This window comes from Streptomyces sp. Edi4, from assembly GCF_040253615.1.
Classification (GTDB): Bacteria; Actinomycetota; Actinomycetes; order Streptomycetales; family Streptomycetaceae; genus Streptomyces.
This window is the reverse complement of record NZ_JBEJGY010000004.1, coordinates 1,486,806-1,543,328: the sequence shown is the minus strand read 5'-3', so window position 1 is coordinate 1,543,328 and position 56,523 is coordinate 1,486,806. Positions and strand designations below refer to the sequence as shown.

General features: G+C 71.6%; 54 protein-coding genes and 1 pseudogene (1 of these 55 cut by a window edge). 44 read left to right on the top strand and 11 right to left on the bottom strand.

What is annotated here, in order from left to right:
- The first annotated feature begins 327 nt into the window (after positions 1 to 327).
- Both ABR738_RS09050 and ABR738_RS09045 read left to right on the top strand, forming a co-directional pair.
- Entirely contained in the window at positions 328 to 1,215 is an 888-nt protein-coding gene (locus ABR738_RS09050) for a tRNA (adenine-N1)-methyltransferase (RefSeq protein WP_053723500.1), read from the top strand.
- A 208-nt stretch (positions 1,216 to 1,423) separates the two neighbouring features.
- Positions 1,424 to 2,002, top strand: coding sequence for a hypothetical protein (locus ABR738_RS09045; RefSeq protein ID WP_350229446.1), 579 nt, complete (start codon positions 1,424 to 1,426; stop codon positions 2,000 to 2,002).
- Positions 2,003 to 2,019: 17 nt separating this feature from the next.
- Here the strand turns inward: ABR738_RS09045 and ABR738_RS09040 are convergent, their stop codons facing one another.
- A complete protein-coding gene (locus tag ABR738_RS09040) occupies positions 2,020 to 2,298 on the bottom strand; it encodes a ferredoxin (RefSeq protein ID WP_350229445.1) in 279 nt (92 codons plus the stop codon).
- A 240-nt stretch (positions 2,299 to 2,538) separates the two neighbouring features.
- On the opposite strand from ABR738_RS09040, the gene arc reads away from it, so the two are divergent.
- From arc to prcA, 6 genes are all read left to right on the top strand, one after another.
- Positions 2,539 to 4,305, top strand: a complete 1,767-nt coding sequence (gene arc, locus ABR738_RS09035) for a proteasome ATPase (RefSeq protein ID WP_350229444.1) — start codon at positions 2,539 to 2,541, stop codon at positions 4,303 to 4,305.
- A gap of 234 nt (positions 4,306 to 4,539) precedes the next feature.
- Entirely contained in the window at positions 4,540 to 6,051 is a 1,512-nt protein-coding gene (gene dop, locus ABR738_RS09030; RefSeq protein WP_350229443.1) for a depupylase/deamidase Dop, read from the top strand.
- Positions 6,052 to 6,184: 133 nt separating this feature from the next.
- Positions 6,185 to 6,403, top strand: a complete 219-nt coding sequence (locus ABR738_RS09025) for a ubiquitin-like protein Pup (RefSeq protein ID WP_124267463.1) — start codon at positions 6,185 to 6,187, stop codon at positions 6,401 to 6,403.
- 49 nt (positions 6,404 to 6,452) lie between these two features.
- The gene (locus ABR738_RS09020; protein ID WP_350229442.1) at positions 6,453 to 7,046 is read left to right on the top strand and encodes an endonuclease VII domain-containing protein; all 594 of its coding nucleotides are present in this window, start codon (positions 6,453 to 6,455) and stop codon (positions 7,044 to 7,046) included.
- Positions 6,998 to 7,843 (top strand): proteasome subunit beta, encoded by an 846-nt coding sequence (gene prcB, locus ABR738_RS09015; RefSeq protein ID WP_350229441.1) that lies wholly within the window; start codon positions 6,998 to 7,000, stop codon positions 7,841 to 7,843. The genes ABR738_RS09020 and prcB overlap by 49 nt, the downstream gene beginning before the upstream one ends.
- Positions 7,844 to 7,896: 53 nt before the next feature.
- A complete protein-coding gene (prcA, locus tag ABR738_RS09010) occupies positions 7,897 to 8,655 on the top strand; it encodes a proteasome subunit alpha (RefSeq protein ID WP_350229440.1) in 759 nt (252 codons plus the stop codon).
- Positions 8,656 to 8,746: 91 nt separating this feature from the next.
- Here the strand turns inward: prcA and ABR738_RS09005 are convergent, their stop codons facing one another.
- Complete coding sequence (locus tag ABR738_RS09005) at positions 8,747 to 9,769, bottom strand: LacI family DNA-binding transcriptional regulator (protein ID WP_350234493.1); 1,023 nt, start codon at positions 9,767 to 9,769, stop codon at positions 8,747 to 8,749.
- 175 nt (positions 9,770 to 9,944) lie between these two features.
- Between ABR738_RS09005 and ABR738_RS09000 the strand changes: the two genes are divergently transcribed.
- The 13 genes and pseudogenes from ABR738_RS09000 (at position 9,945) to ABR738_RS08940 (ending at position 22,879) form a co-directional block, all read left to right on the top strand.
- Complete coding sequence (locus ABR738_RS09000; protein ID WP_350229439.1) at positions 9,945 to 11,204, top strand: MFS transporter; 1,260 nt, start codon at positions 9,945 to 9,947, stop codon at positions 11,202 to 11,204.
- Positions 11,205 to 11,213: 9 nt separating this feature from the next.
- Positions 11,214 to 12,575: a Pup--protein ligase gene (pafA, locus tag ABR738_RS08995; RefSeq protein ID WP_350229438.1), complete on the top strand. Its 1,362-nt coding sequence runs from the start codon at positions 11,214 to 11,216 to the stop codon at positions 12,573 to 12,575.
- 137 nt (positions 12,576 to 12,712) lie between these two features.
- Positions 12,713 to 13,726, top strand: a complete 1,014-nt coding sequence (locus ABR738_RS08990) for an FKBP-type peptidyl-prolyl cis-trans isomerase (RefSeq protein WP_350229437.1) — start codon at positions 12,713 to 12,715, stop codon at positions 13,724 to 13,726.
- Between the two features lie 40 nt (positions 13,727 to 13,766).
- Positions 13,767 to 14,138, top strand: coding sequence for an FKBP-type peptidyl-prolyl cis-trans isomerase (locus ABR738_RS08985; RefSeq protein ID WP_350229436.1), 372 nt, complete (start codon positions 13,767 to 13,769; stop codon positions 14,136 to 14,138).
- Between the two features lie 147 nt (positions 14,139 to 14,285).
- Positions 14,286 to 15,236, top strand: a complete 951-nt coding sequence (locus ABR738_RS08980) for a helix-turn-helix transcriptional regulator (RefSeq protein WP_350229435.1) — start codon at positions 14,286 to 14,288, stop codon at positions 15,234 to 15,236.
- A gap of 14 nt (positions 15,237 to 15,250) precedes the next feature.
- Entirely contained in the window at positions 15,251 to 16,225 is a 975-nt protein-coding gene (locus ABR738_RS08975; RefSeq protein WP_350229434.1) for a helix-turn-helix transcriptional regulator, read from the top strand.
- Between the two features lie 23 nt (positions 16,226 to 16,248).
- Positions 16,249 to 16,503 (top strand): CpXC domain-containing protein, encoded by a 255-nt coding sequence (locus ABR738_RS08970; protein WP_350234492.1) that lies wholly within the window; start codon positions 16,249 to 16,251, stop codon positions 16,501 to 16,503.
- A 17-nt stretch (positions 16,504 to 16,520) separates the two neighbouring features.
- Complete coding sequence (locus tag ABR738_RS08965) at positions 16,521 to 16,718, top strand: hypothetical protein (protein WP_350229433.1); 198 nt, start codon at positions 16,521 to 16,523, stop codon at positions 16,716 to 16,718.
- Positions 16,719 to 16,929: 211 nt separating this feature from the next.
- Entirely contained in the window at positions 16,930 to 17,214 is a 285-nt protein-coding gene (gene tatA / locus ABR738_RS08960; protein ID WP_328313847.1) for a Sec-independent protein translocase subunit TatA, read from the top strand.
- Between the two features lie 73 nt (positions 17,215 to 17,287).
- Positions 17,288 to 18,244 carry a twin-arginine translocase subunit TatC gene (tatC, locus tag ABR738_RS08955; protein WP_350229432.1) on the top strand — a complete coding sequence of 319 codons (957 nt, stop codon included), beginning with the start codon at positions 17,288 to 17,290 and terminating at the stop codon, positions 18,242 to 18,244.
- Between the two features lie 37 nt (positions 18,245 to 18,281).
- A pseudogene (locus ABR738_RS08950) lies at positions 18,282 to 19,215 on the top strand (diacylglycerol kinase).
- 45 nt (positions 19,216 to 19,260) lie between these two features.
- Positions 19,261 to 22,089, top strand: a complete 2,829-nt coding sequence (locus ABR738_RS08945) for a DEAD/DEAH box helicase (protein ID WP_350229431.1) — start codon at positions 19,261 to 19,263, stop codon at positions 22,087 to 22,089.
- Between the two features lie 160 nt (positions 22,090 to 22,249).
- Positions 22,250 to 22,879: a TetR/AcrR family transcriptional regulator gene (locus ABR738_RS08940; RefSeq protein ID WP_350229430.1), complete on the top strand. Its 630-nt coding sequence runs from the start codon at positions 22,250 to 22,252 to the stop codon at positions 22,877 to 22,879.
- 22 nt (positions 22,880 to 22,901) lie between these two features.
- On the opposite strand, the gene ABR738_RS08935 is transcribed toward ABR738_RS08940, so the two are convergent.
- Positions 22,902 to 23,057, bottom strand: a complete 156-nt coding sequence (locus ABR738_RS08935) for a hypothetical protein (RefSeq protein ID WP_502964055.1) — start codon at positions 23,055 to 23,057, stop codon at positions 22,902 to 22,904.
- Between the two features lie 209 nt (positions 23,058 to 23,266).
- Between ABR738_RS08935 and ABR738_RS08930 the strand changes: the two genes are divergently transcribed.
- From ABR738_RS08930 to ABR738_RS08920, 3 genes are all read left to right on the top strand, one after another.
- Positions 23,267 to 23,917 carry a PadR family transcriptional regulator gene (locus tag ABR738_RS08930; protein ID WP_350234491.1) on the top strand — a complete coding sequence of 217 codons (651 nt, stop codon included), beginning with the start codon at positions 23,267 to 23,269 and terminating at the stop codon, positions 23,915 to 23,917.
- 329 nt (positions 23,918 to 24,246) lie between these two features.
- Positions 24,247 to 25,269 carry an ABC transporter ATP-binding protein gene (locus ABR738_RS08925; protein ID WP_350229429.1) on the top strand — a complete coding sequence of 341 codons (1,023 nt, stop codon included), beginning with the start codon at positions 24,247 to 24,249 and terminating at the stop codon, positions 25,267 to 25,269.
- Entirely contained in the window at positions 25,266 to 26,087 is an 822-nt protein-coding gene (locus ABR738_RS08920; RefSeq protein WP_350229428.1) for an ABC transporter permease, read from the top strand. Before ABR738_RS08925 ends, ABR738_RS08920 begins: the two co-directional genes overlap by 4 nt.
- Before the next feature lie 156 nt (positions 26,088 to 26,243).
- Here the strand turns inward: ABR738_RS08920 and ABR738_RS08915 are convergent, their stop codons facing one another.
- Positions 26,244 to 27,089 (bottom strand): siderophore-interacting protein, encoded by an 846-nt coding sequence (locus ABR738_RS08915; protein WP_350229427.1) that lies wholly within the window; start codon positions 27,087 to 27,089, stop codon positions 26,244 to 26,246.
- Positions 27,090 to 27,138: 49 nt separating this feature from the next.
- The gene (locus ABR738_RS08910; RefSeq protein WP_350234490.1) at positions 27,139 to 28,047 is read right to left on the bottom strand and encodes a 5'-3' exonuclease; all 909 of its coding nucleotides are present in this window, start codon (positions 28,045 to 28,047) and stop codon (positions 27,139 to 27,141) included.
- Between the two features lie 259 nt (positions 28,048 to 28,306).
- On the opposite strand from ABR738_RS08910, the gene ABR738_RS08905 reads away from it, so the two are divergent.
- From ABR738_RS08905 to ABR738_RS08890, 4 genes are all read left to right on the top strand, one after another.
- Positions 28,307 to 29,410: a quaternary amine ABC transporter ATP-binding protein gene (locus ABR738_RS08905; RefSeq protein WP_350234489.1), complete on the top strand. Its 1,104-nt coding sequence runs from the start codon at positions 28,307 to 28,309 to the stop codon at positions 29,408 to 29,410.
- Complete coding sequence (locus ABR738_RS08900; protein ID WP_350229426.1) at positions 29,403 to 31,205, top strand: ABC transporter permease/substrate binding protein; 1,803 nt, start codon at positions 29,403 to 29,405, stop codon at positions 31,203 to 31,205. The genes ABR738_RS08905 and ABR738_RS08900 overlap by 8 nt, the downstream gene beginning before the upstream one ends.
- 205 nt (positions 31,206 to 31,410) lie before the next feature.
- The gene (locus ABR738_RS08895; protein WP_350229425.1) at positions 31,411 to 31,965 is read left to right on the top strand and encodes a helix-turn-helix domain-containing protein; all 555 of its coding nucleotides are present in this window, start codon (positions 31,411 to 31,413) and stop codon (positions 31,963 to 31,965) included.
- A 31-nt stretch (positions 31,966 to 31,996) separates the two neighbouring features.
- Positions 31,997 to 32,710, top strand: coding sequence for a helical backbone metal receptor (locus ABR738_RS08890; protein WP_350229424.1), 714 nt, complete (start codon positions 31,997 to 31,999; stop codon positions 32,708 to 32,710).
- 21 nt (positions 32,711 to 32,731) lie between these two features.
- Here the strand turns inward: ABR738_RS08890 and ABR738_RS08885 are convergent, their stop codons facing one another.
- Positions 32,732 to 33,847: a TDT family transporter gene (locus ABR738_RS08885; RefSeq protein ID WP_350229423.1), complete on the bottom strand. Its 1,116-nt coding sequence runs from the start codon at positions 33,845 to 33,847 to the stop codon at positions 32,732 to 32,734.
- Between the two features lie 70 nt (positions 33,848 to 33,917).
- On the opposite strand from ABR738_RS08885, the gene ABR738_RS08880 reads away from it, so the two are divergent.
- Positions 33,918 to 34,847 carry a LysR family transcriptional regulator gene (locus ABR738_RS08880; RefSeq protein ID WP_350229422.1) on the top strand — a complete coding sequence of 310 codons (930 nt, stop codon included), beginning with the start codon at positions 33,918 to 33,920 and terminating at the stop codon, positions 34,845 to 34,847.
- 302 nt (positions 34,848 to 35,149) lie between these two features.
- Here ABR738_RS08880 and ABR738_RS08875 read toward each other — a convergent pair whose 3' ends face one another.
- The 3 genes from ABR738_RS08875 to ABR738_RS08865 all read right to left on the bottom strand — a co-directional run bounded on the left by ABR738_RS08875 (position 35,150) and on the right by ABR738_RS08865 (position 38,231).
- Positions 35,150 to 35,860 (bottom strand): gamma-glutamyl-gamma-aminobutyrate hydrolase family protein, encoded by a 711-nt coding sequence (locus ABR738_RS08875; RefSeq protein ID WP_350234488.1) that lies wholly within the window; start codon positions 35,858 to 35,860, stop codon positions 35,150 to 35,152.
- A gap of 40 nt (positions 35,861 to 35,900) precedes the next feature.
- On the bottom strand, positions 35,901 to 37,352 hold the full coding sequence (gene eat, locus ABR738_RS08870; RefSeq protein WP_350234487.1) for an ethanolamine permease: 1,452 nt from the start codon (positions 37,350 to 37,352) through the stop codon (positions 35,901 to 35,903).
- Positions 37,353 to 37,466: 114 nt separating this feature from the next.
- Positions 37,467 to 38,231, bottom strand: coding sequence for a FadR/GntR family transcriptional regulator (locus ABR738_RS08865; RefSeq protein ID WP_502964212.1), 765 nt, complete (start codon positions 38,229 to 38,231; stop codon positions 37,467 to 37,469).
- Positions 38,232 to 38,320: 89 nt separating this feature from the next.
- On the opposite strand from ABR738_RS08865, the gene ABR738_RS08860 reads away from it, so the two are divergent.
- The 5 genes from ABR738_RS08860 (at position 38,321) to ABR738_RS08840 (ending at position 44,277) form a co-directional block, all read left to right on the top strand.
- Complete coding sequence (locus ABR738_RS08860) at positions 38,321 to 39,685, top strand: glutamine synthetase family protein (RefSeq protein ID WP_350229421.1); 1,365 nt, start codon at positions 38,321 to 38,323, stop codon at positions 39,683 to 39,685.
- Between the two features lie 8 nt (positions 39,686 to 39,693).
- Complete coding sequence (locus ABR738_RS08855; RefSeq protein WP_350229420.1) at positions 39,694 to 41,073, top strand: aldehyde dehydrogenase family protein; 1,380 nt, start codon at positions 39,694 to 39,696, stop codon at positions 41,071 to 41,073.
- Positions 41,074 to 41,079: 6 nt separating this feature from the next.
- Positions 41,080 to 41,895, top strand: coding sequence for a 3-oxoacyl-ACP reductase (locus tag ABR738_RS08850; RefSeq protein WP_350229419.1), 816 nt, complete (start codon positions 41,080 to 41,082; stop codon positions 41,893 to 41,895).
- A gap of 182 nt (positions 41,896 to 42,077) precedes the next feature.
- Positions 42,078 to 43,310, top strand: coding sequence for an HAD family hydrolase (locus ABR738_RS08845; protein ID WP_502964211.1), 1,233 nt, complete (start codon positions 42,078 to 42,080; stop codon positions 43,308 to 43,310).
- A gap of 22 nt (positions 43,311 to 43,332) precedes the next feature.
- Positions 43,333 to 44,277: a DUF2510 domain-containing protein gene (locus ABR738_RS08840; RefSeq protein ID WP_350229417.1), complete on the top strand. Its 945-nt coding sequence runs from the start codon at positions 43,333 to 43,335 to the stop codon at positions 44,275 to 44,277.
- 13 nt (positions 44,278 to 44,290) lie between these two features.
- Here the strand turns inward: ABR738_RS08840 and ABR738_RS08835 are convergent, their stop codons facing one another.
- Positions 44,291 to 45,493: an amino acid deaminase/aldolase gene (locus ABR738_RS08835; protein WP_350229416.1), complete on the bottom strand. Its 1,203-nt coding sequence runs from the start codon at positions 45,491 to 45,493 to the stop codon at positions 44,291 to 44,293.
- A gap of 186 nt (positions 45,494 to 45,679) precedes the next feature.
- Between ABR738_RS08835 and ABR738_RS08830 the strand changes: the two genes are divergently transcribed.
- From ABR738_RS08830 to ABR738_RS08820, 3 genes are read left to right on the top strand one after another with little or no spacing between them, the layout of a single operon-like run.
- Positions 45,680 to 46,777: a hypothetical protein gene (locus ABR738_RS08830; protein WP_350229415.1), complete on the top strand. Its 1,098-nt coding sequence runs from the start codon at positions 45,680 to 45,682 to the stop codon at positions 46,775 to 46,777.
- Positions 46,778 to 46,803: 26 nt separating this feature from the next.
- On the top strand, positions 46,804 to 48,012 hold the full coding sequence (gene mycP / locus ABR738_RS08825; protein ID WP_350229414.1) for a type VII secretion-associated serine protease mycosin: 1,209 nt from the start codon (positions 46,804 to 46,806) through the stop codon (positions 48,010 to 48,012).
- A 53-nt stretch (positions 48,013 to 48,065) separates the two neighbouring features.
- The gene (locus tag ABR738_RS08820; protein ID WP_350229413.1) at positions 48,066 to 48,794 is read left to right on the top strand and encodes an SseB family protein; all 729 of its coding nucleotides are present in this window, start codon (positions 48,066 to 48,068) and stop codon (positions 48,792 to 48,794) included.
- A gap of 43 nt (positions 48,795 to 48,837) precedes the next feature.
- Here ABR738_RS08820 and ABR738_RS08815 read toward each other — a convergent pair whose 3' ends face one another.
- Positions 48,838 to 49,233: a DUF1844 domain-containing protein gene (locus tag ABR738_RS08815; protein WP_350229412.1), complete on the bottom strand. Its 396-nt coding sequence runs from the start codon at positions 49,231 to 49,233 to the stop codon at positions 48,838 to 48,840.
- 374 nt (positions 49,234 to 49,607) lie between these two features.
- Here ABR738_RS08815 and infC point away from each other — a divergent pair, with 374 nt between their 5' ends.
- The 7 genes from infC to pheT all read left to right on the top strand — a co-directional run.
- Positions 49,608 to 50,261 carry a translation initiation factor IF-3 gene (gene infC, locus ABR738_RS08810; RefSeq protein ID WP_350234485.1) on the top strand — a complete coding sequence of 218 codons (654 nt, stop codon included), beginning with the start codon at positions 49,608 to 49,610 and terminating at the stop codon, positions 50,259 to 50,261.
- A 104-nt stretch (positions 50,262 to 50,365) separates the two neighbouring features.
- Entirely contained in the window at positions 50,366 to 50,560 is a 195-nt protein-coding gene (gene rpmI, locus ABR738_RS08805; protein WP_100577122.1) for a 50S ribosomal protein L35, read from the top strand.
- A gap of 105 nt (positions 50,561 to 50,665) precedes the next feature.
- Positions 50,666 to 51,049 carry a 50S ribosomal protein L20 gene (gene rplT / locus ABR738_RS08800; RefSeq protein WP_003970214.1) on the top strand — a complete coding sequence of 128 codons (384 nt, stop codon included), beginning with the start codon at positions 50,666 to 50,668 and terminating at the stop codon, positions 51,047 to 51,049.
- A gap of 1,010 nt (positions 51,050 to 52,059) precedes the next feature.
- Entirely contained in the window at positions 52,060 to 52,914 is an 855-nt protein-coding gene (locus ABR738_RS08795) for a TrmH family RNA methyltransferase (RefSeq protein WP_350229411.1), read from the top strand.
- Between the two features lie 54 nt (positions 52,915 to 52,968).
- Positions 52,969 to 54,138, top strand: coding sequence for a sensor histidine kinase (locus ABR738_RS08790; RefSeq protein ID WP_502964054.1), 1,170 nt, complete (start codon positions 52,969 to 52,971; stop codon positions 54,136 to 54,138).
- A 173-nt stretch (positions 54,139 to 54,311) separates the two neighbouring features.
- Positions 54,312 to 55,433 (top strand): phenylalanine--tRNA ligase subunit alpha, encoded by a 1,122-nt coding sequence (gene pheS / locus ABR738_RS08785; protein ID WP_350229409.1) that lies wholly within the window; start codon positions 54,312 to 54,314, stop codon positions 55,431 to 55,433.
- Positions 55,433 to 56,523, top strand: partial view of a phenylalanine--tRNA ligase subunit beta gene (gene pheT / locus ABR738_RS08780; protein ID WP_350229408.1) — the beginning only. Its footprint extends 1,438 nt past the window's final position; the window shows 1,091 of its 2,529 coding nt (coding positions 1-1,091); the start codon lies at positions 55,433 to 55,435; its stop codon lies off the right edge, out of view. The genes pheS and pheT overlap by 1 nt, the downstream gene beginning before the upstream one ends.

The following is a 56,523-nucleotide window of genomic DNA, read 5'->3' as shown; positions in this document are numbered from 1 at the left end:
GCCCCGGACCCGGACCTCCGCCCCGGACCCGGACCTCCGCCCCGGACCCGGACCTCCGCCCCGGACCCGGACCTCCGCCCCGGACCCGGACCTCCGCCCCGGACCCGGACCTCCGCCCCGGACCCGGACCTCCGCCCCGGACCCGGACCTCCGCCCCGGACCCGGACCTCCGCCCCGGACCCGGACCTCCGCCCCGGACCCGGACCTCCGCCCCGGACCCGGACCTCCGCCCCGGACCCCGGACCTGGCCCGGACCCGGACCCCCGCCCCCGGACCGCCGTCACAGCCGTGGCGTTCGCGACCTGGAACGGCCGGTACTCTGGTCGTATGTCCGAACCGACCGGTGCCGCCCGCCGTCGCGGGCCCTTCAAGGTCGGGGACCAGGTCCAGCTCACCGACCCCAAGGGACGCCACTACACGTTCACGCTCGAAGCCGGGAAGAATTTCCACACCCACAAGGGTTCCTTCCCGCACGACGAGCTGATCGGTGCTCCCGAGGGCAGTGTTGTCCGAACCACGGGAAACGTCGCCTACCTCGCGCTGCGCCCCCTGCTCCCCGACTTCGTCCTCTCCATGCCCCGCGGCGCAGCCGTGGTCTACCCCAAGGACGCGGGGCAGATCCTGGCCTTCGCCGACATCTTCGCCGGCGCCCGCGTCGTCGAAGCCGGGGTCGGCTCGGGCTCGTTGAGCGCCTTCCTGCTGCGCGCCATCGGCGACCACGGAATGCTGCACTCCTACGAGCGCCGCGAGGACTTCGCCGAGATCGCCACGCAGAACGTGGAGCGCTACTTCGGCGGCCCCCACCCCGCCTGGCAGCTCACCGTCGGCGACCTCCAGGACAACCTGTCGGACACCGACGTCGACCGCGTCATCCTGGACATGCTCGCCCCCTGGGAGTGCCTGGACGCCGTCTCCAAGGCGCTCGTCCCCGGCGGCATCCTCTGCTGCTACGTGGCCACCACCACCCAGCTGTCGCGCACCGTCGAATCCATCCGCGAGATCGGCTGCTTCGCCGAGCCGCAGCCCTGGGAGTCGATGATCCGCAACTGGCACGTCGAAGGCCTCGCCGTGCGCCCCGACCACCGGATGATCGGCCACACCGGCTTCCTGGTGACCGCCCGACGCCTCGCGGACGGCGTCGAGCCCCCCATGCGCCGCCGCCGCCCCGCCAAGGGCGCCTATGGCGACGACTACGAGGGTCCCAACAAGGACTGACCGCGGCCCGACCGCTGCCTGACCGCGGCCGCGGGCTTCGCCTCGTACAACGAACCGGCGCCGCCGCCGAGTTCCCGGACCGACACGGGAACTCGGCGGCGGCGCCTTCGCGTTGAGCGTGATGCCCCAGTATTCCGCCCGTCTGTGACGTGTGACACGATGCTGGCCACCCCCACCGCCCGCACCGCCCTCACAGGAGACCTCCCGCGTGCAGAATGCCGCCGTCCCTGAGCTCGCGCACACCCACGCCCGCCCCGCCCACTGGGCCGCCACCGCCGTCGCGACGGCCGCCGTGGTCGCCCTCGCGGGCTTCTTGACCCCGGATCCGGCCAAAGCGTCCCAGAGCCCGAGCGGCCACGGCGCCCCGCTCACCACCACGGCCGCCCCCGACCCCGGCGCGGTCACCTTCCCGCTGGACTGCGCCGGTCTCGGCACGGTGGTGGAGCAGAAAGCATCCGGCGACCTCGACGGCGACGGCGCCCCCGAAACCGTCGCGATCGTGCACTGCGACGCCGGCGGCGGCACCCCGCCGAGCGGCGTCTACGTCCTGACCCGGCCCGCGTCGAAGGGGGCGCCGCCACGCCTGGTGGCGACGCTGGTGGACCCGAAGGACAGAAAGACCGTCACCGGCCTCACCGTGCGTGAGGGCGCCGTCGCCGCGACCCTGCTCGGCTACTCCTCCGACGACGTACCGCGCTACGCACCCGACGTACGCCAGGACACCAAGTGGCGCTGGCAGCACGGCAAGTTCATCCGCACCACAGGCGCCGAGGCCATCGGCGCCTGAGCCGGCGCCGGGCGCGCCTACTCCGCGTCCGGCCCGTACACCTCGACGCGGTCCGCGACCCGGCGCACGTGAATGCAGTCGCCCGGGCACTCCTTGGCGGAGTCCACCACGTCCCGCAGCAGCGGCAGCGGCACGGGCGTGGTGGCCCCCGGCGTCTGCAACAACTCGTCGTCGGAACTCTTCACATACGCAAGCCCGTCGATGTCCAGCTCGAAGACTTCGGGTGCGTACTGGACACAGATGCCGTCGCCGGTGCAGAGATCCTGGTCGATCCAGACTTCGAGCGCCTCGTTCATGTGCCTGCCGTTCCTGCGCGAATGAATCAATCGATGCCAGCCCCGACGGGTGTTGACTCCATCGACGATAACAACCGCCCGCTTTCCGATGTTGTTGGGTGGGTATTCCTCTGACGTGAGGGAGAGCGCAAGGGTGAAGATCAGACACACCTCAGAGTCTTTGTGATCTAGGGGTTTCAATCACCACCAGCCCAGGTAGGGTCAGGAAGCGTCCAGCTCCCCTTGGAGGAGGTGAGGACCGTGGCAGCCCACGACGACGACAACAACCGCGGCATCCGGCCCGGGCGGGGGTCCGAGGACCCAGCCGGCCAGGTTGCCTATCTAGAGCAGGAAATCGCCGTCCTGCGACGTAAGCTCGCCGACTCTCCGCGTCATACGAGGATTCTCGAAGAGCGGATCGTCGAGCTGCAGACCAGCCTGGCGGGCGTGTCCGCACAGAACGAGCGGCTCGCCAACACCCTGCGCGAGGCCCGCGACCAGATCGTGGCCCTCAAGGAGGAGGTCGACCGGCTCGCACAGCCGCCGGCCGGCTTCGGAGTCTTCCTGCAGTCCAACGAGGACGGCACCGTCGACATCTTCACCGGGGGCCGCAAGCTCCGGGTGAACGTCAGCCCCAGCGTCGAGCCCGACGAACTCAGGCGCGGCCAGGAAGTCATGCTCAACGAAGCGCTCAACGTGGTCGAGGCCATGGAGTTCGAGCGCGCCGGGGACATCGTCACCCTCAAGGAGATCCTCGAGGACGGCGAGCGCGCCCTGGTGATCGGGCACACCGACGAGGAACGGGTGGTGAGGCTCGCCGAGCCGCTCCTGGACATCACCATCCGCCCCGGCGATGCGCTCCTGCTGGAACCCAGGTCCGGCTACGTCTACGAAGTGGTCCCCAAGAGCGAGGTCGAAGAACTCGTCCTCGAAGAGGTCCCGGACGTCGACTACGACAAGATCGGCGGTCTGGGCAACCAGATCGAGCTGATCCGCGACGCGGTCGAACTCCCCTACCTCTACCCGGACCTCTTCAAGGAGCACGAACTGCGGCCACCCAAGGGCATCCTGCTCTACGGGCCGCCCGGATGCGGCAAGACGCTGATCGCCAAGGCGGTCGCCAACTCCCTTGCCAAGAAGGTCGCCGAGGTCACCGGCCAGCCCGCGGGGAAGAGCTACTTCCTCAACATCAAGGGCCCCGAACTCCTCAACAAGTACGTCGGCGAGACCGAGCGCCACATCCGTCTCGTCTTCCAGCGCGCCCGCGAGAAGGCGAGCGAGGGCACCCCCGTCATCGTCTTCTTCGACGAGATGGAATCCCTCTTCCGCACCCGCGGATCCGGCGTCAGCTCGGACGTGGAGAACACCATCGTCCCCCAGCTGCTCGCCGAGATCGACGGCGTGGAAGGCCTGGAGAACGTCATCGTCATCGGCGCCTCCAACCGCGAGGACATGATCGACCCCGCGATCCTGCGGCCCGGCCGGCTCGACGTGAAGATCAAGATCGAGCGTCCGGACGCGGAGGCGGCCAAGGACATCTTCGCCAAGTACCTCAGGTCCTCGCTGCCCCTGCACGCCGACGACCTCGCCGAACACGGCGGGGACAAGGACGGCACCACCCACGCGATGATCCAGTCCGTCGTGGAGCAGATGTACGCGGAGTCCGAGGAGAACCGCTTCCTGGAAGTCACGTACGCCAACGGCGACAAGGAAGTCCTCTACTTCAAGGACTTCAACTCCGGCGCCATGATCCAGAACATCGTGGACCGGGCCAAGAAGATGGCCATCAAGGCCTTCCTCGACCAGAACCAGAAGGGCCTTCGCATCTCCCACCTCCTCCAGGCATGCGTGGATGAGTTCAAGGAGAACGAGGACCTGCCCAACACCACCAACCCGGACGACTGGGCCAGGATTTCCGGAAAGAAGGGCGAACGGATCGTATTCATCCGAACGCTCGTCACCGGAAAGCAGGGCGCGGACACCGGACGCTCCATCGACACGGTGGCCAACACCGGTCAGTACCTGTAAAAGGCAGGCCGGCTGCGGATGCCCGGTGCGGGCATCCGCAGCCGACTGCTTTTCAGGCCATCAGCGGACAACAGCAATGACGCAATTGATCTCCCCACCAGCGCAAAGGCGTTCTAGGCTCTTCGGTACCGCCGAGTCGCGCCGTGCGGGGACGGGCACCGCACACGCACCGGAGAACCAGCGGTACTTGAGCGCCGCTCCCGCGGGGGAGCGCCGCCGGGCAAGGAGGGCCGCATGACCGTACGGCGAGTAATGGGCATCGAGACGGAGTACGGGATCTCCGTCCCCGGCCACCCCAACGCCAATGCCATGCTCACCTCGTCCCAGATCGTCAACGCCTACGCGGCGGCGATGCACCGGGCGCGCCGCGCCCGCTGGGACTTCGAGGAGGAGAACCCGCTGCGGGACGCCCGCGGCTTCGACCTCGCCCGCGAGGCCGCCGACTCCACCCAGCTCACCGACGAGGACATCGGCCTCGCCAACGTCATCCTCACCAACGGGGCGCGGCTCTACGTCGACCACGCACACCCCGAATACAGCTCGCCCGAAGTCACCAACCCCCGGGACGCCGTCCTGTGGGACAAAGCCGGCGAGCGCATCATGGCCGAGGCGGCCGAACGCGCGGCCCAGCTGCCCGGCGCCCAGCCCATCCACCTGTACAAGAACAACACCGACAACAAGGGCGCCTCCTACGGCACGCACGAGAACTACCTGATGAAGCGGGAGACCGCCTTCTCCGACATCGTGCGCCACCTGACGCCCTTCTTCGTCTCGCGCCAGGTCATCACCGGCGCCGGACGCGTCGGCATCGGCCAGGACGGCCACGAGCACGGCTTCCAGATCAGCCAGCGCGCCGACTACTTCGAGGTCGAGGTCGGCCTGGAGACCACCCTCAAGCGCCCCATCATCAACACCCGCGACGAGCCCCACGCGGACGCCGAGAAATACCGCCGCCTGCATGTCATCATCGGCGACGCCAACCTCTCGGAGATCTCCACCTACCTCAAGCTGGGCACCACCTCCCTGGTCCTGTCCATGATCGAGGAGGGGTTCATCAACGTCGACCTGGCCGTCGACCAGCCCGTCCGCACCCTCCACCAGGTCTCGCACGACCCCGACCTGCGCCACCTGATCACGCTGCGCAGCGGCCGCACCCTCACGGCCGTCCAGCTTCAGATGGAGTACTTCGAGCTGGCCCGCAAGTACGTCGACGAGCGGTTCGGGGCGGACGCCGACGAGCAGACCAAGGACGTCCTGGTCCGCTGGGAGGACGTCCTGAACCGGCTGGAGAACGACCCGATGAGCCTGTCGGGCGAGCTGGACTGGATCGCCAAGCGTGAACTGATGGAGGGCTACCGCCGCCGCGACAGCCTGGAGTGGGACGCGGCCCGGCTGCACCTGGTGGACCTCCAGTACGCCGACGTACGCCCCGAGAAGGGCCTCTACAACCGCCTCGTGGCCCGGGGCAAGATGAAGCGCCTCCTGGACGACGCGGCGGTCACACGGGCGCGGACGGCCCCGCCCGAGGACACCAGGGCCTACTTCCGCGGCCGCTGCCTGGAGCAGTACGCCGACGACGTCGCGGCGGCCTCCTGGGACTCGGTCATCTTCGACCTGCCGGGCCGCGACTCGCTCCAGCGGGTCCCAACCCTCGAGCCCCTTCGCGGAACGCGTAATCACGTGAAGGCGCTGCTCGACCGGTGCCGCACGGCCGAAGATCTGGTGCGGGTGCTGTCGGGCGGCTGAAAGCCCCCGGGTGTGGGAAACACAGAGGTAGGCCCCACGCGTTCCACCGAGTGCGGGGCCGATGTCGGACCCGGCTTGTAGGGTCTGATCAAGGATTCTGATCAAGGACATCGAACCGAGCGGGGTGAGGTAGATGGCGACCAAGGACACCGGCGGCGGCCAGCAGAAGGCGACGCGCTCCACCGAGGAGACCGAGGAGCAGACGCAGGACGCGCAGGCCTCGGAAGACCTCAAGGAACGCCAGGAGAAGCTGTCGGACGACGTGGACTCCGTGCTGGACGAAATCGACGATGTCTTGGAGGAGAACGCCGAGGATTTCGTGCGAAGCTTCGTTCAGAAGGGTGGGGAGTAGTGGGTGTCTTGGTCGCTTTGCCTTCGAATTGAAGGCCGAGGGGGGAACGGTGACTGAGCGGGCGGAGACGAAGCGTTGCGCGCGGTGTGGTGAAGAGAAGCCGCGCGCGGCCTTCGCTGTCAGACGTTCGAATCTCGATGGCTTGCAACGCGAATGCCGTGAGTGTGCTGCTGACTATCACCGACGGCGGCAACTGGCCCTCGGCAAGAATGTCCGCCCGCGGGTAGAGGTGCCCGAAGGGTACAAGCACTGTCGGCGTTGCGGGGAGATCAAGCCGAACTCCGAGTGGCACCGTAATTCGACCGCCTCCGATGGCCTCTCCACGCGCTGCAAGGCGTGCCGAGCCGTCGAGGGTCGTGCAGGGCACCTCAAGCGCCAATACGGCATCACCGAAGACGACCGCGACCGGATGATCGCTGAGCAGAAGGGCCTCTGCGTCATCTGTCTCTCCGCCCCCGCCGTTCATGTGGATCACTGCCATCTGACGGGTAGGGTCCGAGGCGTACTCTGCTTCAACTGCAATTCGGCCATCGGCAAGTTGGGAGACGATCCCGACACCGTCCGTCGCGCTGCCGCCTACTTGGAAGGAACCTCGTGGAAGCCAATACTCGTGGCACCGGGCGTCTACCAGCTGCCTTCCTGACGCCCGGCTCCTCCTCATTCATGGACTTCCTGTCCGACCACTCGCCGGAGATGCTGCCCGGAAAGCGCGTCATGCCGCCCGTGCAGGGTCACATCGAGGCGCCGCACGGGACGACCATCGTCGCGGCCATCTTCCCCGGCGGTGTGGTGCTGGCCGGCGACCGGCGGGCCACGATGGGCAACATGATCGCCCAGCGCGACATCCAGAAGGTCTTCCCGGCCGACGAGTACTCGGCGGTCGGCATCGCGGGCACCGCGGGCCTCGCGGTGGAGATGGTCAAGCTCTTCCAGCTGGAGCTGGAGCACTTCGAGAAGGTCGAAGGCGCCACCCTCTCGCTCGAGGGCAAGGCCAACCGGCTCTCCACGATGATCCGCGGCAACCTGGGCATGGCCATGCAGGGCCTGGCCGTGGTCCCGCTGTTCGCGGGGTATGACGTGGACCGCGACAAGGGCCGCATCTTCTCCTACGACGTCACCGGCGGCCGCTCCGAGGAGCACGGGTTCGCCGCCACCGGTTCCGGCTCCATCTTCGCCCGGGGCTCCATGAAGAAGCTCTACCGCGAGGACCTGACGGAGCAGGAGACCACCACTCTGGTCATCCAGGCGCTCTATGACGCCGCCGACGACGACTCGGCGACCGGCGGTCCCGACATGGCGCGCCGGATCTTCCCGATCGTCACCGTCATCACCGAGGACGGCTTCCGCAGGCTGACCGACGAGGAGTCCTCCGAGTTGGCGCGCTCCGTCCTGGCGCGGCGGCTGGAGCAGCCCGACGGCCCCCGGGCCTCCCTCCTCTGAGCCCGCTGAGCCCCGAGATGACCCAGCCACTGACAGAAAGGGACGGTTAGCCGGTGTCGACCCCGTTCTATGTCTCACCCCAGCAGGCCATGGCCGACCGTGCGGAGTACGCCCGCAAGGGCATCGCCCGCGGCCGCAGCCTGGTTGTGATCCAGTACGCCGACGGCATCGTGTTCGTCGGTGAGAATCCGTCCCGCGCGCTGCACAAGTTCAGCGAGATCTACGACCGGATCGGCTTCGCGGCGGCCGGTAAGTACAACGAGTACGAGAACCTGCGCATCGGCGGCGTCCGGTACGCGGATCTGCGGGGATACACCTACGACCGTGACGATGTGACGGCCCGTGGGCTGGCCAACGTCTACGCGCAGACGTTGGGCACCATCTTCTCCAGCGTCGGTGAGAAGCCGTATGAGGTGGAGCTGGTCGTCGCGGAGGTCGGGAGCACGCCCGAAGAGGATCAGATCTACCGGCTGCCGCACGACGGCTCGATCGTGGACGAGCATGGTTCGGTCGCGGTGGGCGGTAATTCGGAGCAGATCTCCGCCTTCCTCGACCAGCGTCATCAGGAGGGCATGTCGCTCGCCGAGGCGCTGATGCTGGCGGTGCAGGCGCTGTCCAGTCAGTCCAACGGCTCCGACCGGGAGATTCCGGCCGAGCGTCTTGAGGTGGCGGTCCTGGACCGGACGCGGCCGCAGAAGCGGAAGTTCAAGCGCATCGTGGGCCGGCAGCTCTCCCGGCTGTTGGGGGCCGATGTGGCCAAGACCGAGCCGACCGACACCCCTTCGGATCTGGAGGAGACGGAGGACGAGTAGTGCTCCCTCCCTTCCGGCTCTGAGCGCCCCTGGCCCGTGTGCGCTCGGGTTCCTTTCGTGCTTCGGGTTCCTTTCGTGCCCCGGTTCCGCCTCAGGCGGGTCGGGGCACGGCCGTTGAGCCCCGTACGGCCAGGGCGACGGGCAGGTCGCCGGTCTCGGGCGGGCGGCCTTCGAGGACGGCGAGGAGCGCCGCCATGCCGCGTGCGCCGACCTGTTCGGCGGGCAGGGCGAGTGTGGTCAGTTCCGGTTCCAGGGCGGTGGCGAGGGTGAGGCCGTCGAAGCCGGTGACGGAGATGTCGTCGGGGATGCGCAGGCCGAGCCGGTGGGCGGCTTTGCAGGCGCCGGCGGCGAGGAAGTCGTCGTCGCAGACGAGAGCGGTGGGGTGGGGGCCGGGGGAGTTCAGGGCCTGGTGCGCGGCCCGGTGTCCGCCGGCGACGCTGAGGGGGGCCCGGATGGTGCGCAGCTCGGCGTCCGGGACGCCGACGAGGGCCTGGGCCAGGGCTCGGGCGCGTACGAGGAAGGTCCAGGAGTCCACGTCGGCGGCGATGTGGGTGAACCGGCGGTGTCCGAGGTCGAGCAGGTGCGTGGTCAGGCGGCGTACGCCGTCGGCGATGTCGAGGTTCACGTGGGCGGCCGGTCCCGGCTCGGCGGGGTCGCTGTCGAGCATGACGAGGGGGAGGTCGCTGCCGCGGATGGAGGCGAGGGCGTCGGCGGCCATGGAGGAGGCGATGACGCCGTCGAGTGCGGTGCGTGCGGAGTCGAAGGGGTCGCGGGCGGGGCCGATGCCTTCGGGGGAGGGGTAGAGGACCACGCCGAAGCCGTGTTCGGCGGCGACCTTGGCGGCGCCGGCGTAGACCTGGGCGAAGAATTCGCTGGTCATGGCGGGGACGACGAGGAGCGCTGTGCGGGTGCGGCCGAGCCGGAGGCTGCGGGCGGCGAGGTTGGGGCGGTAGCCGAGTTCCCGGGCGGCTTCGCGGACCAGGTCCGCGGTGCGTTCGGAGACCCGGCCGCGCCATTTGTCACCCAGGACGAGCGAGACGGTGGCCTGGGAGACGCCTGCGGCGCCGGCGACGTCGCGGCTGGTGGGGCGGGTGCCGGGGGGGCGACCGGACAGGGCGGCGCGGGCGGCGCGTACTCCCGCCCGGGGCGCCACCGCTGCGGTTTCCGGTTCGTCCGGCCTTGTCACGCGTCCTCCAGAGCGGCTGGTCGAGGCGGGTGGGGTGGACCCGTCCACGCGCCACATGGTACGTATGACTCCGGACGTTATACGTAACACGTGAGGAGTGGCCATGGCGGCGGGGTACGCGCAGATCCTTCGGACCCGGCACGCCGCGCGGCTGCTCGCGGGCACGCTGACGGGCCGGCTGCCCAACGCGACCGCCGCCATCGCGGTCGTCTTCTTCGTGCGCGCCGAGGGCGGCGGCTACTCCCTCGCGGGCGCCCTGACCGCCGTGTACGGGGTGGCGACGGCCGTGGGCCAGCCGCTGCTCGGGCGCGCCGTGGACCTGTACGGGCAGCCGCGCGTGATGCTCCCCGCCTCCGTGCTCTCCGCCCTCGGCATGGCCATGCTCGCCGTCGTCGGCATCCGTCCCGTGTTCCTGGCGTACGCGGCCGTGCTGGTGGCCGGGATCGCCACCCCGCCCCTGGAAGGCGGTCTGCGGGCCCTGTGGCCCAGCGTCCTCGGGGGCGAGGGCCAGGTGCACACCGCGTACGCCATGGACGCGATAGCCCAGGAGGTGATGTTCACCGTCGGCCCACTGCTGGTCACCGTCTCCATAGCCCTGTGGTCACCCGCCACCGCGCTGCTCCTGATCAACGCGCTCGGGATCCTCGGCGCCCTCAGCGTCGTCCTGTCCGAGCCGTCCAGGACCTGGCGCTCGGCGCCCCGCGAGGCGCACTGGCTGGGCGCGCTGCGCTCGCCGGGCCTGCTCGCGCTGCTCGGCTCGTTCTTCTTCGTCGGCCTCGCGCTCGGCGCCATCATCGTGGCCGCGTCCGCCTACGGCGACGACCAGGGCAGCGACTCGGTTTACGGCTGGCTGATGGCCGCCAACGGCCTCGGCGCGCTCCTCGGCGGCCTCGCCTATGGCGCGCGGCAGTGGAGCGGGGCGCCCGAGAAGCGGCTGCGGGTCCTGGTGGCGCTGCTCGCGGTGGGCTATCTGCCGCTGGCCCTGGTCCCGGACCTGCCCGCGATGGCCGCGCTCACCGTCCTCTCCGGCGTGTTCCTCGCGCCCTGCATCGCCTGCGCGTTCATCGCGGTGGACCGCCACGCGCCGCGCGGCACGGTCACCGAGGCCTTCTCCTGGCTGGTGACGGCCTTCGGCGTCGGCACCGCGATCGGTACGGCGGCGGCGGGTCCCGCGCTCGAACTCGGCGGAACGGGAGCGGGTTTCGCGGTCGCGGGGGGCGGCGGAGTGGCGGCGCTGGTGGTGCTGCTCGCGACGCACAAGGTCCTCGCGGCGCCCGGGCGTCGGCGCGATGTCGCCGGAGTTGACGAAAATGATCAAAACCGTGCCGTCGAACCCGGTTTCAGCTCAGGCCATCAGGCGTAATGTTCCCTCATGGACCGCCGCATTTTCGGGCTGGAGAACGAGTACGGCGTCACGTGCACGTTCAGGGGACAGCGCCGACTGTCTCCTGACGAAGTGGCGCGCTACCTCTTCCGCCGTGTCGTGTCATGGGGCCGCAGCAGCAATGTCTTTCTGCGGAACGGCGCCCGCCTCTACCTCGACGTGGGATCGCATCCGGAATACGCAACGCCCGAATGCGACAACGTGACCGAACTGGTCACCCACGACAAAGCCGGTGAGCGCATTCTCGAAGGCCTGCTCGTCGACGCCGAACGCCGCCTGCACGAGGAGGGAATCGCGGGCGACGTCTATCTCTTCAAGAACAACACCGATTCGGCGGGAAACTCCTACGGCTGCCACGAGAACTATCTGGTGGCCCGGCACGGAGAGTTCTCCCGGCTCGCGGACATCCTCATCCCCTTCCTGGTGACCCGTCAGCTGATCTGCGGCGCCGGCAAGGTGCTCCAGACCCCGCGCGGCGCGGTCTACTGCGTGAGCCAGCGCGCGGAGCACATCTGGGAGGGCGTCAGCTCCGCCACCACCCGCTCGCGGCCGATCATCAACACCCGGGACGAGCCGCACGCGGACGCCGAGCGCTACCGGCGTCTGCACGTCATCGTGGGCGACTCCAACATGTCGGAGACGACCATGCTGCTCAAGGTCGGCGCCACCGACCTCGTGCTGCGCATGATCGAGGCCGGCACCGTCATGCGCGACCTCACCCTGGAGAACCCGATCCGGGCCATCCGCGAGGTCTCCCACGACATCACGGGCCAGCGAAAGGTGCGTCTGGCCAGCGGGCGCGAGGCCTCCGCCCTCGAAGTGCAGCGCGAGTACTACGAGAAGGCCGTGGACTTCGTGGAGCACCGCGGCATCCGCACCGGCACCGTGGCCCAGGTACTGGAGCTGTGGGGCCGCACGCTGGACGCCATCGAGGCCGAGGACCTGGACCGGATCGGCACCGAGATCGACTGGGTCATGAAGTACCAGCTGATCGAGCGGTACCGGGCCAAGAACAACATGACCATGTCGCATCCCCGGGTCGCGCAGATAGACCTCGCCTACCACGACATCCACCGTCGGCGGGGTCTGTACTACCTGCTGGAGCGCAAGGGCCAGGCCGCGCGCATCTGTGACGACCTGAAGATCTTCGAGGGCAAGTCGGTGCCCCCGCAGACCACTCGGGCCCGGCTGCGCGGCGACTTCATCCGCCGCGCGCAGGAACAGCGGCGCGACTTCACGGTCGACTGGGTGCATCTGAAGCTCAACGACCAGGCGCAGCGCACCGTGTTGTGCAAGGACCCCTTCCGGTCGGTGGACGACCGGGTGGAGAAGCTGATCGCCGGTATGTGAGGCGGCCTCGGCGGCCGTGTTCGGGGGCCCCGCGCGCTGTGGCGCACGGGGCCCCCGGGCATGCCGCACCCTTGTGGTGGCCGGTCCGGGCCGTAGAGTGGCCGCTCCGACCATTCCAGCTACCCCCGAGGACCACTGTGCGACGCCGACTTGCTGCCGCGCTCATCGTGCCGGCCTTGATGCTCACCGCGGCTTGTGGAGGGGGTGACGACGGGGGGAAGAAGAAGGACGCGTCCGCTTCCCCCTCCGCGCAGGCGTCGCAGCCGCCCGCCGCCCCCAAGCCGGTGTCCGAGGCCGCGCCGATGCCCACCGTCGCCGGTGACGCGGGCAAGAAGCCCACGATCACCATCCCGAAGGGCGACCCGAGCGGGAAGTTCGTCGTCAAGACGCTGACGGCGGGCACCGGCGCGGAGGTCAAGAAGGACGACCTGGCGGTCACCAAGTACACCGGGAAGATCTGGAAGAGCGGCAAGGAGCTGTCCGGCTCCTACGACCAGGGCGGCGCCCCCCAGGTCATCCCGGCGGGCTCGGCGACCTACATCCCCGCGTTCAGTGAGGCGGTGCTCGGTCAGAAGGTCGGCGCCCGCGTCCTGGTCGTCGCCCCGCCGTCCGCCGCGTTCGGCGCCGCGGGCAAGCAGGAGCTCGGAGTGAGCGGCACCGACACCCTGGTCTTCGTCCTCGACGTCGACAGTGTGATGCCGAAGAAGGTCGACGGCACCCAGGCGGCCATCCCCTCGGACCTGCCGCAGATCAAGGCGGACAAGGAAGAGGCCGCCACGATCGCGGTGCCCAAGAACGATCCGCCGAAGAAGCTCGTCGACCAGGTCCTCATCGAGGGCAAGGGCGACGAGGTCAAGAGTGGCCAGACCGTCTACATGCAGTACAGCGGCGCCACCTGGAAGCCCAACGAGGGCCTGCCGCAGGCGAAGCTGTTCGACACGTCCTGGAAGACCGGCGCCCCGTTCACGACGACGATCGGCCAGGGCCAGGTCATCGAGGGCTGGGACAAGGGCCTGGTCGGCAAGAAGGTCGGCAGCCGCGTCCTGCTGGTCATCCCGCCGGAGCAGGGCTACAAGGACAAGGCCCAGGGAGCGGACATCCCCGCGAACTCGACCCTGGTCTTCGTCGTGGACATCCTCGGAGCAGTGTAAGACTGTCCCGGTTGCCCATAGAGATCAGTAGGAGCATTACGTGAGCATCGACAAGCCCGAGATCGACTTCCCCGAGGGCGAGCCGCCGGCGGACCTCGAGATCAAGGAGGTCTGGGAGGGTGACGGCGCCGTCGCCAAGGCCGGCGACTTCGTCAAGGTCCACTACGTGGGCGTGGCCTTCTCCACCGGCGAGGAGTTCGACGCCTCCTGGAACCGCGGCAACCCGCTGGAGTTCAAGCTGGGTGCCGGTCAGGTCATCGAGGGCTGGGACAAGGGCATCCAGGGCATGAAGGTCGGCGGCCGCCGCCGGCTGACCATCCCCGCCCACCTCGCCTACGGCGACCGCGGCGCCGGCGGCGCCATCGCCCCGGGCGAGACGCTGATCTTCGTCTGCGACCTGGTCGCCGTCTGAGGAACACCCCGAGCGGTCCCGAGCGAGGGGACCTGATCGGAGCGAGGGTCCATGCCTGCGGGCATGGGCCCTCGGCTTTTGCCCGGACAGCCCGGAGCGGTACGGTCAACGGTCGTAGCGCACAACACGAGAGGGCGTAGGGCATCGATGGCGATTGCCAAGGCCGAGCGGCTGATGAACCTGGCGCTGTGTCTGCTCGGGACACGGCGCGCACTCAGCAAGCGGGAGCTGCGCGAGTCCATCGAGGCCTATCTGGAAGCCGGTTCCGACGACTCCTTCAACCGGATGTTCGAGCGGGACAAGGACGATCTGCGGGAGCTCGGCCTGGTCATCGAGACCGTCGAGAACCTGGACGGCGAGACCGGCTACCTCGCCCGCCGCGACAGCAACCGGCTGCCCCCGGTCCAGCTCGACGCCGAGGAGGCCGCCGCCCTCGGGCTCGCCGCCCGGGTCTGGCAGCAGGCCAGGCTTGCGGGTGCGGCCAGTGGAGCGCTCCAGAAACTGCGCGCCGCCGGCATGCCGGAGGCCGACAACCCCTATGAGCACAGCGCCATCGAGCCGCGCATCCCGGTCCACGAGAGTGCCTTCGAGCCGTTGATGCTGGCCTGCCGCGACCGGCGCCCGGTGGTCTTCGACTACCGCAAGGTCACCGCCGTACGCCCCGAGACGCGCCATGTGGAGCCCTGGGGTCTTGAGTGCTGGCGCGGTCACTGGTATCTGGCCGGCTGGGACCGCGAGCGGGGCGCCGAGCGGGTCTTCCGGCTCAGCCGCATCTCGGGCAAGGTCCGCTCGCGTGCCGGGGCGTTCACCGCGCCCGTGCCCGACGTCGTGACCGTACGCGAGACGGTCGAGAGCTGGGCGGGGGAGACCGCGACGCGCTCGGCGCGGATCCGGCTGCGCTCCGGCGCCGGCTATCCGCTGCGGGCGCGGGCCACCTCGGTGCGGGAACTCGGCGGCGGGTGGGCGGAGTTGGAGATTCCGTACGGGCACGGGCTCGACGCCCACCTCGTGGAGTTCGGCCCCGACGTGGTCGTGCTGGAACCGGCCGATCTGCGGGCCGACGTGATCGAGCGGCTGCGCGCCGTGGCCAAGGGCTGAGGGGGACCGCGATCATGGCTGCCAATGCCATCGACCAGACACGGCGGATGCTGTCGCTGGTGACGTATCTGCGCGAGCGCCCCGGCGCCCACGTCGCCGATGTCGCCCGCGCCTTCGGCATCACCGAGGACGAACTGATCTCCGACCTGGACGTGCTGCCCATGTGCGGTACGAGCTTCCGGGGCGGCGACCTGCTGGACATCGACACCGACGGCGACCGCATCTGGTGGCACAACCCCGACGACGTCGCGGCCCCGCTCAGGCTCGCCGCCGACGAGGCGACCGCGCTGCTGGTGGCCGCGCGGGCCGTCTCCACCCTGCCGGGCCTGCGCGAGGGCGACCGGCAGGCGCTGCTTCGCGCCACTGCCAAGCTGGAGACCGCGGCCGGTGAGACCGCGGGCGCCAGCTCCCGGCTCTCGGTCACCTTCGAATCCGAGGGCGGCGTCTTCGCCGAGGTGGACCGGGCGATCTCCGAGCGGCGCCGCCTGTGGGTGAAGTACTACTCGCCGGCCCGCGACGAGCTCACCGAGCGCGAGGTCGACCCGATCCGGCTCTTCGCCGTGGGCCACACCTACATGGAGGCGTGGTGCCGCCTCTCCGAGGCGCGGCGCACCTTCCGTCTGGACCGGGTCGCCGAGATCCGGCTGCTCGACGAGGCCTCCGCGCCGCCCGAGCTGGAGCTGCGCGACCTGTCCGAAGGGCTCGTCCAGCCGTCGGCCGAGGACCCCGAGGTCGTCGTCGAGGTCGGCCCGGGCGGGCGCTGGGTCGCGGAGTACTACCCGCACGACAGCGCGCAGGAGCTGCCCGACGGAGGCCTGCGGATCACGCTGCGCACGCCGGACCCGGCCTCGCTGCGGCGGCTCGCGCTGCGGCTCGGCCAGGACGGCCGGATCGTCTCGCCGCAGGATTTGGCCCAGAGTGCCCGGCGCGCGGCCACCGAGGCGCTGGCCGGCTACGAGGAACAGCCCACGCCCGACCACCGGAGCTGAGGAGAGCGCGGAACGTGTCGAACATGTCGGTACTGCCCGGTGTCTCCCGGCCGGTGATCCCGGTGCTCTTCAAGGCGGCCTGCCCTCAGTGCCGGGGCCGCTTCGAGCTGGGCGCCCCCGCGTTGCGGCTGGCGATCGGCGCGAGCCGCCGCACCACCTTCTACTCCTTCACCTGCCCCGAGTGCGGCTCGGCCGTCCGCAAGCCGGCCGGTGAGCGCATCATCGAGCTCCTGACCGGCGGCGGCGTCCGTACGCTGCGCCTGCACACCACCGCCTAGACCTCAGGGACCCCACCATGTTCTGGCCGATGACCGCCATCGCCCTCGGTTTCCTCGGGATCGCCGTCCTCGGCGCCCTGGCCGTCAGGGTGTTCATCGAGGCCCAGCGGCTCGGCCGCCAGGTGGCCGACACCACACGGAAGATCAACCGCGCCGCCGAGGACCTGGAACGCGCGGCCGTGGACCTCGCGGGCGCCGGGGAAACGCTGGGATGAACAGTGCGCCCCGATGTCGTCCGTTTCGGGGCGGTACGCTGCACATCGCGGCCCGGATAGCGAGGCACGGTCCGCAAACGGGAGTGCGCACGGGGATTGCCCGCCGTTCACCCTTGCGCGTTACGATCGCTGCACGTAAGGCGTCCGGACACCCGTCCGGCGGCCCCCAGCAGCTCCCACCCCCGCAGCCTCGGTGAGAAGGTAAACGCTTATGTTCGGAAGGCTCGGCGCCCCCGAGATCATTCTCATCCTCATCGTCGTCGTCCTGCTGTTCGGCGCGAAGAAGCTCCCGGACATGGCGCGCTCGCTCGGCAAGTCGGCCCGCATCCTCAAGAGCGAGGCCAAGGCCATGAAGTCCGACGGCCAGCAGACCGCTCCGGCCGACCCGCCGGTCCCGGGCGAGCAGCCGCCGGCCCAGCGCACCATCCAGTCGGCGCCCGGCGACGTGAGCAGCGCGCGCCCGGTGGCCGAGCCGACGGACACCACCAAGCGCTGACACCGGGTCCCAGCAGGCGCTGTTCACCTCCGGTGTGACCAGAGCGACCTGCCGCACGAGATGAGGACGTGGGTTGCTCAAGTCTGCCCGCAAACAACAGAGGGACCCCGAGGGCCGGATGCCGCTCTCGGACCACCTTCGTGAGCTGCGCAACCGGCTCGCGAAGTCGGTGCTCGCGATCCTGGTCTGCGCGATCGTGGCGGCGTTCTATTACAAGGACATCGCCGAGCTGATCACCAAGCCGATCAAGGAGGCCGTGGACTGCACGGTGCCGTTCACCAAGCTCACCGAGAAGGACGGCGCCAAGGTCTGCGGCAACATCACGATGTCCGGCCTCATGGGGCCGTTCACGCTGATGATCAAGGTGTCCATGGTGACGGGCGTGGTCGCGGCCAGCCCGGTCTGGCTCTACCAGCTGTGGGCGTTCGTCTCGCCCGGGCTGCACAAGCACGAGAAGCGGTACTCGCTGAGCTTCGTGGCGGCGGGCTTCCCGCTCTTCCTGGCCGGTGGCTGGTTCTCGTACAACGTGCTGCCGGCGGCCGCCGAGGTGCTGCTGGGCTTCACCCCCGAGGGCGTGGCCAACCTGCTGCCCCTCAACGAGCTCATCGACCTCGTCACCCGCATGATCATCGTCTTCGGCCTCTCCTTCGAGCTGCCGTTGTTCCTCGTCATGCTCAACTTCAGCGGCATTCTCACCGGCCGCCGCATGCTGGGCTGGTGGCGCGGAATGATCATGGGTGTCACCGTGTTCGCGGCCTTCGCGACGCCGACCGTCGACCCGGTCTCGATGCTCTCGCTCGCCGCTCCGATCGTCGCCCTGTACTTCGTCGCCGTCGGCATCTCCCTGCTGAACGACAAGCGGCGCAGGGAGCGCGCGGAATCCGGGCCCGCCGACGACGAGGCGTCCGACCTCGACCTCACCCCCGAGGACGTCGGCGCCATCGAGCCCGTCACCTCGCCCCCCGCGCTGCCCGGGCAGTCCGACGGCGGCCGGGGCAGCAGGCTCAGCGGGTACGACGACGTCACCTGATCTTGACGGGCCCGCCGGAGCTTGTAAGGTCCGGCGGGTGACCGGCGAGATCACTCTCTTCGCCAATCCCACCGCGGGACGCGGCCGGGGCGCGCACGCCGCGCAGCCGGCCGCTTCGGCGTTGCGGGCCGCCGGTTTCCAGGTGCGCACCGTCCTCGGCGCGGACGCCCAGGACGCGCTGCGCCGGGCCCGCCGGGCCGTCGCGGACGGGACGGGGGCGCTCGTCGCCGTCGGCGGGGACGGCATGGTCAACCTCGCCCTCCAGGCCGTGGGCCGGCACCACGACCCCGCTCGGCGTGATCGCCGCGGGCACCAGCAACGACTTCGCCCGCGCCCTCGGCCTGCCCCTGCGCGACCCCGCCCGCGCGGGAGACGTGGCCGCCCGGGCCCTTAACAGCGCCCGGCCACGGGACATCGACCTGGGCCGCGTCGGCGGGCGCTGGTTCGCCACCGTCCTCGCCTGCGGCTTCGATTCCAAGGTCAACGACCGGGGCAACCGGATGCGCCTGCCCGGCGGCCGCTTCAAGTACGACCTCGCGATGCTCGTGGAACTGGCCGCGTTCAGGCCCCTCCCGTACAAGGTCACCCTCGACGGCGGCGAGACCCGCGAGATCGAGGCGACGCTCATAGCGGTCGGCAACTCCTCCTCCTACGGAGGAGGCATGCGCATCTGCGCCGACGCCGACCTCACCGACGGGCTCTTCGACGTCACGGTCGTCGGCGCCTGCTCACGGGCGACCCTGCTCAAGGTCTTCCCGCGCGTCTACCGGGGCACCCACCTGAGCCACCCCGATGTCACCACGCACCGCGTCGCATCGATCACGCTCGCGGCGCCCGGCATCACCGGATACGCCGACGGGGAACGGCTCGGCCCGCTCCCGGTCACCGCGGAGTGTGTACGCGCCGCCGTACGGGTATTGGCTCCTCTGCCGGCGCCCCGCCGGCAGGCCGCGGCACCCGGCCTTCCATAAAGATCGCGACCTCTGTCAGAGGCGGCGGGTAGGCTCGAAGACAAGATGACAGAGGACCTCTCACCAGCCGAAGCGTACGCAGCTGCCCGGCTCCGCGCCGCCGAGCAGGCCACCGCGCTCGCACCCTTCCGTGACCTGTACGACTTCGATCTCGACCCCTTCCAGATCGAGGCCTGTCAGGCGCTCGAAGCCGGAAAGGGCGTGCTGGTCGCCGCCCCCACCGGCTCGGGCAAGACCATCGTCGGCGAGTTCGCCGTGCATCTGGCCCTCGGGCAGGGCCGCAAATGCTTCTACACCACGCCCATCAAGGCGCTGTCCAACCAGAAGTACGCCGACCTGGCGCGGCGCTACGGCGCGGACAAGGTCGGCCTGCTGACCGGCGACAACAGCGTCAACGCGGACGCGCCGGTGGTCGTCATGACCACCGAAGTGCTGCGCAACATGCTGTACGCGGGCTCCCAGGCCCTCATCGGCCTCGGCTACGTGGTGATGGACGAGGTGCACTACCTCTCCGACCGCTTCCGGGGCGCGGTCTGGGAAGAGGTGATCATCCACCTTCCCGAGTCCGTCACGCTGGTGTCCCTGTCGGCGACGGTCTCCAACGCCGAGGAGTTCGGCGACTGGCTGGACACCGTGCGCGGCGACACCGAAGTGATCGTCTCCGAGCACCGCCCCGTGCCGCTGTGGCAGCACGTCATGGCCGGACGGCGGATGTACGACCTCTTCGAGGAGGAGTCCGACCACGGCGGCCGGGGCATCGCCCGGCGCGAGGTCAACCCCGACCTGCTGCGCATGGCGCGCCTGGAGAACCAGAAGACGTACAACCCGCGCGAGCGGCGCCGGGGCAAGATGGTGCGCGAGGCCGACCGCGAGCGCGAGCGCCGTCAGCGCTCCCGGATCTGGACGCCGGGCAGGCCCGAGGTCATCGAACGGCTCGACGCCGAAGGCCTCTTGCCGGCCATCACTTTCATCTTCAGCCGCGCCGCCTGCCAGGCCGCCGTCCAGCAGTGCATGTACGCGGGGCTGCGGCTCAACGACGAGGAGGGCCGCCAGAAGGTCCGCGAGATCGTCGAGGAGCGCACCGCCTCCATCCCGGGCGAGGACCTGCACGTCCTTGGCTATTACGAATGGCTCGAAGGCCTGGAGCGCGGCATCGCCGCCCATCACGCCGGCATGCTGCCCACCTTCAAGGAGGTCGTGGAGGAGCTGTTCGTCCGTGGCCTGGTGAAGGCGGTGTTCGCCACCGAGACGCTGGCCCTCGGCATCAACATGCCGGCGCGTTCGGTGGTGTTGGAGAAGCTGGTCAAGTGGAACGGCGAGCAGCACGCCGACATCACCCCCGGCGAGTACACCCAGCTGACCGGCCGCGCCGGGCGCCGCGGCATCGACGTCGAGGGCCACGCGGTGGTCCTGTGGCAGCGCGGCATGGACCCGGACGCCCTGGCGGGCCTCGCGGGCACGCGCACCTATCCGCTGCGCTCCAGCTTCAAGCCGTCGTACAACATGGCCGTGAACCTGGTCCAGCAGTTCGGCAGGCACCGCTCGCGCGAACTGCTGGAGACCTCCTTCGCGCAGTTCCAGGCCGACAAGTCGGTCGTCGGCATCTCGCGCCAGGTCCAGCGCAACGAGGAGGGCCTGGAGGGATACCGGGAAGGCATGCGCTGCCACCTCGGTGACTTCGAGGAGTACGCGCGGATGCGGCGCGACCTGAAGGACCGCGAGACCGAGCTCGCCAAGCACGGCGCGGCCCAGCGCCGCGCGGCGGCCGCCGCCTCCCTGGAAAAGCTCAAGCCGGGCGACATCATCCATGTGCCGACCGGCAAGTTCGCGGGTCTCGCCCTCGTTCTCGACCCCGGCATCCCGGCGGGCCGCACCAACGGGCACCGGGGCTTCGAGCAGCACGACGGGCCGCGCCCGCTGGTGCTGACGGCCGAGCGGCAGGTCAAGCGGCTCGCCTCGATCGACTTCCCGGTGCCGGTGGCGGCCCTGGAGCGGATGCGGGTGCCCAAGTCGTTCAACGCGCGCTCCCCGCAGTCCCGCCGCGACCTCGCGTCCGCGCTGCGCACCAAGGCCGGGCACATCGTCCCCGAGCGGCACCGCAAGGGCCGTTCCGACGCGGCCGACGACCGGGAGATCAACCGCCTTCGCACCGCGCTGCGCGCCCACCCCTGCCACGGCTGCGACGAGCGCGAGGACCACGCCCGCTGGGCCGAGCGCTACTACCGCCTCCAGTGCGACACCAAGCAGCTGGAGCAGCGCATCGAGGGGCGCACCAACACCATCGCGCGCACCTTCGACCGCATCGTGGCCCTGCTCACCGAGCTCGACTACCTGCGGGACGAGGAGGTCACGGAGCACGGCAGGCGCCTGGCCCGGCTCTACGGCGAGCTCGACCTGCTGGCCAGCGAATGCCTGCGCGCACGGGTGTGGGAAGGCCTGAACCCGGCCGAACTGGCCGCCTGCGTCTCGGCGTTGGTGTACGAGGCCCGTCAGTCCGACGACGCGGTCGCGCCCAAGACGCCGTCAGGCAACGCCAAGGCCGCGCTCGGCGAGATGGTACGGATCTGGGGCCGGCTCGACGCCCTCGAAGAGGACCACAAGATCAACCAGGCGGAGGGCGTGGGCCAGCGCGAGCCCGACTTCGGGTTCGCCTGGGCCGCCTACCAGTGGGCCAGCGACAAGGGCCTGGACGAGGTGCTGCGCGAGGCCGACATGCCAGCCGGTGACTTCGTGCGCTGGTGCAAGCAGGTCATCGACGTCCTCGGCCAGATCGCGGCGGCCGCCCCGCGCGAGAACAGCACGGTGGCCAAGAACGCCCGCAAGGCGGTCGACGCGCTGCTGCGCGGCGTCGTCGCCTACAGCTCGGTCGGCTGAGCCGGGCGGCCCGCGCCGCGTACGGCTCCTGGGGCAACGGCTCCCGTCGGACACGACGGGAGCCGTTCGCCTGCCCGCCCCGGCCTGTCCGTCCCGCCCGCGCGGGCGGGACGGAACCTCGCCCTCCGGTGCGTGGGCCGGGTGTGCGACGATCGGCCGCATGAGCTCCATGACGGGACGACGGGTCGGACGGCCCCGGGCGATCCAGCGGCCGGACAGCGGTCTCGCCGCCCGGGAAGAACTGCTGGGCGCGGCGGCCGAGTTGTTCACCCGCCACGGTTACGCCGCGACGACCACCCGGATGGTGGCGGAACGCGCGGGCCTTCGCCAGGCCACGATGTACCACTACTTCGCCGGCAAGGAGGACCTGCTCGCCGAGCTCCTCGAATCGACGGTGGCCCCCTCCCTCGACCTGGCGCGCCGGCTCCTGGACGACTCCGCGCGCGGCGCCGGTGAACGCCTGCGCGCGCTGTGCCGTTTCGACGTGGAGCTGCTGTGCGGCGGCCCGCACAACCTGGGCGCGCTGTATCTCCTCCCCGAGGTACGGGCCGAGCGCTTCGCGGCGTTCCACCGGACCCGGGCCGAGTTGAAGGCCGCGTACGCCGAGCTGATCGCGGCGACCGAGGCCTGCGCGGAGCTGGACGCCGACGAGCGGGCGCTGCGTACGGATCTGGTGTTCGGGCTGATCGAGGGTGTCATCCTCATCCACCGCTCGGCGCCGGCCCGCGAAGTGGCCGTCTTCGCCGACGCCACCGCAGCTGCGGCGTTGCGCATCGCGGGCACAGTCTGAGGCCGCTCTCCGCCCCGCCCCACTACGCCGCCGCGCCCGCCAACTCCCGCGCCATGACCGCGAGTTCGCCCACGCGCAGAACCCGCCCGCCGCAACCCGGCACCGGCACGTGCAGTGCCCGCGTCCAGCGCGCCGGGATGGCCCCGACACCGTAGCGGGCGCCGGCGAAGTGGACCACGGCCGTGGTGGCCTTACGCCCAGCCGGCCCCCGCCTCGTCGATGTCCATACCGGCCAGGTTATCCGGCGCCTCGGCGGGGGCCTAGGTGGCTGTGTGGGCCCTCGAAATACGCGATACATCGCGGTTGACCCTTCCATGTGCTCGCGATATATTCGGCTACGAGTACTCGGGGACGACGTCGCCGGTGCTCGGGAGTGAGGTGATGACGATGGCCGTGGGCCGGCGCAAGTTGCGCAACCCCTTGGCGCTTGCCGTGCTGGTGCTGCTCGCCGAGCGGTCGCCGATGCATCCGTACGAGATCGCCCAGACTCTGCGCCGACGTGGCAAGGAGTACAGCATCAAGATCAACTACGGATCGCTCTACACCGTCGTGCAGAACCTCGAAAAGCACGGCTTCGTCGAGGTGGCCGACGTCCAGCGCGAGGGCAACCGCCCCGAGCGCACCCGCTACGCCCTCACCCCTGAGGGCCGCGAGGAAATGCTCGACTGGATGGCGGACATCGTCGCGGTGCCCGTGCACGAGTTCCCCATCTTCGAGACGGCGCTGTGCCTCATGGGCATCCTTCCGCCCGACGACGTCGCCGAACTGCTCGAACAGCGCGTCTCCACGATGGAGGTGCGAGCCGCCGGGCTCAGGGGAGCGCTGCTCAAGCTGACCGAGACGATCCCGAGGGTCCTGCTCGTGGAGACCGAGTACCAGCTCCACATGGTCGACGCCGAGATCCAGTGGGTGCGCGGCTTTCTGAAGGAGATGGCCGAGGGGACCCTGGACGGTCTCGACGGCTGGCGCGGCTGGCACGCCACGGGACGGCTGCCCGAGGAATGGGAGCGTTTGGAGGAGGCCGACACCGACGGCTAGCCGACGGCCCGCGCCCACAGCGGTGCGGGGCGCCGGGCGCGGTCGCGTGAACCGCGCGCCCGCGCACAGAGGAGCCGCATGCAGAGGGGCCGCACGCGCGTCGCTCGTGGCCGTATGCGGATACGTCATCACGTCATCGACACGACACGACACGAAAAACCCCGGCACGGGCTGTTGCAGCAGCCCCCGCCGGGGTCATGACCCCGGACCGGACCCGCGTGGAGCAGGCCAGGCGATCGAGGGTGTGGCACGCCAAGGATAGCCCGGCGCTCCTCACGCGGATCGGTCCGTCATCCCGACCGACCCGCTCACCACAGGAGAGCCTTGTCATGAGCAACCGGGCGCCCGCAGTAGAGGCGCGCAACCTGATCAAGACGTACCCCGGTGATGTCACCGCCCTGGGCGGCATGACCCTGACCGTCGAACCCGGCACGGTCTTCGGGCTGCTCGGCCCCAACGGCGCCGGCAAATCGACCACCGTCAAGATCCTCACCACCCTCGCGCGGCCCGACAGCGGCACCGCGAGCGTCGCCGGGCACGACGTGCTGCGCCATCCCGACCGGGTCCGGCGGGCGATCGGCGTGGTGGCCCAGAAGTCCGGCGCCGACCCCGTCGCCACCGGCCGCGAGAACCTGCGCCTCCAGGGCCGGCTCTACGGACTGACCGGCGCGGCGCTGGGCCGCCGCGTGGACGAGCTCCTGGAGCGCTTCGACCTGGCCGACGCGGCCAAGCGCGTGGTCAAGGGGTACTCGGGCGGCATGCAGCGCCGCCTCGATGTCGCGCTCGGCCTGGTCCACCGGCCCGAAGTCCTCTTCCTCGACGAGCCGACCACCGGGCTCGACCCCGAGGCGCGCACCGCCATGTGGGAGGAGATCTCCCGCCTCGCCGGTGACGAGGGCCTGACCATCGTGCTCACCACCCACTACCTCGAAGAGGCCGACCGGCTCGCCGAGCGGATCGCGATCGTCGACCGGGGCCGGGTCGTCGTCGAAGGCACCCCCGACGAGCTGAAGGGCGAACTGCGCGGCGACGCCGTCCACATGGAGCTGCGCGAGCCCGTCACCGGCTCACCCGCCGGGCCCTCACCGCTGCGCCAGGCGCTCACCGGACTGCCCGGCGTCCACGAGGTGCTGATCGACGGCCGCCGGGTCAGTGCCCGCGCCGACGACGGCGCGGCCGCCGTGCCCGTGCTGCTCGCCGCCCTTGAGCGGGCCGGTGCCTCCGTCGCCGCGGCGACCGTGGCCCGCCCCTCCCTCGACGACGTCTACCTGCGCTATGCCGGACGCCGTTACTCCGAGGCCGAGGCGGCAGCCGAAGCCCCCGCCCTCGCGACCGCGGGAGACCAGCGATGACCATCCACCTTCCCGCCCCGGCCCCGGCCACCGGCCTCAAGGGCTCCAACGCCCTCGCCCAGACCTGGTACATGACGCAGCGTCAGCTGATGGCGATCGTCCGCCAGCCCGCCTATCTCCTGATCACCCTCGTCCAGCCGGTGATCTGGCTCTTCCTCTTCGGCAACCTCTTCAAGAAGGTGGTCCAGCTCGGCGGCTTCGGCACCACCTCCTACCTGGACTACCTCGTCCCCGGCATCGTCTTGATGAGCGCTCTCGGCTCCAGCATGTGGGCCGGCATGGGCACCCTGGAGGAAATCGAGCGCGGCACGCTCAACCGGTTCCTGACCACCCCGGTCAGCCGCGCCGCCCTGATGAACGCCAACGTCGTCCAGAACGGCATCAGCATCACCGTCCAGACCGTGATCATCCTGCTGCTCGGCAAGCTCGGCGGGGCCCACTACCCCGGCGGGTTCGGCGGCCTGGTCATTCTGGCGGTCGCGGCGGTCCTGCTCGGCACGGTCTTCGGCGCCTTCTCCAACGCGCTCGGCATGCTGGTCCGCCAGCGCGAGTCGATCATCGGGATCAACACCTTCCTGCTGCTGCCGCTGACCTTCCTGTCATCGGGGTTCATGGCGCCGGCCCAGATGCCGTCCTGGATGCGGCACATCGCCGACTTCAACCCCCTCAACTGGGGCATGGTGGCGGGCCGTTCGGCCATGTCGGCCGACCCCGACTGGTCTCTCGTCCTCGGTCGCGGCGGGGCGCTCCTGGCCCTCGCGGTCGTGGCGGTGTGGCTCTCCACCCGTACGTTCCGCTCGTACCAGAAGTCGGTGTGACGGTTGCGCGCGGACCCGGCAGTGGCCGGTGCCGCGCGCGGTCGGGGCACGCGAAGACCCCCGGCGGGGCAGACGCCGGCGGTCCGGGCACGCGAAGACCCCCGGCGGGGCAGACGCCGGGGGTCTTCGGGCGGGTCTTCTGGTGAGGGATGCGCCTCAGGCGGCGGGGGCCTCCTGCTCGCGCTCCACCTGCGCGTTCCACTCCCGCTTCGCCGCGCGCCAGGCGTCGTCGTCCTGGCCGAGACGCCAGTAGCCCGAGATGGACAGACGCTCGCGCGGTACGTTCCGCTCGACCCGGAGCAGGGCGCGCAGCTCCTTCACGAAGCCCGCCTCCCCGTGTACGAAGGCGTGCACGGCACCGGCCGGGAACTCCAGGTCCTTCACCGCGCCCACCAGACGCGAGCCGACCGGCGCCTCGCCCCGGTGCAGCCAGGTCACCTCGGCGCCGTCCGGCGTGGTGATCTTCTGCTCCTCCTCGGGGCCCGACACCTCGACGAAGGCGCGCACCACGGCACCCGCCGGCATGCGCTCCATGGCCGCCGCGATCGCGGGCAGCGCGCTCTCGTCACCGGCGAGCAGATGCCAGTCGGCCGCCGGGTCCGGGGCGTAGCCGCCGCCGGGGCCGAGGAAGCGGACCGTTTCGCCGGGCTCGACCCCGGCCGCCCACGGGCCGGCAAGGCCCTCGTCGCCGTGCACCACGAAGTCGACGGACAGCTCGCCGCGCTCCGCGTCCCAGGCGCGCACCGTGTACGCCCGGGTGCTCGGCCACTGCTCGCGCGGGAACTCGGCGCGGATCCGTTCCATGTCGAAGGGCTCCGGGTAGCTCACGCCCTTGGCCGGGAACAGCAGCTTGATGTAGTGGTCGGTGTGCTCGCCCACGGGGAGCCCGGCAAGTGAAGCGCCGCCGAGCACGACGCGCACCATGTGCGGGGTGATCCGCTCGGTGCGCACCACCTGAGCCTCGTTGATCTTCGGTGCCTTGCGAGACGGCCGTTCTGCCACAGTGCGCTCCCCTGATCCACCACTAGTTAGGTTTACCTAAGCTAGCACCTCAGGCGCGGAGAGTGGAGAGCAGTCTGCCCGTCGCTCCCGCGAGCCCCCACCGGGCCACGAGCTCTTCGAGGGCCGTGGGGTCGCGGGGCTTTTCCGGCAGTGCCGGGTCGAACGGCGGAAGGGGCACGTCCATCGCGACCCGCACCACCTTCGGCGCGACGTCCAGATAGTCGGCCGCCTCCAGGATTCCCCGGCGCTTGGCCGGGGTCAGCTTGGAGAAGCGGTCGGCGGCCGCCGCGCGGACGCCCGCCAGATCGCCGTAATCCTTGATCAGCTGGGCCGCCGTCTTCTCGCCGATGCCCTTCACGCCGGGCAGTCCGTCGCTGGTGTCGCCGCGCAGGGCCGCGAAGTCGGCGTACTGGTCGGGGCGCACGCCGTACTTCGTCCGGATCAGCTCGTCGTCCACCACGTCGCAGTCGCCGACGCCCTTGCGGGGGTAGAGCACCCGCACCCCGCGCGCGTCGTCGACCAGCTGGAACAGGTCGCGGTCCCCGGTGACGATGTCGACCGGGCCGGGCGCAAGGCCGGACAGCGTGCCGATCACGTCGTCCGCCTCGTAGCCCGCCACGCCGACGCGGGCGATGCCCAGCGCGTCCAGCACGGCGTCGATCACCGGGACCTGCGGGGCCAGGGTGTCCGGGGTCTCCTCCTCGTCGGGCTGCCCCGGCGGCGTCACCTCGGCCACCCGGTGTGCCTTGTAGGAGGGGATCAGGTCCACCCGCCACCGCGGCCGCCAGTCCGCGTCCATGCACGCCACCAGCTCCTGCGGGCGGTGGTCGTGGACCAGGCGGGAGATGAAGTCGAGCAGGCCGCGCACGGCGTTGACCGGCGTGCCGTCGGGGGCCCTGACCGTGTCGGGGACTCCGAAGTAGGCCCGGTAATAGAGGGAGGAGGTGTCGAGGAGCATCAGGCGTCGCGTCACATCCCCGATGATGCCGCACACCACTGACAGTCACCCCGCGCTCACGACGTATCTGCCCCGCGCCCGCCGCTTGGGCGTCCGGCAACCAACCACCCCGCTCGTGAACAAGTGAACTGGGTCACTGTTGTGTTTGCCCTGGTAGAGCCTGGGCAGGCGCGTCGCCGGAGCGGACCCAAGTATGGATTTCAACCATTTCTCGGGCTGCGGACCGAATCCGCGCCGCTCCACGGCCCGCCCGCGGGGGATGCGGGCCGTTCTCGGTTCGACCCGTGAGGTGTATGTGTCCAGGCTCCAGGCCGAGCAGCTGTACAAGGTGTTCGGCAGACGACCCGAGGAAGCCGTCGGCAGGCTCGAAGGCGGCGCCGGCCGCGACGAGCTGCGGGCGCAGGGGACGACCGCGGCGGTGATCGACGCCTCGTTCACGGTGGAACCCGGTCAGATCTTCGTGGTCATGGGCCTCTCCGGCTCGGGCAAGTCGACCCTGCTGCGCATGCTCAACGGGCTCCTGGAGCCCACGTCGGGCCGCGTCCTGTTCGACGGACAGGACGTGACCGCCCTGTCCGCCCGCGACCTGCGCGCGGTCCGCTCCAGCAAGATCAGCATGGTGTTCCAGCACTTCGCGTTGTTCCCGCACCGCAGCGTCCTGGAGAACGCCGCGTACGGCCTCGAGGTCCAGGGTGTGCCCCGTGCCGAGCGGGAGAAACGTGCCGCGGAGGCCCTGGAGCTGACCGGCCTCGCCGGCTGGGGCGACTCCTGGCCCGACGAGCTCTCCGGCGGCATGCAGCAGCGCGTGGGCCTGGCTCGCGCCCTGGCCACCGATGCCGACCTGCTCCTCATGGACGAGTCCTTCAGCGCGCTCGACCCGCTGATCCGGCGCGACATGCAGGACCAGCTCCTCGAACTCCAGAAGCGCCTGAAGAAGACGATCGTCTTCATCACGCACGACCTCAACGAGGCCATGCGGCTCGGCGACCAGATCGCCGTGATGCGCGACGGGCGGATAGTCCAGCTCGGCACCGCCGAGGACATCCTGCTCACCCCGGCCAACGACTACGTGGCCTCCTTCATCCAGGACGTCGACCGCTCCCGGGTGCTCACCGCGCTGTCCGTGATGACCGTTGCGCACCGCCCCGACGCGGGCAGCTGCGACTGCGAGAGCGTGCTGCCCGACACCCCCGTCGCGGACGTGTGCGCGGTGGCGGCCCGGGTCTCGCACCCGGTCGCCGTCAAGGACCGCGAGGGCGCCCTGCTCGGCGTCGTGCCGCAGGAGCGTCTGATCGCCTTCCTCGGGGACGACACGCAAGGCCCGGCCGACTGCTCGATGAAGGAGGTGGCCGCCCATGCCTAGGCTCCACCTCGGCGACTGGGTCGACAGCGCCGTCAACTTCCTCCAGTCCCACCTCTCCTGGCTCTTCGACGCCATCACACACGTCGTCAACGGCATGTACGACGGCATCAACACCGTCCTCGACGCCCCCCAGCCCCTGCTGTTCGCCGGCATCCTCGCCGTGGTCGCCTGGTGGCTGCGCGGGCTCGTCGCCGGTGTCCTCACGTTCGCCGGGTTCGCGCTCATCGAGTCGATCCAGCTGTGGGACGACACGATGTCCACGCTCTCGCTGGTGCTCGTCGCGGCCATCGTGACCCTGGTCGTCGCGGTCCCGCTCGGCATCTGGGCCTCGCGCTCCAAGACGGTCAGCGCGGTGATGCGGCCGGTCCTGGACTTCATGCAGACCATGCCGGCGATGGTCTATCTGATTCCCGGCATCATCTTCTTCGGCGTCGGTGTCGTCCCCGGCATCATCGCCACCATCGTCTTCTCGCTGCCCCCGGGCGTGCGCATGACCGAACTCGGCATCCGCCAGGTCGACGGGGAACTCGTGGAGGCGGCCGAGGCGTTCGGCACCACCCCGCGCAACACCCTGCTGCGGGTGCAGCTGCCGCTCGCGCTGCCGACCATCATGGCCGGCATCAACCAGGTCATCATGCTCAGCCTCTCCATGGTCGTCATCGCGGGCATGGCGGGCGGCGGCGGCCTCGGCGGCGCCGTCTACCGCGCCATCGGCAACGTCGACATCGGGCTCGGTTTCGAGGCCGGCATCTCCATCGTCGTCCTCGCCATGTACCTGGACCGGATGACCGGCGCGCTCAGCCGCCAGGTCTCCCCGCTCGGCCGGCGCGCGCTGGCCAAGGCGAAGGCGGCCGCGGGCGGGCTGAAACTCTGGAACTACCGTCCCCAGCCGGTCGTCGCGATCGTCGGCGTGGTGATCCTCGGGCTCGTCGCGGGCGGCATGAACGTGTTCGGCTCCTCCGGCGAGGCCGCCGCGTCCGGCGCCAAGAACGTCGGCAAGGGCAAGAAGATCTCGCTCGGCTACATCCCGTGGGACGAGGGCGTCGCCTCCACCTTCCTGTGGAAGGAGCTCCTGGAGCGCCGGGGCTTCACCGTCGATGCCCGCCAGTACGAGGCCGGAGCGCTCTACACCGGCATGGCGGGCGGTCAGATCGACTTCGAGACCGACTCCTGGCTGCCCACCACGCACGCCCAGTACTGGGCGAAGTACAAGGACAAGCTGGAGGACGTGGGCTCCTGGTACGGCCCGACCTCCCTTGAGCTCTCGGTGCCGTCCTACGTCAAGGACGTCAACACCCTCGACGACCTCAAGGGCAAGGGCGCCGAGTTCCAGAACCGGATCGTGGGCATCGAACCGAGCGCCGGTGAGACCGGGATCCTCAAGGACAAGATCCTCAAGGAGTACGGTCTGGACGGTGAGTACAAGGTCGTCGACGGCTCCACGCCGGGCATGCTGGCCGAGCTGAAGCGGGCGTACGCCAAGAAGGAGCCGATCGTGGTTCCGCTCTGGTCGCCGCACTGGGCGTACAACACCTACGACCTCAAGAAGCTCAAGGACCCCAAGGGCGCCTGGGGCAAGGGTGACGACGTGCACACGCTGGCCCGCAAGGGCTTCTCCGCCGACAACGCCGAGGTCGGCACGTGGCTGAAGAACTTCCACATGGACGAGAAGCAGCTCACCAGCCTCGAGGCGAAGATCCAGTCCACCGGCAAGGGCAAGGAGCAGGACGCGGTGCGCGCCTGGCTCAAGGACAACCCCGGCCTCGCCGACAAGTGGACCCCGGTCGGTTCCTGAGGACCCCGCTCCACCTTCCTTCGTGCGGCCGCGGCCCCCTTCGGGCCGCGGCCGCACGACGTCGTGATCCGGCCCGATCGCGAACGGAACCCGTGGCGATCTCGGCGGGACGGTCCCGTCGGGGTCCGAAGCTGCGTAGGGTGACCTGCACGTGGCTGTGCGACGGCGGATCGAGACAACCCAGAGAACGGGGAGGGCCCGGGAGATGGACGACAAGGAAACTCTTCGGGTGGGGGTGGCGGTGCGGCGTCTGCGCCGCGGTCTCGGTCTCACCCTGGCCGTGGTCGCCGAGCGCAGCGGCCTTTCGGTGCCCTTCCTCAGCCAGGTCGAGAACGAGCGCGCCCGCCCCAGCGCGCGCTCCCTCCAGCGCGTCGCGGACGCCTTGAACACCACGGTCGGCGAGCTGTACGACGCCGCCGACTGCGCCCGCACCGTCGACGTCGTGCGCGCCGAGCCCGAGGGGGAGGGCCAGGGCGTGCGGGCCCTGCTGCGCGGCCACCACCAGCTGCACGCCATGGAGTTCACCGGCGATCAGGACACCGGGCGCGAATTCCAGCACCGCAACGACGAGTTGATGTACGTGGCCGACGGCGCCGCCGAGGTCGAGGCCGAGGGCCGCGCCTACCGCCTGGAGCGGGGCGACACGCTGTGCCTGTCCGGCGGGGTGCGCCACCGCTGGCGCGCCGCGCTGCCCGGCACCCGCATCCTGGTCGTCGCGGTCGCCGACCACATCGAGGCCATCGAGGAGACCCGCCCCTGATGGCGGGCGGCCTCGGCACGGGGCGCCACTGATGCGGGTGGTCTCCCTCGTCCCGTCCTTGACGGAGGCCGTCGCGGCCGGCGCCCCCGGATTCCTTGTGGGCGTCACCGACTGGTGCGTCCATCCGGCCGGGCTCGGCGCCGAGCGCGTCGGTGGCACCAAGAATCCGGATGTGGAGCGGATCGTCGCGCTCGCGCCGGATCTGGTCGTCGCCAACGAGGAGGAGAACAGGGCCGCCGATCTGGCCGCCCTGCGGGACGCGGGACTCGACGTCCTGGTCACCGAGATCCGCTCGCTGACGCAGGCCTTCACCGAGCTGGAACGGGTCCTGGTCGAGGGTTGCGGCCTGGCGCGTCCGGGCTGGCTCGACGCGGCCGAGCGGGCGTGGGCGGGGGTGCGGCCGGGCCGCGAGCGCCGGGCCGTGGTGCCGATCTGGCGGCGCCCCTGGATGGTGCTCGGCCGCGACACCTTCGCCGGCGACCTGCTCGCGCGTCTGGGCGTACGCAACGTCTACGCCGAGCACGCCGAGCGGTACCCCCGCGTCGCCGTCGAGGAGCTGAACACGGCAGGGGCCGACCTGGTCGTGCTGCCCGACGAGCCCTACCCGTTCACGCCCGGCGACGGCCCCGAGGCGTTCCCCGCCCTGCCGGCCGCCCTCGTCGACGGCCGCCATCTCACCTGGTACGGGCCCTCACTGGTCCGCGCGCCGGCCGTGCTCGGCGCGGCGCTGGGGAGGGACCTCTGAGCGCGTCGGCGCCTCAGCGGGTCACTTCTTGGCGGGCGGCGCGAGCAGTCGGCCGTCCAGTAGCCCTCGCACGGTGTGGAAGCCGGCCGCCAGCCAGGCCGTCACCAGCAGCGCGTACAGGGCCACCGCCAGCCAGTCGAAGGCGTGCAGGCCGGTGTGGCGGGCCAGGCCCTCGGCCCCGGTGACGCAGGTGCCGACGGGGAAGGTGAAGGCCCACCAGGTCATCGCGAAGCCCATGCCGCGCCGGGCCGCCCGCACCGCCATCGCCACCGCGAGCGCGAGCCACATCAGGGCGAAGCCCATCACCGGTACCCCGTACACCACGGCGAAGGCGCCCATGCCCCGCGCGTAGGGGGCGCCGATCGCGCCGGACGCCACATCGGCCAGCTTGTTCACGGCGGTGGTCGACTGGCCCAGCGGGCCGAGGACCAGGAAGAGGGTCGGGGTGAGCAGGAGCGGCAGCGCGCCCCGGTGCACCAGACGCGAGAACACCACGGGCAGGATGATGAGCGTGGCGAGCAGGCTCATGCCGAACATCGCGTACGAGGCGAGCAGCATCGCCTCACGGGCCTGGCCCGCCGGCAGATGGGGGACCAGCAGCGGGCCGAGCGTCGCCGACACCATGGGCGCGACCACCGGGAGCAGCCAGACGGGGGAGGCGCTGCCCGGAGCGAGTTCGTGCCGCACCACCATCAGATACGGGACGCCCACCGCGGCCACCAGACCCGTGACCGTGCCCACGCCGTAGAGCACCCACGCCAGCGGGACGGCCGCGCTCTCGCCGATCAGCTGGGCGCCGACGGAGAGGGAGCCGATCCCGACCGCGAGGAAGGCCATCGAAAGGCAGCCGTAGAAGGGCGCGACGGCCGGGTCGAGGAGATGGGCGCGGGCCTGGTCGCGGTGGTGCAGCCAGTGCCCGGCGCGGGCCACGAGCACCACGGCCAGCAGTGCGAGGGAGAGCGCCCAGACGAGCGCGAGACCCGGAACGTGGAAGGGCAGCCCCGCGCCCGCGTTGGCGATGATGGCGGTGCCCATGACAGCGGCGTACCAGTTCGGGCCGAGGTGGCGCAGCGCGGGGCGGCGCCGCAGGAAGACGAGGGGCTGGGTGCGAGGGCGTGGTCGCGCGGTGAGGGCCATGGATCAAGCCTCGTCCCGCGCCCGGACCCCCGCCACGCCCGCTGGCCCTATGAGCCCATAAGCTGGGTTTATGAGCACGAGCGGACCCGAGGACCAGGCGCCCCTCGCCCACCGGGTGCCCGACCTGGGAGCGATGGAGCTGCTGCTCGCCGTCGCCCGGCACGGCAGTCTCGGACGCGCGGCCCGCGATCTCGGCATCACCCAGCCCGCGGCGAGCAGCCGGGTCCGCTCGATGGAACGCCTCCTCGGTGTCGCGCTCGTGGACCGTTCCCCGCGCGGCTCACGGCTCACCGCCGAGGGCGTCCTCGTGACGGACTGGGCGCGGCGGGTCGTGGAGGCGGCCGAGGCATTCGACGCCGGCGCGCAGGCCCTGCGGGGGCGGCGCGATTCGCGGCTGCGGGTCGCCGCCAGCATGACGATCGCCGAGTACCTGCTGCCGGGCTGGCTGATCGCGCTGCGCGCCGAGCGACCGGGCACGGCGGTGTCCCTGAGCGCCGGGAACTCCGCCGTCGTGGCGAAGCTGCTGCTCAGTGACGAGGCGGACCTCGGCTTCGTCGAGGGTCTTGGCGTACCCGCCGGGCTGGACTCGGCGGTCATCGGGCACGACCGGCTCGTGGTGGTCGCGGCCCCCTCGCACCCCTGGGCGCGCCGGCGCGGGCCGCTGCCGCCGGCCGAACTGGCCGCGACCCCGCTCATCCTGCGCGAGCGCGGCTCGGGCACCCGTCAGGTCCTGGACGCGGCGCTGGCCGCGCACGGCGGACTTGCCGACCCTCTCATCGAGCTGTCCTCGACCACCGCCGTGAAGGCGTCCGTGGTCAGCGGGGCGGGGCCCTCGGTCCTGAGCGAACTGGCCCTGGGCGAGGAGCTGGCCGCCCGCCGTCTGGTGCGGATCCCGGTCGAGGGCGTACGGCTGCGGCGCGATCTGCGCGCGGTGTGGCGCAGGGGCCCGCTTCCGGCCGGCCCCGCCCGCGATCTGCTGTCCCTGGCCGCGCCCAAGTAGGTCCCCGCCGACCCCGCCCGTCCTCAATCGCCGGACAGGCTGAGGTCGCCGGACCGTCAGGGGTGCGGGGAACTGCGCGCCACCCGGGGCCCCTGGGGCTGTGCCCCCGACCCCGTTCGGCCTGAAGGGCCTCGTCCTCGATAACCGGACGGGCTGACTGTGCCGATGTGGGCCCGCACCGATCCCGCCAGGGGCGCGGGGAACCGCGCGAGAAGCGACCGCGGCCCGCAGCCGGGGTTCTTGGGGCTGCGCCCCGGACCTCCGCGTGCTCGACCCGCGGTCGAAAAGCGACCAGGTCCGGGTCAGGGCGCCGGTGTCGGCCGCCCGCCCCGGGCCGCCGCCGCCCTCACCAGGCCCCGCGCCACGCGAAGGTCCTGGCCCGCCTCGGGGTGCCACTGGACGCCCAGGGCCCAGCCCGGCCCGGGCAGTTCGGCCGCCTCCACCGTGCCGTCCGCCGCGTACGCCGACGCCACGAGCCCGGCGCCGAGCCGGTCCACGCACTGGTGGTGGTAGGTCGGCACGGACGCGGCCTCGGGCACGAGCGAGGCGTACAGCGTGCCCGGCACCGGCTCGACGGTGTGCTCGCCGAACACCCCGCGTCCACCGGTGTGCCCGTCCAGGTGCTGCACCAGCGTGCCGCCGAGCGCGACATTGAGGAGCTGAAGACCCCGGCAGATGCCGAGCAGCGGGGTGCCCGAGGCCAGGGCCGCCTCGATCAGGGCCAGCTCCCAGGCGTCCCGCGCGCGGGCGGGCGGCCCGGTCAGGGAGGAGGCCGTGGCCCCGTAGCACACCGGCTCCACATCCGCGCCGCCCGCGATGATCAGGCCGTCGACACGCGCCACCACCTCGGCCGCTGCCGCCGGGTCGTCGTCCGGCGGCAGCATCGCGGCCAGGCCCCCGGCCGCCCGCACGAGCCGGGGATAGCCGGCGGGCAGCAGGGCGGCGGGCATCTGCCACACCCCCCACGCGGCTGGCTCCAGATACGTACTGATGCCAATCAGCGGTTTGGGCACGGTCACGGTCTCCGTTCGTAGGGGCGGGGCGGGCGGCCCGTCAGTCCCGGGCGAGTTCGGCCTCGGCCTCGGCCAGCGCGGCGAACTCCTCCTCGGGGGCGTTGGCGACCAGCCGGTGGCGGCTGTAGAAGGCGAAATAGGCCAGCGCGATCGCGTAGACACCCAGCGCGATGAACGCCGCGTCCTTGTCCACAAGGAAGGTGGCCACCAGCGCGAACAGCGCGAGCACGAAGGCGACGGAGGAGGTCAGGATGCCGCCCGGCGTGCGGTAGGGACGCTCCAGGTCCGGCTCGCGGCGCCGCAGGACCACGTGCGAGAGCGCCATCAAAGCGTACGAGATGGTGGCGCCGAACACCGCCACGTTCAGCATCCGCCCGCCGTTGCCGCTCCACGCGGCCAGCGCGAACCCGATCGCGCCGGGGATCAGCAGGCCGAGGTAGGGCGACTTGCGGCGGCTGGTCAGGGACAGGAAGCGGGGCAGATAGCCGGCCCGGGACAGGGCGAAGAGCTGGCGCGAGCCCGCGAAGATCAGCGAGAAGAACGACGCCACCAGGCCCGCGAGCCCCGCGTAGTTGACGAACCTGCTGAGCGCGGTGGGCCCGCCGTCGCCCTGGAGCGCCACCACCAGCGGGTTGCCCGCGTCCTTGAGGGCCGCCGAGCCGTGCGCCCCGGTCGCGGCCAGGAACGTCACCACGGCGAGCAGGACGAGGACCGACAGCGCGATGGCGAGCGCGCGCGGCATGGACCGCACCGGATCCTTGGCCTCCTCGGCCGCGAGCGGCACCCCCTCGACGCCGAGGAAGAACCACATGCCGAAGGGGAACGCGGCCCAGATGCCGAGCACGCCGAACGGCAGCCACGAGCCGGCGCCGAGCGCCGAGGTGTCCACCGGGATGTCGTTGAGACGGGACGCGTCGAAGTCGGTGAACGCGCCGACGGCGAAGACCAGCAGGGCAGCCACCGCGATCGCGGTGACGACCAGGCTGAAGCGCAGCGCCTCGCCCACGCCCCACAGGTGGATCCCGATGAAGAGCGCGAAGCAGGCGAGGTGGACCGGCCAGCCCGAGGTGAGCCCGAACAGGCCGAGCGATTCGACGTAGTCGCCGATGAACAGCGAGATCGCGGCGGGCGCCAGGATGTACTCGATGAGGATCGCGGTGCCGGTCAGGAATCCGCCCCAGGTGCCGAGCGCCCGGCGCGCGAAGCCGTAACCGCCGCCCGCCGTGGGCAGGATGGCGGAGAGTTCGGCGAGCGAGAAGACGAGACAGGCGTACATGATGCCCATCAGGACGGTGGCCGCCGCAAGGCCGCCGAAGCCGCCCTTGGACAGGCCGATGTTCCAGCCGGAGAAGTCGCCCGAGACCACATAGGCGACGCCGAGCCCGGTCAGCAGCAGCCAGCCGGCGCTGCCGCGCCGCAGGGTGCGCCGGTGCAGATAGTCGTCCTCGGCGGTGGCGGGTGGTGCGGTGCGCAGGTCGGTGCCCTCGGCCATGAGCCGCTCCAGATGATCGTCGGGGGAGATCAATTCAATGGTTTGGCTGCATACCTTTGCCGTAGGGCGCGGTGATGCGCAAGGGGTGGGCGCGAAACCGGGGTCCGGACCCGCTCAGGTCAAGAAGCCGCGCAGCAGCGCCGCCGTCCCCGCGCAGTGCTCCCGCATCGCCTCGCGCGCGCCGTCCGCGTCGCCGTCGAGCACCGCCTCGACGAGCGCGGTGTGCTGGTGCTGGGAGTGCTCCAGGTTGCGCACCAGGAGCGGGATGCAGTCCAGGAGGTCGTTGACGGTGGCCCGGACCGCCGCGTACTGGGCGGTGAGCGTGGGGGATCCGGACAGCTCGGCCAGGGTGAGGTGGAGCAGGGTGTCCTGGCGGCGGTAGTCGCAGAGTTCGGCGTCGTGGGTCGCGGCGAGCGCGGCGCGCAGCCGCCCGGCGCCCCGCTCGCCCAGTCCGTGCGCCGCGCACAATCCGGCCGCCCCGGTCTCCAGGACCTCACGGAAGCGCAGGGTGTCCTCGACGTCGACGGACGCGACGCGCCTGCGCAGCTCGTCCTCGCCGCCCTCGGCTGCCCTGGCCAGCACGAACGTGCCGCCGTAGCGGCCGCGCCTGCTCTCCACGAGGCGCTGGTCCTGGAGCACCTTCAAGACCTCGCGCAGGGTGACCCGGCTGATCCCCATCCGCTCGGCCAACTCCCGTTCGGGCGGCAGCCGTTCACCCGGTGGCACGAGCCCGAGGCGGAGCAGCTGGAGGACCTGCTCCAGCGCCTCCTCGAAGCCGTTCCCGGCCCGTACGGTCCGCAGGACGGGCACCAGCGCGTCCGGTCTCCCGCCCTCTGCCGCGTCCGGCCTCCCGCGCTCTGCCGAGTCCGCCGAGTCGATCTTCTTCGCCACGTCGTGGATTCCTCTTCCCAATCAATGGTCCTACCCCATACCTTATGGCTCTCGGCTGACCCAAGGAGGAGCTTCCCGTGGCAGACCGCACACCCCCGCTCTCGATCGAGGAGCTGCGAGACCTCGTCGCGAGCGGTGAGATCGACACTGTCGTCCTGGCCTTCCCCGATATGCAAGGGCGGTTGCAGGGCAAGCGCTTCGCGGCCGGCTTCTTCCTGGACGAGGTCCTGGCGCACGGCACCGAGGGCTGCAACTACCTGCTGGCCGTGGACACCGAGATGAACACGGTCGACGGCTACGCGATGTCCTCCTGGGAGCGTGGCTACGGCGACTTCGCGATGCGCCCGGATGCGGCGACGCTGCGCCGCGTGCCGTGGAACGAGGGCACCGCGATGCTCATCGCCGATCTCGGCTGGAGCGACGGCGCCCCGGTCGTCGCCGCGCCCCGCCAGATCCTCCGCCGCCAGCTGGAACGGCTCGCGGAGCTCGGCTACACCGCCCAGGTGGGCACCGAGCTCGAATTCATCGTCTTCCGGGACAGCTACGAGCAGGCCTGGGACGCGGGGTACCAGGGCCTGACCCCGGCCAATCAGTACAACATCGACTACTCCGTGCTCGGCACCGGCCGCATCGAGCCGCTGCTTCGCCGCATCCGTAACGAGATGCAGGCCGCGGGTCTGACCGTCGAGTCCGCCAAGGGGGAGTGCAACCCCGGCCAGCACGAGATCGTCTTCCGCTACGACGAGGCCCTGGTCACCTGCGACCAGCACGCGATCTACAAGACCGGCGCCAAGGAGATCGCGGCCCAGGAGGGCGTCTCGCTCACCTTCATGGCCAAGTACGACCAGCGCGAGGGCAACTCCTGCCACATCCACCTCTCGCTCACCGATGAGGACGGCCGCAATGTGATGGCGGGCGACGGACCCGGTCACATGTCGCCCCTCATGCGCCACTTCCTGGCCGGCCAGCTCGCCGCGCTGCGGGACTTCTCCCTCCTGTACGCGCCGAACATCAACTCCTACAAGCGCTTCCAGCCGGGCTCCTTCGCGCCCACCGCCGTCGCCTGGGGGCACGACAACCGCACCTGCGCGCTGCGGGTCGTCGGCCACGGCGCCTCGACCCGGTTCGAAAACCGCCTCCCGGGCGGCGACGTCAACCCCCACCTCGCCGTCGCCGGACTCGTCGCGGCCGGCCTGTACGGCATCGAGAACGAGCTGGAGCTGCCCGAGGCCTGCACGTCCAACGCCTATGTCGGCGACTACGCCCACGTCCCCACCACCCTGCGCGAAGCCGCCGAACTGTGGGAGAACAGCCCCATCGCCAAGGCCGCGTTCGGGGACGAGGTCGTCGCGCACTACCGCAACATGGCGCGGGTCGAACTCGACGCGTTCGACGCCGCGGTGACCGACTGGGAGCTCCGCCGCTCCTTCGAACGCCTGTGAGGAACGCCTTGTCCACCGCGTCCACCGCGTACGAGCTACAGGTACTCAACCCCGCCACCGAGGAGGTGATCGCGGTCGTCGCCGGCGCCACCGTCGCCGACGTGGACGCCGCGGTCGCACGGGCCAGGGCGGCCCAGCGCGGCTGGGCCGCCGCGGCCCCCGCCGACCGCGCCCGCCTCCTGCGCCGCTTCGCGGCCGTGGTCGACCAACACATCGAGGAACTGGCCCACTTGGAGGTTCAGGAGGCCGGGCACACCATCGGCAACGCCCGCTGGGAGGCGGGCAACGTCCGCGACCTGCTCGACTTCTCGGCCGGGGGAGTGGAGCGCCTGAGTGGGCGTCAGATCCCGGTCGCGGGCGGCCTCGACATCACCCTGCTCGAACCGCTCGGCGTGGTCGGTGTCATCGCCCCCTGGAACTTCCCGATGCCCATCGCCGCCTGGGGCACCGCCCCCGCGCTCGCGGCCGGCAACGCGGTGATCCTCAAGCCCGCGGAGACCACCCCGCTCACCGCCCTGCGGCTGGCCGGCCTCGCCCTGGAGGCGGGGCTGCCCGAAGGCCTCTTCCAGGTCCTGCCCGGCGCGGGCACGATCGCGGGGGACGCGCTCGTCGAGCACCCCGGCGTCGCGAAGATCGTCTTCACCGGGTCCACCCGCGTCGGCAAGCAGATCATGGCCAAGTGCGCCGACCGCGTGAAGCGGGTGACCCTCGAACTCGGCGGCAAGAGCCCCAACATCGTCTTCGCCGACGCCGACATCGAGGCGGCGGCCGCCGCCACCCCCATGTCCTTCCTCGACAACTGCGGCCAGGACTGCTGCGCCCGCACCCGCATCCTGGTCCAGCGCGGCGCGTACGACCGCTTCATGGAACTGCTCGGCCCCGCCATCGAGGAGATCGCGGTCGGTGATCCGGCCGACGAGAAGACGATGATGGGCCCGCTCATCTCGCGCGTCCAGCTGGACCGCGTCCGCTCCTACGTCCCCGGCGACGCGCCCGCGCTGCGCGGCAGCGCACCCGACGGGCCCGGCTTCTGGTTCCCGCCGACCGTCCTGACCGGCCTGGGCCCGGAGGCGCCCGCCGCCGTCGAGGAGGTCTTCGGGCCGGTCGCCGTCGTGCTCCCCTTCGAGGACGAGGAGGACGCGGTACGGCTCGCCAACGCCACCGACTACGGGCTTTCCGGCTCGATCTGGACCCGCGACATCGGCCGCGCGCTGCGCCTCTCGCGCGCCGTCGCGGCTGGCAACCTGTCCGTCAACTCCCATTCCAGCGTGCGCCATTCGACCCCGTTCGGCGGCTACAAGCAGTCCGGCCTCGGCCGCGAGCTCGGCCCCGACGCCCTGGCCGCATTCACCGAGACCAAGAACGTCTTCATCAGCACGGAGGCCTGAGCACCCATGACCGACGACACCGCAACGATCCCTGGGGACTCCCCCCGGACCCCCGTCTGCCGCCGCCTGGCCGGCCGCACCGCCGTCATCACCGGAGCCGGCAGCGGCATCGGACTCGCGACCGCCAAGCGCCTGGCCGCCGAGGGCGCCCACGTGGTGTGCGGCGACATCGACGAGAGCGCCGGCAAGGCCGCCGCCGAAGCCGTCGGCGGGCTCTTCGTCAAGGTCGACGTCACCGACCAGGAACAGGTCGAGGCGCTGTTCAAGACGGCGTTCGACACCTACGGCAGCGTCGACATCGCGTTCAACAACGCGGGCATCTCGCCGCCCGACGACGACTCGATCCTCACCACCGGACTCGACGCCTGGCGCCGCGTCCAGGAGGTCAACCTCACCTCCGTCTATCTGTGCTGCAAGGCCGCGCTGCCCTACATGCGGCGCCAGGGCCGGGGCTCCATCATCAACACCGCCTCGTTCGTGGCCGTCATGGGCGCGGCGACCTCGCAGATCTCCTACACCGCCTCCAAGGGCGGGGTGCTCGCGATGTCGCGCGAGCTCGGTGTGCAGTTCGCCCGCGAGGGCATCCGCGTCAACGCGCTGTGCCCGGGTCCCGTCAACACCCCGCTGCTCCAGGAGCTGTTCGCCAAGGACCCCGAGCGCGCCGCGCGCCGCCTGGTGCACATCCCGGCGGGCCGCTTCGCCGAGGCCGACGAGATCGCCGCCGCCGTCGCCTTCCTCGCGAGCGACGACTCCTCCTTCATCAACGCCACCGACTTCCTGGTCGACGGCGGCATCTCCGGGGCGTACGTCACGCCGCTCTAGAAGGGCCGGCCCCCGCTGTTCACCCGGCGGTCACGCATTGGGCAGCCGGGCGTCGCACGACGCCCGGCCGCGCTGTCTAGCGTCCGTGACGATCTTCCCTACGACAGGAGTCCTCCAGCGTGTCTGCGCTCTTCGCGGTCCCCGCCGTCCGCCGGCTTCCCGTCCTCGCCGCGGCGCTCTCCATGGCCGCCGCCGGGCTCGTCGCCGCACAGCCCGCCGAGGCACACCCGGCGCGCTGCCCCCAACTGACCGTCTCCCAGGGGTGGTTCGGCGACAACCAGGACCGCATCCAGGACCTGATCGACACGTACGGCACCTGCGAGGCGCGCGCGGGCCACGGCAAGAAGAAGCCGGTCGCCGTCTTCGACTGGGACAACACCGTCGTCAAGAACGACGTCGGTGACGCCACCATGTACTGGCTGCTGCGCCACTCCAAGATCCAGCGCCCGGCGCACGGAGACTGGCGCACCACCAGCCGCTACCTCACCAAGGACGCGGCCACGGCGCTGTCCGCCGCGTGCCCGGCGGGCCCCTCCAAGACGCTGCCGACCGCGAGCGACACGCGGTGCGCGGACGAAATCCTCGCGGTGTACGGCGAGGGCGCCACCAGCGCGGGCACGACCGCCTTCGCCGGGTACGACCGCCGCACCATCGAGCCCTCCTACGCCTGGCTCGCCCAGCTCCTGCACGGCTGGACCCCGGCGCAGGTCCGGTCCTTCGCGGCGGCGGCCCGCGCCGAGAACCTGTCGGCCCCGGCCGACGCCGTCCAGACGGTCGGCAGCAACACCAAGGCCACCGCCTGGGTGCGCTACTACGACCAGCAGCGCGATCTGATCCGTACGCTCCAGAGGGCCGGCTTCGACGTGTGGATCACCTCCGCGTCGCCCGAGCCCGTGGTGGACGTCTGGGCGCGCGGCGCGGGCGTGGACCCGGACCACGCCATCGGCATCCGCTCCACCACCGAGCACGGCCGTCTCACCTCGCACCTCGTGGGATGCGGCTCGGCCAAGGACGGCGACGACTCGGTGATCACCTACATCGACGGCAAGCGCTGCTGGATCAACCAGGAGATCTTCGGGGTGCGCGGCGCCGCCGCCGAGCGCGTACAGCCGGCCGGCCGGCGGCAGGTGTTCGCGGCCGGCGACTCCGACACCGACGTCTCCTTCCTGCGGGACGCCACGGGTCTTCGGCTCGTCCTGAACCGCAACAAGAACGAGCTGATGTGCCGGGCGTACGACGACAGCGACGGCCGCTGGATCGTGAACCCGATGTTCATCGAGCCCAAGGGCCAGAAGACGGCGCCCTACCCCTGCGCCACCACCGGCTACACCGGCCGCGACGGCACCCCGGCCCCGGTGCGCCGCGCCGACGGCTCGGTCGTCCCGGACCAGCGGGACTCCGTGTACGCCGGCTGAACACGGGTTCTAGGCTGGGGCCATGACCTTGACGACCCCGCCCGGCTGGTACGCGGATCCGGGCCTGCCCGGCAACGAACGCTGGTGGGACGGCGCGGCCTGGACCGCGCACACCCGCGCCGCAGGCCAGCAGGGCTACGGGCCCCCGGCCGCGGTCGTGGCCCCGCCGCCCGCCCGTCGGCGCGGCCGGGCGGCGGTCATCGCCTCGGCCGCCGTGCTCCTGGTGGCCGGGATCGCCGCCGCCGTCCTCGTCGCCCGGCCCGGGGACGACGGGGCGCGGGCGGCGGCCCCGAGCAAGGGGCCCAAGGCGCCGTCGGCCGCCAACGCCCCGGCCCCGCAGGACAGTCCCGCGCCCTCGCGCGATCCGCACCGGCTCGTCGACCAGCTCAACGGCATCACCCTGCCCATCCCGGACGGCTGGGAGGAGGGCGACGACCCGGTGACCGGACGCGTCACCATGGTGACCAAGGACATCCTGTACTGCCCGGGCGACCAGGGGTACTGCCGTGGCGGCGGGGTCTCCACGACGACGGCCACCCGGACCGACCTCACGACCCCCGAGGCCGTCGCCAAGAACGACATCGCCGACGCCGCCAAGGACGCCTACGACGCGGACCCCACAGGCAACGGCGTCCACCACTACAACGGCATCACCTCGCACCAGGAGGTGAAGTCCGCCCCCGTGTCGGTCGGCGGGAGCACCGGCTATCTGGTGCGCTGGCGGGTCAAGACAGGCGCGGGGTCGGGCGGTTACGTCGAATCCCTCGCCTTCCCCGCGCCCATGGCCAACCAGGCGATGGTCATCGTGCGGCTCTCCTTCGACGCGGGGTCCGACGGGCCGCCGCTCGCCCTCATGGACACCATCACGCAGGGCATCGCGCCGATCGGTGGCGGTGGCGGCGGCGCTGGCAATAGCGGCGGCGGTCACGGCGGCGTCGGCACCAGCCTGGCCCCGCCCTCGCCGTGATCCGGTGGCGGATCTACAGGAACGTGCGGCCCTCGCCCCGGTAGGTCGGCACGGTCGCCGTCACGCGGTCGCCCTCCACCAGGTGCAACTCCCCGAAACGCTCGCACAGTTCGCCCGCCTTGGCGTGCCGGAACCACACCTTGTCGCCGATCAGCAGGTCGTCGGCGGGGGAGCCGAGCAGCGGCGTCTGCACCTCGCCAGCGCCCTCCTGCGGGTCGTAGCGCAGGCCCTCCGGCAGATACGGCACCGGAAGGCGGTCCGCGCCGGGCGCGCCCGAGGCCGGGTAGCCGCCGCCGAGCACGGTCACCACGCCGACGCCCGGCCGGCGCACCACCGGCTGGGCGAACAGGGCGGCCGGGCGCCCGCTGAAGGAGGTGTAGTTGTCGAAGAGCCGCGGCACATAGAGCCCCGAGCCCGCGGCGATCTCGGTCACCGCCGCCTCGGCCGCCGTGTGCTGCACACTGCCCGTGCCGCCGCCGTTGACGAACTCCAGATCCGGCGCGACCGCCCGCACCGCGCGCACCACTTGGGCCCGCCGCGCCGCGAGCTCCTTGCGGGCCACGGCCTGCATCGCCCGGATCGCCCGCGAACGCAGCGGACGCCCCGCCACCGCGTCCCCGACCCCGGCGACATGACCCTCGTACGCCATCAGACCCACCAGCCGGAAACCCGGACGCCGAGCCACCGAGCGGGCCAGTTCGGCCAGTTGGGCCGGGGTGCGCAGCGGGGAGCGGCGGGCGCCGACACGCACCCGGCCCCCCAGCAGCTGGAGCGAGGTGTCCAGCTCCAGGCAGACCCGCACCTCGTGCCCGGCGCCCTCGCGGGCCCGGTCCACCAGGTCGAGCTGCGCCGGGTCGTCGATCATCACGGTGATGGCGCCGGCGAGCTTGGGATCCCCGGTCAGCTCGGCGAACGCCGCGCGGTCGGTGGAGGGATAGGCGAGCAGTACGTCCTCGAACCCGGCGCGCGCCAGCCACACCGACTCCGCGAGCGTGAAGGACATCAGGCCCGCGAAGCCGGGCCGGGCGAGCACCCGCTCCAGGAGCGCGCGGCAGCGCACCGACTTGCTGGCCACCCGGACCGGCTTGCCGGCCGCGCGGCGGACGACGTCATCCGCGTTGGCGTCGAACGCCTCCAGATCGACGATCGCCACCGGCGCGTCGAGATGAGCGGTCGCCCGGTCGTACCGGGCGCGGTCAGCGGCGCGGGGTGTCATGGCGGAAGCCTGCCAGAACCGGTTACCACAAGGTAGGGGTCGAGGAGCGCGGACCGCACGGGATGCCGCGGCGCCCGGACCGGTCCGCGCCCGGACCGGTCTGCGCCCGCACAGGATCAGCCCGTAGAGTGACGCCCGAGCGCGAAAGGGCTGGACCGGACGGCAAGAGGGGTACGAGGGGGGCGGATGACCACCGACGCACGGCCCCCGCACACCACCCCCCAACTGCCCTCCCCCGCACCGGAACCCGAGGCGTCCGCTCCCCCCGCGCCGGCTCCCGCCGGGCCCGCGCCCGCCCGCGCCACCGACCGGCCGCGCCGCGCGCTCGGCCTGATGGACCCGGGCCCGGTCCTGCCCGACCGGCCGAACACCCCCATACCCTCCGGGGTTTCGGCGCCGCCTCCCGTCGCCCTACCTCCCACCGCGCTGCCGCCCGCCGCGATACCCGCGCCGCCGGCCGCCCCGCCCAAGCCGCTGCTGCCCCCGCCACCGCTGTCCGACGAGCCGGGCCCGCTGCGGCCGGTGCCGGCCCGCAGGCCCGGGCGCGTGGCGGCGGCCGCGGTCTGCGTCGTCCTCGGCGCCGGGCTCATCGGCGGGGCGGCGGCCGGCACCTGGCTCGACGGGGGCTCCGGCGGGCCCTCGGCCCCCAGCACCTACACCGCCGCGCGCGAGCTGTGGCACAGCGTCCCCGTCGACACCCTCTTCCCGCCCAGCATCCGGGGCACCGGCGCGGGCCCGGGCGGCGCGGACCGCCAGTGGACCCGGATCGGCGTCGCGCCGGACGGCGACTGCGCGGACGCGCTCGACCCCCTGCTCCTGAAGGTCGTGGCACCGGTCGGCTGCGCCCGTATGCTGCGCGCCACCTACACCGACGCGACCGAGACCAGCGTGATCACCGTCGGACTCCTCTTCACCCGCGCCCAGCCCGCCGCGATGACCGCCCTGGCGAACCGGTTCAGCAACGAGAAGCTGGGGGAGCGTACGGACCTGATGCCGAGGCCCTACGCCGTCAAGAACAGCGCCGCCGCCGCGTTCGGCGACAAGCAGCGTGCGAGCTGGACGGTACGGGTGCTCACGGACGCGCCCGTCGTCGTCACCGCCGTCTCGGGGTTCGCGGACGGCCGCGTGGCCCCCGCGCCGCAGTCCGCCGACGCGGCCACGGCCCAGGCGGCGAGCGGACCCGTGGCCGAGGCGGGCCTCGGCCACGGCGCCAAGGGCATCGCCGACACCGTCGAACGCGACCTGCGCAAGAAGGTGGCCTCGGGCCCGGAGCGTGCGCGGTGACCCGGCAACCGGCGGCTGGAGCGCCGATGACCGCGCGGCGCGCCCGGGTGCCCGTCGTCCGGGCGCGCCGCGCGGCCGCGCTGGGCGCCGCCGCCGCGCTCACCCTGCTCGTCGCAGCAGGACCCGCGCACGCCGACGGCATCCGCGACCGCCAGTGGGAACTGGGCGCCATGCACACCCAGCAGGCCTGGCGCACCTCCCAGGGCAAGGGCGTGACCGTCGCGGTCCTGGACACCGGTGTCGACGCCGACCACCCCGACCTCGCGGGGCAGGTACTGCCCGGCAACGACCTCATCGGCTTCGGCGCGGGGCCCGGCAGCCGCGACTGGGCCCGGCACGGCACCGCCATGGCCGGGATCATCGCGGGCCACGGGCACGGCGCGGACAACCGCTCCGGCGTGCTCGGCATCGCGCCCGAGGCCAGGATCCTTCCCGTCCGCGTCATCCTGGAGTCGACCGACCCGGCCCGCGCACAGGCCCGCGAGTCCAAGGGCGGCGCGCTCGCCGACGGCATCCGCTGGGCCGCCGACAACGGCGCCGACGTCATCAACCTCTCGCTCGGCGACGACAGCGCCTCCGCGCACCCCGAACCCGCCGAGGACGCCGCGATCCAGTACGCGCTCGGCAAGGGCGCCGTCGTCGTGGCCTCGGCCGGCAACGGCGGCGACTCCGGCGACCACATCTCCTACCCGGCCGCCTATCCCGGCGTGATCGCGGTGGCCGCCGTCGACAAGAACGGCACCCACGCCTCCTTCTCCACCCGGCGCTGGTACGCCACCGTCAGCGCACCCGGCGTGGACGTCGTGATAGCCGACCCGGACCGCAAGTACTACGAGGGCTGGGGCACGAGCGCCGCCTCCGCCTTCGTGTCCGGCGCCGTCGCCCTGCTGCGCTCGGCCGACCCGGGCCTGACCCCGGCGCAGATCAAGAAGCTCCTCCAGGACACCGCGCGCGACTCCCCCCGGGGCGGCCGCGACGACGCCCGTGGCTACGGCATGATCGACCCGGCCGCCGCCCTCGCCGCCGCGGCCGGACTGAAACCGGGCGCGGTACGCCCCCAGGCCGCCGGGTACGGCAGGACCTACTTCGGCGGCGGCCCCGACGTGCCGGCCGCCTCGGACGACCCGGGCGACTGGCTCGCCCCGCTCTCCGCAGGCGGCGGCGTCCTGCTGCTCGCCACCGGCGTGGCGCTGTGGCGCTCCACCCGGGTCAAGACGCCGCGCGAGTGGCTGTAGGCCGGTCCGGAGGCCGTGCGGGACCGGCAGGCCTGCCCGGTTAGTCTCATGGCGTGGCGCTCAAGAACATTCCGGATTCCGGCTTCTCCGACGACGACGGCACCGCCGCCCCCGAACTGACCGAGGCGCTGGCCGCCTGGGCCGAGGACAGATCGGCCGAGCCGCGCGTGCTCGCCGCGCTGCGCACGGCGCGGCTGCTGGTCCCCGTGGTCGCGCTGCTGGGTGAGAGCGAGATCGACGAACACGGCCTCAAGCGCGAGAAGACCAGCGACATGGCGGTGCCCACCCTGAAGGCGGGCGGGCGCACGGCGCTGCCCGCGTTCACCTCGACCCAGACGCTCGCGCTGTGGGACCCGGCGGCCCGGCCGGTGGCGGTCCCGCTGCGCCAGGCGCTCGCGGCCGCCGTGCACGAGAAGGCGGACACCGTGGTCATCGACCTGGCGGGGCCGGTGGCGTACGAACTGAAGGGTGCGGCCCTGCTCGCCCTGGCCGAGGGGCGCGCCGATGCCGATCCGCTCCAGGACCCGGCGGTGATCGAGGCGGTACGCTCGGCGGTGGCCGCCGTCCCCGAGGTGCTGCGCGCCCACCTCGGCCCCGGCAGCGCCGACGGCACGCTCGCCCTGGTCCTCGCCGACGGAGCGGCGCCCGCCGAGGCCGGACGCCGGGTGGCCGAGCTGATCGCCGCCGACGAGACCCTGCGGGCCCGTCTTGTGCGGGGCCTCGACCTGGCCGTGCTGCCGTCCGGGGCCCCACAGCCGAACGGGCCGCTGTTCACCCGTTGAGGTGAGGAGCGGCCCGTGCGCGCGTCGGTCCTGGAGGAAGGGCTCAGCCGAAGACGGCGCCCGTGTACTTCTCGCCCGGCCCCTGGCCCGGCGCGTCCGGCACGAGGGAGGCCTCGCGGAAGGCCAGCTGGAGCGACTTCAGGCCGTCGCGCAGGGGCGCGGCGTGGAAGGAGGAGATCTCGGTGGCCCCGGCGTCCAGGAGGCCGGCCAGGGCGTGCACCAGCTTGCGGGCCTCGTCGAGGTCCTTGTGCTGGTCGCCCTCCTCGGTCAGGCCGAGCTTCACGGCGGCGGCGCTCATCAGGTTCACGGCGACCGTCACGATCACCTCGACCGCCGGGACCTCCGCGATGTCGCGGGTCATGGTGTCGAAGTCGGCGGTGCCGGCGGATGCGTCGGCGGAGGTGGCGGCAGCGGTGTTCAGGGGGGGCGTCTCACTCATGCCCCCACGATAGGCGCTGGTCGGACCCGGCCCCTCCGGCACGCTCGGTTGGTCCCTGCGCCGGGTTGCTGCTAACCTTGTGTAACGACCGGCCAGGCACGTGTGCCCGGCCCACAAGTGGAGGCTCCGATCTCCCACCCGGCCACCCTCACGGGAGGCGGGTCATCCGGTCAGGTGGCCCCCATCGTTCCGTACGGACGATGGAGCCGCCCGATGTGCGCCCCGCGGTGGACCCGCGGCGTGTGTTCCGGTTTTCTTGGAGCCCCGCCTGTGTCCGTCCGGGGCATTTTTTGTGCCTCGCGGCGGTTGGTCACGTCATCCAGACGTACGCGGCTGCCTGCCAGGCAGTCGTGTGGTGCTACTGAGGAGGATCCATCAGCGCCGAGCCCCGCATCAACGACCGGATTCGCGTTCCCGAGGTCCGACTTGTCGGCCCCAGCGGCGAGCAGGTCGGAATCGTTCCGCTTGCCAAGGCCCTGGAGCTCGCCCAGGAGTATGACCTCGACCTGGTCGAGGTCGCGGCGACCGCCCGTCCGCCCGTGTGCAAGCTCATGGACTACGGGAAGTTCAAGTACGAGTCGGCCATGAAGGCCCGTGAGGCGCGCAAGAACCAGGCGCACACGGTCATCAAGGAGATGAAGCTCCGGCCGAAGATCGACCCGCACGACTATGACACCAAGAAGGGTCACGTCGTCCGGTTCCTCAAGCAGGGCGACAAGGTCAAGATCACGATCATGTTCCGCGGTCGTGAGCAGTCCCGGCCGGAGCTCGGCTACCGCCTGCTCCAGCGTCTCGCCTCGGACGTGGAGGACCTCGGCTTCGTCGAGTCCAGCCCGAAGCAGGACGGCCGGAACATGATCATGGTTCTCGGTCCGCACAAGAAGAAGACCGAGGCGATGGCCGAGGCCCGCGAGGCCCAGGCGGCCCGCAAGGCCGAGCGCCAGGGTCAGTCGGCCCCGGCGGACGAGTCCGTCGAGGACGAGCCCGCCACCGAGGCCGTGGCCGAGGAACACCCCGCCGAGGCCTGATTCCGGGACAGCCCGTTCCGGACATCAAACCGACATATATGACGCTCCCGCGCGCCGGTCCCCGGACCGGCTGGGAGCGCCACTGACGAGGAGATAACGGCGCTATGCCGAAGAACAAGTCGCACAGCGGTACCAGCAAGCGCTTCAAGATCACCGGCTCTGGCAAGGTGCTTCGTGAGCGTGCCGGCAAGCGCCACCTGCTCGAGCACAAGTCGTCCAAGAAGACCCGCTCGCTGACGGGCACGGTCGTCGTGGCTCCGGCCGACGCCAAGAAGATCAAGAAGCTTCTCGGCAAGTGACGTTCCTCCGCCTCCCTCCGTCGGAGGCGGAACGTCGAGACCGGGACCCATTCGATTTCGGGCCGTGTGAGTCCAACCACGGCCCCGCTACAAGGAGTTAAACAAGTGGCACGCGTCAAGCGGGCAGTCAACGCCCACAAGAAGCGCCGGGCGATCCTCGAGGCGGCCTCCGGCTACCGCGGTCAGCGTTCGCGCCTGTACCGCAAGGCCAAGGAGCAGGTCACCCACTCGCTGGTCTACAACTACAACGACCGCAAGAAGCGCAAGGGCGACTTCCGTCAGCTGTGGATCCAGCGCATCAACGCCGCTGCCCGCCAGAACGGCATGACGTACAACCGCCTCATCCAGGGTCTGAAGGCCGCCAACATCGAGGTGGACCGCAAGATCCTCGCGGAGCTGGCCGTCAACGACGCCAACGCGTTCGCCGCGCTCGTCGAGGTGGCCCAGAAGGCCCTCCCGAGCGACGTCAACGCCCCGAAGGCCGCGTAAGCGCCTGACGGCTTGTTGAGCCGGACCGGACCCGCAGGCCGATGGCCTGCGGGTCCGGACGCGTTGGGGGCCCGGGCCCCTCGGGGGCTGCGCCCCCGAAAGCCCGCCTCGGGGGGCGTGCCCCCGAACCCCCGTTTCGGGGCTGTGCCCCCGTGCCCCCGGGCCCCTGCCTCGGGGGGCGTGCTCCTGCACCCCCGTCTCGGGGGCCGTGCCCCCCGGCGTCCGTCTTGGGGGTCGTGCCCCCGGGCCCCCGCGTCTTGGGGGTCGTGCCCCCGGGGCTCCGTCTCGGGGGCGTGCCTCCGGGGCTCCGTCTTGGGGGCCGTGCCTCTGGGGTTTCGCCCCGGGGGCTGTGCCTCCGAACCTCCGTCTCGGGGGTTGTGTCTCCGGGCGTCCGTGTCGGGGGGCGTGCCCCTGTACCCCCCTCTCGGGGGTCGTGCCCGCGTCCGTCTTGGGGGGCGTGCCTCCGAGCCTCGGTCTCGGGGTTGTGCCTCCGGGACCCCGTCTCGGGGGTCGTGCCTCCGGGACCCCGTCTTGGGGGTCGTGCCCCCGGGCGTCCGTCTTGGGGGTCGTGCCTCCGGGACCCCGTCTCGGGGTTGTGCCTCCGGGACCCCGTCTCGGGGTTGTGCCTCCGGGACCCCGTCTCGGGGGTCGTGCCTCCGGACCCCGCCTCCGGGGCCACGTCCCCGGACCCCGCCTCAGGGGCCACGCCCCCGCCTCCGGGGTCGCGCCCCGGGACCCCGCTACGGTGGGTCCGGCTCCGGGCTTCGGCGGGTGTGGCCGGTCGGCGGGGGGTACGTTCCTCGAAGTCGCTCCGGCGGTCCTGCCGCCCCCCTCGGTGGGTGCGTCCCGGACCCCGGGTTTTCGGGGGGTCCGGGGGCCGGCCCAAGACGAGGCTCCTCCCAGGGGGGAGCCCTTCGGGACGAGGGCCCCCGGGGCGGGGCGCAAGTCCCCGTCCGGGACGGCGTCCCGGATCCACCCCCCGCCCGCCACCTCGTAGAGAGACCGCGTACATGCCCAGCCCCGAGCTGATCTCCTCCCGTTCCCCCCGCGTCGCCGCCGCGAAGCGGCTCGCCCGGCGCAACTTCCGGGGCAAGGAACGCCGGTTCATCGCCGAGGGGCCGCAGGCTGTGCGCGAGGCCGTCGAGCACCGCAGCGGCGGCGAGGCCACCCTGACCGAGCTGTTCACCACCGTCGAGGCCGCCGAGCGCTACGCCGACATCGTGGCCGCCGCCCGCCAAGCGGGTGCCCGGGTGCACTACGCCGACGACGAGGTCCTGGCCGAGGTCTCCCAGACCGTCACCCCGCAGGGCCTGGTCGGCGTCTGCCGCTTCCTGGACTCGCCGTTCGAGGAGATCCTCAAGGCGCGGCCCAAGCTGGTCGCCGTGCTCGCGCACGTCCGCGACCCCGGCAACGCCGGCACCGTCCTGCGCTGCGCGGACGCCGCGGGCGCCGACGCGGTCGTGCTCACCGACGCCTCCGTCGACCTCTACAACCCCAAGTCCGTACGCGCCTCGGTCGGTTCGCTCTTCCATCTGCCGGTCGCCGTCGGCGTCCCGGTGGAGCAGGCCGTCCAGGGGCTGCGGGACGCGGGCGTACGGATCCTTGCGGCCGACGGCGCGGGCTCGGACGACCTCGACGCCGAGCTGGACGCGGGCACAATGGGCGGGCCCACCGCGTGGATCTTCGGCAACGAGGCGTGGGGCCTGCCCGAGGAGACCCGCGCCCTCGCCGACGCCGTGGTACGCGTGCCGATCCACGGCAAGGCCGAAAGCCTGAACCTCGCCACCGCCGCCGCCGTATGTCTCTACGCCTCCGCCCGTGCGCAGCGCGCTCCCGCAGGGTGCCGCTCCGTGACCTCCGCCTAGTAGGGTGTCGGGCTCGGGGGCCCACTGAGCGCTTCGGAGAGGTGGGGTACGGGGATGGGTGTCGGCATGAGCAGCACCGGCGAGGGCGCCGCGCCCCGCCCGTCCGGCCGCCCCGGCGGCGTCGGGGTTCACGGGGTTCCTGGGGTTCTCGGCGCTCCCGGCGTTCTCGGCTTCGACCCCGACGACCTGCCCGACGGCATTGTGGTCGCCGACGACAAGGGGCGGGTGATCTGTTTCAACGCCGCCGCCGTCAGAATCACCGCGATTCGCCAGCACCAAGCCCTCGGCTTCCCGCTGGAGCGGGCGCTGCCCTTGGAAGACCTCAAGGGCCGCCGCTGGTGGCAGCTCACCGACCCCTACGGCGGCCTCGCCATCCGGACCGGCCAGCCCGAACGCAATCTGCTGCTGCCCGGCGGGCGCGAAGTGCTGGTCTCCGCGCGGTACGTACGCGAAAACCCCACCGGGCCGGTGCGCCGGGTCGTGGTCAGCCTGCGCTCCACCGAGGCCAGGCGGCGCACCGAACGCTCGCACGCCGAGCTCATCGCCACCGTCGCCCACGAGCTGCGCTCCCCGCTGACCTCCGTCAAGGGCTTCACCGCGACGCTGCTCGCCAAGTGGGAACGGTTCACGGACGCGCAGAAGCGGCTGATGCTGGAGACCGTCGACGCCGACGCCAACCGCGTCACCCGGCTCATCGCCGAACTCCTGGACATCTCGCGCATCGACTCCGGCCGCCTCGAAGTGCGACGTCAGCCCGTCGACATGCCGGCCGCCGTCGGCCGCCACCTCCAGGCCCATGTCGCATCGGGCCAGGCCCCGGACCGCTTCCTCGTGCGGGTCCTGTGCCCGCTGCCCGATCTGTGGGCCGACCCCGACAAGATCGACCAGGTGCTAGGCAACCTGCTGGAAAACGCGGTGCGCCACGGTGAGGGAACTGTCACCATCGAGGTGGCGCCCGCGCCACTGCGTATCGACGAGCACGACGAGAAGGGAACGGCCGTCACCGTGAGCGACGAAGGTCCCGGCATCCCCGAGGAGTCGATGGGCCGTGTCTTCACCCGCTTCTGGCGGGGGAGCAAGCGCGGCGGGACCGGCCTCGGCCTCTACATCGTCAAGGGCATCGTCGAAGCGCACGGCGGCACCATCACGGTCGGCCGCGGCCCGGGCGGCGGCGCCCAGTTCCGATTTATCCTGCCCGTCGGCGCTCCGGCGTATCTCCAGTAGACCGCCCCCGAGCCGCCACGGGCGCACTCGCATTCCACCACCCCGTTAGACTCGACCTTTGGCGCGTTTGTGTCCGCGCGCTTGTCGCGGTATCGCTGTCGCGGTCGCGGGGACCCCCGGCCTGGGGGCACCTCCCAGTGTGAGCTGGGGGCCAATCGGAAGCACGGGAAGAGATGTCGGCACCTAACAAGTCGTACGACCCTGTCGAGGTCGAGGCGCTGAAACCGGAAGAGATCGAGCGCATGCGGGACGAGGCGCTTGCCGCCTTCGCCGCCGCCCGCGACCTCGACGAGCTCGCCCAGGCGAAGACCGCGCACACCGCAGGCACCTCGCCCCTCTCGCTCGCCAACCGCGAGATCGGCGCGCTGCCGCCGCAGGCCAAGGCCGCGGCCGGCAAGCTCGTGGGCATGGCCCGCGGCGCCGTGAACAAGGCGCTGGCCGCCCGCCAGGCCGAGCTGGAGGACGAGCGGGACGCCCGGGTCCTGGTCGAGGAGGCCGTGGACGTCACGCTGCCCCACGACCGCGTCCCGGCCGGTGCCCGCCACCCGCTGACCACGCTCTCGGAGCGCATCGAGGACGTCTTCGTCGCCATGGGCTACGAGGTCGCCGAGGGTCCCCAGGCCGAAGCCGAGTGGTTCACCTTCGACGCGCTCAACATCGGCCCCGACCACCCGGCCCGCACCGAGCACGACACCTTCTTCGTGCGGGGCCCCGAGGGCGCCGCGGGCTCCGGTGTCGTCCTGCGCACGCACACCTCGCCCGTGCAGGTCCGCTCGCTGCTGCGCGGCGAGCCCCCGGTGTACGTGATCTGCCCCGGCCGGGTGTACCGCACCGACGAGCTGGACGCCACGCACAGCCCGGTCTTCCACCAGGTCGAGCTGCTGGCCGTGGACGAGGGCCTGACCATGGCCGACCTCAAGGGCACCCTCGACCACATGGTCAAGGCGCTGTTCGGCGAGGACATGAAGACGCGCCTGCGGCCGAACTTCTTCCCCTTCACCGAGCCGTCCGCCGAGATGGACATGGTCTGTTACGTGTGCCGGGGCGAGTCCGTGGGCAACCCGGACCGCCCGTGCCGCACCTGCTCCTCCGAGGGCTGGATCGAGCTCGGCGGCTGCGGCATGGTCAACCCCAAGGTGCTGACCGCCTGCGGCGTGGACCCCGAGAAGTACAGCGGGTTCGCCTTCGGCTTCGGCATCGAGCGAATGCTGATGTTCCGCCACAACGTGGAAGACATGCGAGACATGGTCGAGGGTGACGTCCGGTTCACCCGGCCGTTCGGGATGGAGATCTGATGCGGGTCCCGCTTTCCTGGCTGCGGGAGTACGTCGATCTCCCCGCCACCGAGACCGGCCGTGACGTGCAGGCCAGGCTCGTCGACACCGGCCTTGAGGTCGAGACCGTCGAACAGCTCGGCGCCGGCCTGAAGGGTCCGCTCGTCGTCGGCAAGGTCCTCACCATCGAGGAGCTGGAGGGCTTCAAGAAGCCCATCCGCTTCTGCACCGTCGACGTCGGCCAGGCCAACGGCACCGGCGAGCCCCAGGAGATCGTCTGCGGCGCCCGCAACTTCGCCGTCGGCGACAAGGTCGTCGTGGTGCTGCCCGGCGCGGTGCTGCCCGGTGATTTCGCGATCGCCGCGCGCAAGACGTACGGCAGGACCTCGCACGGCATGATCTGCTCCAGTGACGAGCTCGGCATGGGCCCGGACACCACCGGCGGCATCATCGTGCTCCCGCCGGAGCACGAGGTGGGCACCGACGCCATCGCGCTGCTCGAACTCGTCGACGAGGTCCTGGACATCGCGGTGACCGCCAACCGGGGCGACTGCCTGTCGATGCGCGGCGTGGCCCGCGAGACCGCGATCGCCTACGGCCTGCCGCTGCGCGACCCGGCCCTGCTCGACGTGCCCGCGCCCAACTCCTACGGCTACCAGGTCAAGATCGCCGACCCGATCGGCTGCGACCGCTTCACGGCGCGCACCGTGACCGGCCTGGACCCCGAGGCCCGCTCGCCGATCTGGCTCCAGCGCCGGCTCCAGAAGGCCGGGATGCGGCCGATCTCGCTCGCCGTGGACATCACCAACTACGTGATGATCGAGCTCGGCCAGCCGCTGCACGCCTACGACCGCACGCTGGTCGAGGGGCCCATCGGGGTGCGCCGTGCCGAGCCGGGCGAACTGCTCACCACCCTCGACGGCACCAAGCGCAAGCTCGACGCCGCCGACCTCGTCATCACCGACGACCGGGGTCCCATCGGCCTCGCCGGTGTGATGGGCGGAGCCAACACCGAGATCGCCGACTCCGTCACGGACCCCGAGACCGGCGAGGTCAAGGGCACCACCGACGTCGTCATCGAGGCCGCCCACTTCGACCCGGTCGCCATCGC

Excerpts from the sequence above, each read along its gene's own strand:
- ABR738_RS09050 (WP_053723500.1), top strand. The coding sequence starts at position 328 with ATGTCCGAACCGACCGGTGCCGCCCGCCGTCGCGGGCCCTTCAAGGTC.
- ABR738_RS09040 (WP_350229445.1), bottom strand. The coding sequence starts at position 2,298 with ATGAACGAGGCGCTCGAAGTCTGGATCGACCAGGATCTCTGCACCGGC.
- dop (WP_350229443.1), top strand. The coding sequence starts at position 4,540 with ATGACCGTACGGCGAGTAATGGGCATCGAGACGGAGTACGGGATCTCC.
- ABR738_RS09025 (WP_124267463.1), top strand. The coding sequence starts at position 6,185 with ATGGCGACCAAGGACACCGGCGGCGGCCAGCAGAAGGCGACGCGCTCC.
- ABR738_RS09000 (WP_350229439.1), top strand. The coding sequence starts at position 9,945 with ATGGCGGCGGGGTACGCGCAGATCCTTCGGACCCGGCACGCCGCGCGG.
- pafA (WP_350229438.1), top strand. The coding sequence starts at position 11,214 with ATGGACCGCCGCATTTTCGGGCTGGAGAACGAGTACGGCGTCACGTGC.
- ABR738_RS08980 (WP_350229435.1), top strand. The coding sequence starts at position 14,286 with ATGGCGATTGCCAAGGCCGAGCGGCTGATGAACCTGGCGCTGTGTCTG.
- ABR738_RS08975 (WP_350229434.1), top strand. The coding sequence starts at position 15,251 with ATGGCTGCCAATGCCATCGACCAGACACGGCGGATGCTGTCGCTGGTG.
- ABR738_RS08970 (WP_350234492.1), top strand. The coding sequence starts at position 16,249 with ATGTCGGTACTGCCCGGTGTCTCCCGGCCGGTGATCCCGGTGCTCTTC.
- ABR738_RS08965 (WP_350229433.1), top strand. The coding sequence starts at position 16,521 with ATGTTCTGGCCGATGACCGCCATCGCCCTCGGTTTCCTCGGGATCGCC.
- tatA (WP_328313847.1), top strand. The coding sequence starts at position 16,930 with ATGTTCGGAAGGCTCGGCGCCCCCGAGATCATTCTCATCCTCATCGTC.
- ABR738_RS08945 (WP_350229431.1), top strand. The coding sequence starts at position 19,261 with ATGACAGAGGACCTCTCACCAGCCGAAGCGTACGCAGCTGCCCGGCTC.
- ABR738_RS08940 (WP_350229430.1), top strand. The coding sequence starts at position 22,250 with ATGAGCTCCATGACGGGACGACGGGTCGGACGGCCCCGGGCGATCCAG.
- ABR738_RS08930 (WP_350234491.1), top strand. The coding sequence starts at position 23,267 with ATGGCCGTGGGCCGGCGCAAGTTGCGCAACCCCTTGGCGCTTGCCGTG.
- ABR738_RS08925 (WP_350229429.1), top strand. The coding sequence starts at position 24,247 with ATGAGCAACCGGGCGCCCGCAGTAGAGGCGCGCAACCTGATCAAGACG.
- ABR738_RS08920 (WP_350229428.1), top strand. The coding sequence starts at position 25,266 with ATGACCATCCACCTTCCCGCCCCGGCCCCGGCCACCGGCCTCAAGGGC.
- ABR738_RS08910 (WP_350234490.1), bottom strand. The coding sequence starts at position 28,047 with ATGCTCCTCGACACCTCCTCCCTCTATTACCGGGCCTACTTCGGAGTC.
- ABR738_RS08905 (WP_350234489.1), top strand. The coding sequence starts at position 28,307 with ATGCGGGCCGTTCTCGGTTCGACCCGTGAGGTGTATGTGTCCAGGCTC.
- ABR738_RS08900 (WP_350229426.1), top strand. The coding sequence starts at position 29,403 with ATGCCTAGGCTCCACCTCGGCGACTGGGTCGACAGCGCCGTCAACTTC.
- ABR738_RS08895 (WP_350229425.1), top strand. The coding sequence starts at position 31,411 with ATGGACGACAAGGAAACTCTTCGGGTGGGGGTGGCGGTGCGGCGTCTG.
- ABR738_RS08890 (WP_350229424.1), top strand. The coding sequence starts at position 31,997 with ATGCGGGTGGTCTCCCTCGTCCCGTCCTTGACGGAGGCCGTCGCGGCC.
- ABR738_RS08885 (WP_350229423.1), bottom strand. The coding sequence starts at position 33,847 with ATGGCCCTCACCGCGCGACCACGCCCTCGCACCCAGCCCCTCGTCTTC.
- ABR738_RS08880 (WP_350229422.1), top strand. The coding sequence starts at position 33,918 with ATGAGCACGAGCGGACCCGAGGACCAGGCGCCCCTCGCCCACCGGGTG.
- eat (WP_350234487.1), bottom strand. The coding sequence starts at position 37,352 with ATGGCCGAGGGCACCGACCTGCGCACCGCACCACCCGCCACCGCCGAG.
- ABR738_RS08850 (WP_350229419.1), top strand. The coding sequence starts at position 41,080 with ATGACCGACGACACCGCAACGATCCCTGGGGACTCCCCCCGGACCCCC.
- ABR738_RS08845 (WP_502964211.1), top strand. The coding sequence starts at position 42,078 with ATGGCCGCCGCCGGGCTCGTCGCCGCACAGCCCGCCGAGGCACACCCG.
- ABR738_RS08840 (WP_350229417.1), top strand. The coding sequence starts at position 43,333 with ATGACCTTGACGACCCCGCCCGGCTGGTACGCGGATCCGGGCCTGCCC.
- ABR738_RS08835 (WP_350229416.1), bottom strand. The coding sequence starts at position 45,493 with ATGACACCCCGCGCCGCTGACCGCGCCCGGTACGACCGGGCGACCGCT.
- ABR738_RS08830 (WP_350229415.1), top strand. The coding sequence starts at position 45,680 with ATGACCACCGACGCACGGCCCCCGCACACCACCCCCCAACTGCCCTCC.
- mycP (WP_350229414.1), top strand. The coding sequence starts at position 46,804 with ATGACCGCGCGGCGCGCCCGGGTGCCCGTCGTCCGGGCGCGCCGCGCG.
- ABR738_RS08815 (WP_350229412.1), bottom strand. The coding sequence starts at position 49,233 with ATGAGTGAGACGCCCCCCCTGAACACCGCTGCCGCCACCTCCGCCGAC.
- rpmI (WP_100577122.1), top strand. The coding sequence starts at position 50,366 with ATGCCGAAGAACAAGTCGCACAGCGGTACCAGCAAGCGCTTCAAGATC.
- ABR738_RS08795 (WP_350229411.1), top strand. The coding sequence starts at position 52,060 with ATGCCCAGCCCCGAGCTGATCTCCTCCCGTTCCCCCCGCGTCGCCGCC.
- ABR738_RS08790 (WP_502964054.1), top strand. The coding sequence starts at position 52,969 with ATGGGTGTCGGCATGAGCAGCACCGGCGAGGGCGCCGCGCCCCGCCCG.
- pheS (WP_350229409.1), top strand. The coding sequence starts at position 54,312 with ATGTCGGCACCTAACAAGTCGTACGACCCTGTCGAGGTCGAGGCGCTG.